Source organism: Sutcliffiella rhizosphaerae (genome assembly GCF_917563925.1).
Lineage (GTDB): Bacteria > Bacillota > Bacilli > Bacillales > Bacillaceae_I > Sutcliffiella_A > Sutcliffiella_A rhizosphaerae.
The window spans coordinates 55449-113119 of the sequence record NZ_CAKJTJ010000009.1 but is presented as its reverse complement, the minus strand read 5'-3'; the positions used below and the strand labels follow the sequence as shown (position 1 = coordinate 113119).

At 40.0% G+C, this 57671-nt stretch carries 56 protein-coding genes, 1 pseudogene, 1 riboswitch and 1 other annotated feature (2 of these 59 cut by a window edge); of the genes and pseudogenes, 46 read left to right on the top strand and 11 right to left on the bottom strand.

From position 1 onward, the window contains the following. The 4 genes from LRP81_RS10670 to LRP81_RS10655 all read right to left on the bottom strand — a co-directional run. Positions 1 to 1390, bottom strand: partial view of an ABC transporter permease subunit gene (locus LRP81_RS10670; protein ID WP_230501255.1) — the 5' portion only. Its footprint begins 320 nt before the window's first position; only the first 1390 of its 1710 coding nucleotides appear in the window; it begins with the start codon at positions 1388 to 1390; its stop codon lies beyond the left edge, outside the window. Then, positions 1387 to 2253, bottom strand: a complete 867-nt coding sequence (locus LRP81_RS10665; RefSeq protein ID WP_230501254.1) for a hypothetical protein — start codon at positions 2251 to 2253, stop codon at positions 1387 to 1389. Before LRP81_RS10665 ends, LRP81_RS10670 begins: the two co-directional genes overlap by 4 nt. Positions 2254 to 2664: 411 nt before the next feature. After that, on the bottom strand, positions 2665 to 2871 hold the full coding sequence (locus LRP81_RS10660; RefSeq protein ID WP_230501253.1) for a hypothetical protein: 207 nt from the start codon (positions 2869 to 2871) through the stop codon (positions 2665 to 2667). A gap of 26 nt (positions 2872 to 2897) precedes the next feature. Beyond that, the gene (locus tag LRP81_RS10655; protein ID WP_230501252.1) at positions 2898 to 4430 is read right to left on the bottom strand and encodes a glycine betaine uptake BCCT transporter; all 1533 of its coding nucleotides are present in this window, start codon (positions 4428 to 4430) and stop codon (positions 2898 to 2900) included. Between the two features lie 214 nt (positions 4431 to 4644). Here LRP81_RS10655 and LRP81_RS10650 point away from each other — a divergent pair, with 214 nt between their 5' ends. From LRP81_RS10650 to purD, 14 genes are all read left to right on the top strand, one after another. Beyond that, entirely contained in the window at positions 4645 to 5199 is a 555-nt protein-coding gene (locus tag LRP81_RS10650; protein WP_230501273.1) for a DUF2179 domain-containing protein, read from the top strand. Then, on the top strand, positions 5163 to 5369 hold the full coding sequence (locus LRP81_RS10645) for an NETI motif-containing protein (protein ID WP_230501251.1): 207 nt from the start codon (positions 5163 to 5165) through the stop codon (positions 5367 to 5369). The genes LRP81_RS10650 and LRP81_RS10645 overlap by 37 nt, the downstream gene beginning before the upstream one ends. Positions 5370 to 5462: 93 nt before the next feature. Next, a riboswitch (purine riboswitch) is annotated at positions 5463 to 5565 on the top strand. Between the two features lie 210 nt (positions 5566 to 5775). Further along, the gene (purE, locus tag LRP81_RS10640; RefSeq protein ID WP_230501250.1) at positions 5776 to 6264 is read left to right on the top strand and encodes a 5-(carboxyamino)imidazole ribonucleotide mutase; all 489 of its coding nucleotides are present in this window, start codon (positions 5776 to 5778) and stop codon (positions 6262 to 6264) included. Further along, a complete protein-coding gene (gene purK / locus LRP81_RS10635; protein ID WP_230501272.1) occupies positions 6257 to 7402 on the top strand; it encodes a 5-(carboxyamino)imidazole ribonucleotide synthase in 1146 nt (381 codons plus the stop codon). Before purE ends, purK begins: the two co-directional genes overlap by 8 nt. Further along, entirely contained in the window at positions 7399 to 8691 is a 1293-nt protein-coding gene (gene purB, locus LRP81_RS10630) for an adenylosuccinate lyase (protein ID WP_230501249.1), read from the top strand. Before purK ends, purB begins: the two co-directional genes overlap by 4 nt. 75 nt (positions 8692 to 8766) lie before the next feature. Beyond that, entirely contained in the window at positions 8767 to 9492 is a 726-nt protein-coding gene (gene purC / locus LRP81_RS10625) for a phosphoribosylaminoimidazolesuccinocarboxamide synthase (protein WP_230501248.1), read from the top strand. Continuing rightward, on the top strand, positions 9485 to 9739 hold the full coding sequence (purS, locus tag LRP81_RS10620) for a phosphoribosylformylglycinamidine synthase subunit PurS (RefSeq protein WP_230501247.1): 255 nt from the start codon (positions 9485 to 9487) through the stop codon (positions 9737 to 9739). The genes purC and purS overlap by 8 nt, the downstream gene beginning before the upstream one ends. Then, positions 9736 to 10422 carry a phosphoribosylformylglycinamidine synthase subunit PurQ gene (purQ, locus tag LRP81_RS10615; RefSeq protein ID WP_230501246.1) on the top strand — a complete coding sequence of 229 codons (687 nt, stop codon included), beginning with the start codon at positions 9736 to 9738 and terminating at the stop codon, positions 10420 to 10422. The genes purS and purQ overlap by 4 nt, the downstream gene beginning before the upstream one ends. Continuing rightward, positions 10406 to 12628, top strand: a complete 2223-nt coding sequence (gene purL / locus LRP81_RS10610) for a phosphoribosylformylglycinamidine synthase subunit PurL (protein ID WP_230501245.1) — start codon at positions 10406 to 10408, stop codon at positions 12626 to 12628. Before purQ ends, purL begins: the two co-directional genes overlap by 17 nt. Continuing rightward, positions 12613 to 14025, top strand: coding sequence for an amidophosphoribosyltransferase (purF, locus tag LRP81_RS10605; protein WP_230501244.1), 1413 nt, complete (start codon positions 12613 to 12615; stop codon positions 14023 to 14025). Before purL ends, purF begins: the two co-directional genes overlap by 16 nt. A 316-nt stretch (positions 14026 to 14341) precedes the next feature. Continuing rightward, positions 14342 to 15373 (top strand): phosphoribosylformylglycinamidine cyclo-ligase, encoded by a 1032-nt coding sequence (gene purM / locus LRP81_RS10600; protein ID WP_230501243.1) that lies wholly within the window; start codon positions 14342 to 14344, stop codon positions 15371 to 15373. Then, positions 15370 to 15960: a phosphoribosylglycinamide formyltransferase gene (purN, locus tag LRP81_RS10595; protein ID WP_230501242.1), complete on the top strand. Its 591-nt coding sequence runs from the start codon at positions 15370 to 15372 to the stop codon at positions 15958 to 15960. Before purM ends, purN begins: the two co-directional genes overlap by 4 nt. After that, a complete protein-coding gene (purH, locus tag LRP81_RS10590; RefSeq protein ID WP_230501241.1) occupies positions 15957 to 17486 on the top strand; it encodes a bifunctional phosphoribosylaminoimidazolecarboxamide formyltransferase/IMP cyclohydrolase in 1530 nt (509 codons plus the stop codon). The genes purN and purH overlap by 4 nt, the downstream gene beginning before the upstream one ends. A 350-nt stretch (positions 17487 to 17836) precedes the next feature. After that, a complete protein-coding gene (gene purD / locus LRP81_RS10585) occupies positions 17837 to 19105 on the top strand; it encodes a phosphoribosylamine--glycine ligase (RefSeq protein ID WP_230501240.1) in 1269 nt (422 codons plus the stop codon). Here the strand turns inward: purD and LRP81_RS23450 are convergent. After that, positions 19080 to 19184, bottom strand: a complete 105-nt coding sequence (locus LRP81_RS23450; RefSeq protein WP_399207504.1) for an EYxxD motif small membrane protein — start codon at positions 19182 to 19184, stop codon at positions 19080 to 19082. The genes purD and LRP81_RS23450 overlap by 26 nt on opposite strands. Before the next feature lie 83 nt (positions 19185 to 19267). After that, positions 19268 to 19585 (bottom strand): YgaP family membrane protein, encoded by a 318-nt coding sequence (locus LRP81_RS10580; RefSeq protein ID WP_230501239.1) that lies wholly within the window; start codon positions 19583 to 19585, stop codon positions 19268 to 19270. Positions 19586 to 19743: 158 nt separating this feature from the next. On the opposite strand from LRP81_RS10580, the gene LRP81_RS10575 reads away from it, so the two are divergent. From LRP81_RS10575 to LRP81_RS10565, 3 genes are read left to right on the top strand one after another with little or no spacing between them, the layout of a single operon-like run. Further along, entirely contained in the window at positions 19744 to 21489 is a 1746-nt protein-coding gene (locus LRP81_RS10575; protein WP_230501238.1) for an adenine deaminase C-terminal domain-containing protein, read from the top strand. A 46-nt stretch (positions 21490 to 21535) separates the two neighbouring features. Beyond that, the gene (locus LRP81_RS10570; RefSeq protein ID WP_230501237.1) at positions 21536 to 22552 is read left to right on the top strand and encodes a DUF3048 domain-containing protein; all 1017 of its coding nucleotides are present in this window, start codon (positions 21536 to 21538) and stop codon (positions 22550 to 22552) included. A 26-nt stretch (positions 22553 to 22578) separates the two neighbouring features. Next, positions 22579 to 22890 carry a YerC/YecD family TrpR-related protein gene (locus LRP81_RS10565; protein WP_230501236.1) on the top strand — a complete coding sequence of 104 codons (312 nt, stop codon included), beginning with the start codon at positions 22579 to 22581 and terminating at the stop codon, positions 22888 to 22890. Positions 22891 to 22955: 65 nt separating this feature from the next. Here LRP81_RS10565 and LRP81_RS10560 read toward each other — a convergent pair whose 3' ends face one another. Next, a complete protein-coding gene (locus LRP81_RS10560; protein WP_230501235.1) occupies positions 22956 to 23114 on the bottom strand; it encodes a hypothetical protein in 159 nt (52 codons plus the stop codon). A 550-nt stretch (positions 23115 to 23664) separates the two neighbouring features. On the opposite strand from LRP81_RS10560, the gene LRP81_RS10555 reads away from it, so the two are divergent. The 6 genes from LRP81_RS10555 (at position 23665) to LRP81_RS10530 (ending at position 32637) form a co-directional block, all read left to right on the top strand. Beyond that, the gene (locus tag LRP81_RS10555; RefSeq protein ID WP_230501271.1) at positions 23665 to 24360 is read left to right on the top strand and encodes a heptaprenylglyceryl phosphate synthase; all 696 of its coding nucleotides are present in this window, start codon (positions 23665 to 23667) and stop codon (positions 24358 to 24360) included. A gap of 56 nt (positions 24361 to 24416) precedes the next feature. Then, positions 24417 to 26681: a DNA helicase PcrA gene (pcrA, locus tag LRP81_RS10550; protein ID WP_230501234.1), complete on the top strand. Its 2265-nt coding sequence runs from the start codon at positions 24417 to 24419 to the stop codon at positions 26679 to 26681. A gap of 15 nt (positions 26682 to 26696) precedes the next feature. Beyond that, positions 26697 to 28703, top strand: coding sequence for an NAD-dependent DNA ligase LigA (ligA, locus tag LRP81_RS10545; protein ID WP_230501233.1), 2007 nt, complete (start codon positions 26697 to 26699; stop codon positions 28701 to 28703). Positions 28704 to 28715: 12 nt separating this feature from the next. Next, positions 28716 to 29867, top strand: coding sequence for a CamS family sex pheromone protein (locus LRP81_RS10540; RefSeq protein WP_230501232.1), 1152 nt, complete (start codon positions 28716 to 28718; stop codon positions 29865 to 29867). A 456-nt stretch (positions 29868 to 30323) separates the two neighbouring features. Beyond that, positions 30324 to 31871 (top strand): L-glutamate gamma-semialdehyde dehydrogenase, encoded by a 1548-nt coding sequence (pruA, locus tag LRP81_RS10535; RefSeq protein ID WP_230501231.1) that lies wholly within the window; start codon positions 30324 to 30326, stop codon positions 31869 to 31871. 118 nt (positions 31872 to 31989) lie between these two features. Beyond that, positions 31990 to 32637, top strand: a complete 648-nt coding sequence (locus tag LRP81_RS10530) for a DUF4397 domain-containing protein (RefSeq protein ID WP_230501230.1) — start codon at positions 31990 to 31992, stop codon at positions 32635 to 32637. Positions 32638 to 33256: 619 nt separating this feature from the next. Here LRP81_RS10530 and putP read toward each other — a convergent pair. Further along, complete coding sequence (gene putP, locus LRP81_RS10525; RefSeq protein ID WP_263458236.1) at positions 33257 to 34759, bottom strand: sodium/proline symporter PutP; 1503 nt, start codon at positions 34757 to 34759, stop codon at positions 33257 to 33259. Positions 34760 to 35091: 332 nt separating this feature from the next. Between putP and LRP81_RS10520 the strand changes: the two genes are divergently transcribed. The 4 genes from LRP81_RS10520 (at position 35092) to gatB (ending at position 39297) form a co-directional block, all read left to right on the top strand. After that, positions 35092 to 36000, top strand: coding sequence for a branched-chain amino acid transaminase (locus tag LRP81_RS10520; RefSeq protein WP_230501229.1), 909 nt, complete (start codon positions 35092 to 35094; stop codon positions 35998 to 36000). 91 nt (positions 36001 to 36091) lie between these two features. Further along, positions 36092 to 36382 carry an Asp-tRNA(Asn)/Glu-tRNA(Gln) amidotransferase subunit GatC gene (gene gatC / locus LRP81_RS10515; protein WP_230501228.1) on the top strand — a complete coding sequence of 97 codons (291 nt, stop codon included), beginning with the start codon at positions 36092 to 36094 and terminating at the stop codon, positions 36380 to 36382. Positions 36383 to 36397: 15 nt separating this feature from the next. Next, a complete protein-coding gene (gene gatA / locus LRP81_RS10510) occupies positions 36398 to 37855 on the top strand; it encodes an Asp-tRNA(Asn)/Glu-tRNA(Gln) amidotransferase subunit GatA (protein WP_230501227.1) in 1458 nt (485 codons plus the stop codon). A gap of 11 nt (positions 37856 to 37866) precedes the next feature. Further along, positions 37867 to 39297: an Asp-tRNA(Asn)/Glu-tRNA(Gln) amidotransferase subunit GatB gene (gatB, locus tag LRP81_RS10505; RefSeq protein WP_230501226.1), complete on the top strand. Its 1431-nt coding sequence runs from the start codon at positions 37867 to 37869 to the stop codon at positions 39295 to 39297. A gap of 60 nt (positions 39298 to 39357) precedes the next feature. On the opposite strand, the gene LRP81_RS10500 is transcribed toward gatB, so the two are convergent. Then, positions 39358 to 40179, bottom strand: a complete 822-nt coding sequence (locus LRP81_RS10500) for a M15 family metallopeptidase (RefSeq protein WP_230501225.1) — start codon at positions 40177 to 40179, stop codon at positions 39358 to 39360. Positions 40180 to 40984: 805 nt separating this feature from the next. Between LRP81_RS10500 and LRP81_RS10495 the strand changes: the two genes are divergently transcribed. From LRP81_RS10495 to LRP81_RS10485, 3 genes are all read left to right on the top strand, one after another. Then, positions 40985 to 41500 carry a hypothetical protein gene (locus tag LRP81_RS10495; protein ID WP_230501224.1) on the top strand — a complete coding sequence of 172 codons (516 nt, stop codon included), beginning with the start codon at positions 40985 to 40987 and terminating at the stop codon, positions 41498 to 41500. Between the two features lie 13 nt (positions 41501 to 41513). Next, positions 41514 to 43064, top strand: coding sequence for a flotillin family protein (locus tag LRP81_RS10490; RefSeq protein ID WP_399207496.1), 1551 nt, complete (start codon positions 41514 to 41516; stop codon positions 43062 to 43064). Positions 43065 to 43414: 350 nt separating this feature from the next. Then, positions 43415 to 44335 (top strand): diacylglycerol kinase, encoded by a 921-nt coding sequence (locus LRP81_RS10485; RefSeq protein ID WP_230501223.1) that lies wholly within the window; start codon positions 43415 to 43417, stop codon positions 44333 to 44335. A 41-nt stretch (positions 44336 to 44376) separates the two neighbouring features. Here the strand turns inward: LRP81_RS10485 and LRP81_RS10480 are convergent, their stop codons facing one another. Then, the gene (locus LRP81_RS10480) at positions 44377 to 44589 is read right to left on the bottom strand and encodes a hypothetical protein (protein ID WP_230501222.1); all 213 of its coding nucleotides are present in this window, start codon (positions 44587 to 44589) and stop codon (positions 44377 to 44379) included. 176 nt (positions 44590 to 44765) lie between these two features. Between LRP81_RS10480 and LRP81_RS10475 the strand changes: the two genes are divergently transcribed. The 12 genes from LRP81_RS10475 (at position 44766) to LRP81_RS10420 (ending at position 55486) form a co-directional block, all read left to right on the top strand. Continuing rightward, positions 44766 to 45224 carry a hypothetical protein gene (locus LRP81_RS10475; protein WP_230501221.1) on the top strand — a complete coding sequence of 153 codons (459 nt, stop codon included), beginning with the start codon at positions 44766 to 44768 and terminating at the stop codon, positions 45222 to 45224. Between the two features lie 91 nt (positions 45225 to 45315). Continuing rightward, positions 45316 to 45521 (top strand) — a binding site (T-box leader). A 463-nt stretch (positions 45522 to 45984) separates the two neighbouring features. Further along, positions 45985 to 47415 (top strand): proline--tRNA ligase, encoded by a 1431-nt coding sequence (gene proS / locus LRP81_RS10470; protein WP_230501220.1) that lies wholly within the window; start codon positions 45985 to 45987, stop codon positions 47413 to 47415. 18 nt (positions 47416 to 47433) lie between these two features. Beyond that, entirely contained in the window at positions 47434 to 48597 is a 1164-nt protein-coding gene (locus LRP81_RS10465) for a MalY/PatB family protein (RefSeq protein ID WP_230501219.1), read from the top strand. A 149-nt stretch (positions 48598 to 48746) separates the two neighbouring features. Beyond that, on the top strand, positions 48747 to 49094 hold the full coding sequence (locus LRP81_RS10460; RefSeq protein ID WP_230501218.1) for a YkgJ family cysteine cluster protein: 348 nt from the start codon (positions 48747 to 48749) through the stop codon (positions 49092 to 49094). Positions 49095 to 49399: 305 nt separating this feature from the next. After that, positions 49400 to 50797, top strand: coding sequence for an ATP-binding protein (locus tag LRP81_RS10455; RefSeq protein WP_230501217.1), 1398 nt, complete (start codon positions 49400 to 49402; stop codon positions 50795 to 50797). Positions 50798 to 50966: 169 nt separating this feature from the next. After that, a complete protein-coding gene (locus tag LRP81_RS10450) occupies positions 50967 to 51515 on the top strand; it encodes a sigma-70 family RNA polymerase sigma factor (RefSeq protein WP_230501268.1) in 549 nt (182 codons plus the stop codon). Continuing rightward, positions 51505 to 51906, top strand: coding sequence for a helix-turn-helix transcriptional regulator (locus LRP81_RS10445; RefSeq protein WP_230501216.1), 402 nt, complete (start codon positions 51505 to 51507; stop codon positions 51904 to 51906). The genes LRP81_RS10450 and LRP81_RS10445 overlap by 11 nt, the downstream gene beginning before the upstream one ends. Then, on the top strand, positions 51903 to 53138 hold the full coding sequence (locus tag LRP81_RS10440; RefSeq protein ID WP_230501215.1) for an FtsW/RodA/SpoVE family cell cycle protein: 1236 nt from the start codon (positions 51903 to 51905) through the stop codon (positions 53136 to 53138). The genes LRP81_RS10445 and LRP81_RS10440 overlap by 4 nt, the downstream gene beginning before the upstream one ends. Positions 53139 to 53155: 17 nt before the next feature. Next, positions 53156 to 53665, top strand: a complete 510-nt coding sequence (locus tag LRP81_RS10435; RefSeq protein ID WP_230501267.1) for a GNAT family N-acetyltransferase — start codon at positions 53156 to 53158, stop codon at positions 53663 to 53665. Positions 53666 to 53740: 75 nt separating this feature from the next. Beyond that, positions 53741 to 53935 (top strand): hypothetical protein, encoded by a 195-nt coding sequence (locus LRP81_RS10430; RefSeq protein ID WP_230501214.1) that lies wholly within the window; start codon positions 53741 to 53743, stop codon positions 53933 to 53935. A gap of 293 nt (positions 53936 to 54228) precedes the next feature. Then, a complete protein-coding gene (locus tag LRP81_RS10425; RefSeq protein ID WP_230501213.1) occupies positions 54229 to 54828 on the top strand; it encodes a DUF2441 domain-containing protein in 600 nt (199 codons plus the stop codon). A gap of 19 nt (positions 54829 to 54847) precedes the next feature. Further along, positions 54848 to 55486 (top strand): hypothetical protein, encoded by a 639-nt coding sequence (locus LRP81_RS10420; RefSeq protein WP_230501212.1) that lies wholly within the window; start codon positions 54848 to 54850, stop codon positions 55484 to 55486. A 251-nt stretch (positions 55487 to 55737) separates the two neighbouring features. On the opposite strand, the pseudogene LRP81_RS10415 reads toward LRP81_RS10420, so the two are convergent. After that, a pseudogene (locus LRP81_RS10415) lies at positions 55738 to 55842 on the bottom strand (winged helix-turn-helix transcriptional regulator); the annotation flags it as partial. Between the two features lie 122 nt (positions 55843 to 55964). On the opposite strand from LRP81_RS10415, the gene LRP81_RS23350 reads away from it, so the two are divergent. From LRP81_RS23350 to LRP81_RS10400, 4 genes are all read left to right on the top strand, one after another. Then, the gene (locus tag LRP81_RS23350; RefSeq protein ID WP_317987062.1) at positions 55965 to 56225 is read left to right on the top strand and encodes an RNA polymerase sigma factor; all 261 of its coding nucleotides are present in this window, start codon (positions 55965 to 55967) and stop codon (positions 56223 to 56225) included. After that, on the top strand, positions 56170 to 56481 hold the full coding sequence (locus tag LRP81_RS23345; protein WP_317987061.1) for an RNA polymerase sigma factor: 312 nt from the start codon (positions 56170 to 56172) through the stop codon (positions 56479 to 56481). The genes LRP81_RS23350 and LRP81_RS23345 overlap by 56 nt, the downstream gene beginning before the upstream one ends. Then, positions 56474 to 57313, top strand: coding sequence for a hypothetical protein (locus LRP81_RS10405; protein WP_230501211.1), 840 nt, complete (start codon positions 56474 to 56476; stop codon positions 57311 to 57313). Before LRP81_RS23345 ends, LRP81_RS10405 begins: the two co-directional genes overlap by 8 nt. Before the next feature lie 119 nt (positions 57314 to 57432). Then, positions 57433 to 57671: the 5' portion of a helix-turn-helix transcriptional regulator gene (locus tag LRP81_RS10400; RefSeq protein ID WP_230501210.1), read on the top strand. Its footprint extends 223 nt past the window's final position; 239 of the gene's 462 nt are visible here — the first part of the coding sequence; it begins with the start codon at positions 57433 to 57435; the stop codon falls past the right edge of the window.

Below are 57671 nucleotides of genomic sequence, written 5' to 3'. Positions count from 1 at the left end.
ATAATCCCTTTGAGCGGGCGACCTGTACATACGGTTCTCCAGCCTCATCCTCAAGGGCATTGCGGACGATGTTAGCTAAATACATAGAAGGATGAATGGATATCAGAGCACCAAGGAGAATAAAGGCATACCAATGATCATTCCCCATTACTTGTAGGGATTTGACATTAAAGATTAAGAACCATTGGAGAAATATAATGAGAAAGAAATCCGGAACAGAGGATGTTGTCCATGTGACCCCTTTTCCAAGTAAAGAATACCATCGATTCTTTGAATAGAAATCGAACATTCCTTTCGCAAGTCCCACCAACAAACTTAAGCTAAAAGCAAAAGCAATGACTTTTATGCTTCGAGGGTAAAATTTCGCAATTTCTTCTTCTACCGTCTCTCCGTTAGCTATTGTACCAAGTGAGCGTTCTGTAACAATATTTTCTACTAGGGTAGTAATGTTTTCTTTATAAATACTTGGTGAGAATACATACTTGTCTTGCGTGAAATCAATATGTCCACTTTTTGGAAAAAGAACTAATAATACTAAAACTAATGAAATAAGTATTTGTTTGATAATCAGGTTCCAAATAGTCCGAAAGCGCTCGCTTTTCTCTTTAACTTGTAATTGTTGCAATAGGTAGCTTACCCATTCCGCTATAAAAAGAATTACCAGGAAGAAGAGTACACTTGTAACGATTAATTCATATTCATAATTTCGCAAGGCTCTTGTAAATACATCCTTACTTAAATCAATATGTGTCAGAAAAAAAGTGACAACCCCGTTATACCCTGTCAGCCATTCGACAAAGAACAGACTAGTGAAGACAACTAACATAATATTTTTTAGTTGTATACCGATTTGCCAAAGACTTTCCTTATAGGATAAACGCTTATCTTTTAATAAAATTCGTAATACATAATAAGTAGGGTAAACAATTATTAAAAGTAATGTACTATACAAAGAAAAATTAACTCCACTTGCAGAAATAAGAATAAAGAGGAAAAGGATAATAAAAATCTCCGGTATTTTAAGCCAACTAGGTGCTTGAGGAATGGAAAGCTTAAATAAGTGCAATATCGCTTGTAAAAGGAGACTTCCCAAAATTACTAAGACTAAGGATAGGGATAATAAAATCAAGGTATTGGATAGAAACGGGAATAATATTTCTAAGACGGGAGTTCCTTCAAAGGTTACGCCAAAATCCATTCCTTGCATCCTGTCAGAAAAATAGGTTTTTACACTTTCAGTAAATTCCGTAATACTGAAATAGTAGGTAATAGAAAACTGGTAAAAATCGACTTGATTCATTTGTTTAGGGAAGAGAATAAGTAGCGTAAGTCCAACAATAACTAATAAATTTACAGTTATCAGCTTTCCAATATTGAGAAATAATTTCATTTTACTTCCTCGCTTATCTGGAAATTTTGACGGTGTTCATATAACCTGCTAAGTCCCTCTGCTGTGATAATAAAGGTAAGATACAAGAGTAAAAAGCCAATTAGGGGGATTAACGGTAGGAAAGGATGAACCCCGACTAATGTTTTCGTTTGTCCAATTAATACAACCCAATCATATTTACTAATCAATAACTCTCCGAAACCAAACTTTAAAGGCGAATAGACTAAATGAATAAAATAGGTGAGTACACCAACTTGTAAAAGAAGGACGGTCACTCTTCCTAAATCAATAAAGAAATTAATTATGATAGGGAAAAACGAGAATGGGTATACAAACCGCATCATATATAATAATCCCCAAACTACCCCTTCACTTCTTGCCTTGGCGGCAGCTTTCCGATGAATAAGCTCATTGCCTTTTTCCTGCATGGCATAACTTACATTTCCTATTCCGATAAGTGCTAAAAAAATAATACTCCACATATACCTGTTTTCGGTAAACACTAAAACAGGAAGACTTAGTACTAATAATGCAATTAGTATGATGGGAACACTCTTTGTAAATTTATGTAGAGAAGTTACCAAAAGAAAAGGAAGTCCTTTTTTTTCAGAGGCGTAAAATCCTAGAGGAACCGCAAGCAGAAAACGAACACCTGTAATAGCTAGTATAAGAAGCATGAAATCAGTTGTACCTGCTATAAATAATATCCACATTTCTGAAATGGATATGGAAGATTGATCATCAAGGATAGTGGAAATTCTATTAATTTCACCGTCAGATACAAATTTCGTTCCGATAATGGCCGATACAATAAGCAGCCCAATCATAATTGCCCCTGTGGAGAGCATTGAATTATTTTTCATCTTTTCCTCTTTTCCCCCCTGAATTAAATTAGTTATAAATGTCTTAATATTATAATAATTGTAAACATACTGACATTTTAATACACTTTTAACTAGAAAGTCTATACAATAATGGTATTTACTTACCAAAAATAATAAAAAATTGGGGATTGTAAAAGCTCCCAATTTTCATCGGCTTTATGCATGGAGTGTAATAGGTGGTAAATAATTGTAAATTTCGGTTTATCTTGTGTGTGATTGTTGTTGTGTAAAAGTAACAATAGACTTGAGATCAGCTTATGTCTTGAGAGGAGATAATATTGTCATAAGGATATGTGAAAACGGTTGAGGATATAGGAGGATGGTTTATCTTGACCTGGTAATAATTTTAAAACGCTCCTTCTCGACATAGAGAACCAGGAGTTTTAACATTCAAGGTTGAATTGGCGTAAACTTGACCATTTTCCGCAAAAATTCCCATGAATCCCCTAGCCGATTTTCATATTTCGCCCCGCCAGCCCAGGAACCCTCTAGCCAACCACCAATTCCTTGCACCAACTCATGTAATTCTTCTCTAAAATTCCACCCATGAATTACCCGTAAAAAATAAAAAAGGGCTGTTAGAAAGCCATAGATCATGACTTTTTAAACAGCCCCTTCTATAATTAATCTTTTTTGGATTGGTCGGATGCTTTTACAACACTAAATTTTTCCTGTTTGAACGATTTAAGTAGCGAGAATACCATTAATATCATGATAATGGCAAAGGGAAATGCTGCAATAATGGAAGCGGTTTGTAATGCTTCTAATCCACCTGTCCATAGCAAGATGGCCGCAGCGGCGGATTGGACAATTCCCCATGCAAACTTAACAGAATTGGGGGGATTTAGACTACCATTTGTACTTTGCATTCCAAGTACAAAGGTTGCTGAGTCTGCTGACGTAACGAAAAACACAGCAATCAAGAATATCGCAAGTCCCGACATGATCATTCCTAGTGGGTAGCTTTGTAAAACAGCGAATAGGGACATCTCCATCCCTTGCTCTTCAATCACACTATAAATGGAAGCACCTTCGAAATATTCAAGGAAGATGGCAGATCCACCGAAAACAGAGAACCATAGAGCCCCAAAAACAGTAGGGACTAATAACACCCCAAGTAAGAACTCACGAATCGTTCTTCCTTTAGAAATCCTAGCTATAAATGCCCCAACAAATGGTGCCCATGCAATCCACCAAGCCCAATAGAATATGGTCCAATCCTGTACCCATGTATTATTTTCATCAAATGGGAACAAGCGGAAGCTCATGGAAGGAAGGTTTTGAAGATAACTTCCTATCGTTGTTGTGAACAGGTCCATAATAAAGTTGGTTGGTCCAACGAACAACAAAAAGAGCATTAAGAATATCGCCAATACGATATTAAGTTTACTTAAATATTTTATCCCCCTATTAAGGCCAGATTGAGCCGATGCCATAAACAATACCGTTACAATGGCAATAACCACAAGTTGGGTAGTGATATTGTTGGGGATATTCGTAAGATTGGAGAGTCCTCCTGTGATTTGAATGGCACCTAAACCGAGGGATGTTGCTACTCCGAAAATGGTTGCAAATACTGCAATAAAATTAATCATAATGCCAAGTTTTCCGTCTACTCTGTCCCCTAGAACTGGACGTAAAATAGAGCTGATGACTCCCGGGCTTCCTTTTCTAAACTGAAAATAAGCAAGTGCTAGCGCAATAACAGAATAAATTGCCCAAGGATGCAGTCCCCAATGGAAAAATGAATAGCGCATTGCTACTCTGGCCGCTTCAGCTGTTCCTCCCTCTCCAGTAGGTGGGGCGAAAAAATGATAAATTGGCTCTGAAGCACCCCAAAATACTAATCCGATACCCATACCGGCACTGAACAACATCGCAAACCAGGTAAGATAGTTGTAATCTGGTTCGTCAGAGTCCTTGCCTAGTTTTATATTTCCATACTTTGTGAAAATGAGGATAATGGAAAAAAGTAAAAATCCAGTTGCAGTTAATAAATAAAACCAGCCAAATTTTTCAACAATAAAGCCTTGTATATCGGTTGTAACAGGGCCAAGTGCCGCATCTCCGATCATACTGACCGGAAGTACTCCCCATCCGATGAATAAGGTAGCAATAATAATAGAAACAATAAATACTGGGGTTGTTTTCTTCATATAAAATTCACTCCTCTAAAAATGTCACATCACTTCTTTCCTAATAAAATAAGTATTTGTTTTAAAAACGCCAGCTATACCATCCTAACACTTCTAGGACTATGGTCCAATTAATTTGATTGTACTATTTACAGGTGATAGTATTTTCCATTAAAATTAGTAACTAGATTTCTCATCAAGGAGGCAGGGGATTTTGCTTGAAAACAGTTTGATAATGGTAGCTATCATCATTGTCATCAATATAGTCTATGTCTCGTTTTTTACAATAAGAATGATTTTGACATTGAAAGGCCAGCGCTATCTCGCAGCTGGAATTAGTATGGTAGAAGTAGTTATCTATGTGGTAGGTCTTGGGCTTGTTCTTGATAACTTAAATGAAATACAAAACTTAGCTGCATATGCTCTTGGATATGGAATCGGTGTCATCGTCGGTATGAAAATAGAGGAAAAACTTGCACTTGGATATACAACGGTAAATGTGATTACGAAAGAATATGATAAAGACCTCCCAAAGCTATTGCGGGAGAAGGGATACGGAGTTACGAACTGGCAGGCGAATGGTCTTGAAGGGGATCGTATGGCAATGCAGATTTTAACCCCGCGAAAATATGAAGTCAGCTTATACCATGCCATTAAAGAATATGACCCAAAAGCGTTTATCATCGCATATGAACCAAAAACCATTCATGGCGGTTTCTGGGTGAAGGCTGTCAAGGAAAGGAAAATCAAAGAATGGGCAAAACGCCACAAAGAAGAAAGTTCGAAGTAATGGATAATGAATCCATTAATGACTGTCTGAACAGAATGGCGAAGGAAGGTTATTCGCCAACCCGTAGAATGGAAGAGCCAATTTTTCAAGAAACGGTAAAGAACGGTCACAAGGAAGTACAGCCAATTGGCAGAAAAATTGTATTTGAAGGAAAATTAATGGAAAAATAAGATTTAAAACCCGAACATTAACAAAAGATAACAGATTATTGTTCATGATTTTCGTTGACATCCAAGGATTTTGACGATAAAATAGACGTAGATAACAATGAAATAACGAAACCTCATATAATTTTGGGAATATGGCCCATAAGTCTCTACCTGACCACCTTAAATGGATCGGACTATGAGGGGAAGTTTGCACTATCTATGTTTTTCATGGCGATGTGTCTGTTTTCTATGCGATGAAAGCCCAGGTGGACTGCTTTCCCTCTTTATTAAAGGGATGGCGTCTATGCTGGGCTTTTCTGTTTTGAGATAAAAAATGGATCTTAGGAAATAGATAAGTGGTTCGAGGTATTTTTTCAGCGAAATCCTGAACTGTGTAAAAGGAAATGAAACCAAAGGAGTGGAACATATGAACGCATTAGTTGGCGTAATCATGGGAAGTACATCCGATTGGGAAACGATGAAATATGCTTGTGACATGCTTGATGAGCTACATATACCGTACGAAAAGCAAGTGGTGTCCGCACACCGCACGCCAGATTTGATGTTTACCTATGCAGAACAAGCACGTGAAAAAGGCTTGAAAGTTATTATTGCAGGCGCTGGTGGTGCCGCACATTTACCAGGAATGGTAGCGGCAAAGACGACTTTGCCTGTGATAGGGGTCCCTGTTCAATCCAAAAGCTTAAACGGTCTCGATTCCTTGCTTTCGATTGTTCAAATGCCAGGTGGTGTTCCTGTTGCAACTGTTGCAATAGGGAAAGCTGGTGCAACAAACGCGGGACTTCTTGCGGCGCAAATCATTAGTGCTTTTGATGAAAAAACAGCAGAACGTCTTGAGACAAGAAGAAAACAGATAGAACAACAAGTAATAGAAAGTAGTGAACAGCTTGTTTAAACACATCGTACCACCAGCAACCATCGGCATAATTGGCGGGGGACAACTTGGTAGAATGATGGCAATCCCAGCAAAAGCGATGGGGTATAAAATTGCAGTTCTTGACCCGACACCGAATTCGCCATGTGGACAGTTAGCGGACGTTGAAATCACTGCTCCCTTTAACGATTTGAGCGCAATCAAGAAACTTGCAGAGCTTTCGGATGTCATCACCTATGAATTTGAAAACATTGATTACGATGCTCTGACTTGGTTGGAAAAGCACGCATATCTCCCACAAGGAAGTGCAGTGTTAAAAACAACCCAGCACCGTATCACCGAAAAAAAGGCGATAGAAGCTGCTGGCTTGCCGGTTGCACCTTATAAAGAAGTTACCTCTTCCACACAGCTAATAGAGGGAATTGAAGAACTTGGATTTCCAAGCGTCCTTAAAACTTGTCGTTTTGGGTATGATGGAAAAGGACAGGTTGTACTAAGGGGAGAAAAGGATATAGAACGAGCAGCACAACTGCTTCAAAACGGTGAATGTGTGCTTGAAAAGTGGATCCCTTTTACAAAGGAAATATCCGTAGTAGTAGCAAGGGGAACTACAGGTGAAATGACCACGTTCCCAGTTGGGGAAAATGAACATAGAGAAAATATTTTATATAAAACAATTGTTCCAGCGCTAATCGACCAAAAGCTTGAGAAGAAGGCACTTCAAAGCGCTCAAGTGCTTGCTAAACATCTAAAGTTGATCGGAACACTAGCAGTCGAAATGTTCGTGATGGAGGATGGAACGATATATATTAATGAACTTGCTCCACGCCCTCACAATTCCGGTCATTATACGATCGATGCTTGTGAAACGTCACAGTTTGAGCAGCACGTCCGAGCAATAACGGGCTTCCCGCTTGGAAAAACATCCTTATGGAAGCCAGTGGTTATGGTTAATCTATTAGGAGAGCATGTAGATACAGCTATCGAAAAAATCCCGAACTATGAAAATGCGAAGCTTCACTTATATGGGAAAGCGGAGAAAAAAGAAAAACGCAAGATGGGACATATTAATATTTTAGCTGATACAATAGAACAGGCTTTGGAGCAAGAGGCTTCATGGCAGATATGGCAGAAAGATGATCGGAGGATTTTGACATGATTGAACGTTATACAAGACCCGAAATGGGTGCAATTTGGACGGAAGAGAACCGTTTTCAAGCATGGCTGGAAGTAGAAATACTTGCATGTGAGGCATGGGCTGAGCTTGGTGACATTCCAAAAGAAGACGTGAAGGTTCTGAGAGAAAAGGCTTCCTTTGATATCAATCGTATTAAGGAAATAGAAGAGGAAACTCGCCATGATGTTGTTGCTTTTACAAGAGCAGTTTCAGAAACGCTAGGCGAGGAGAAAAAGTGGGTACACTATGGCTTAACTTCCACAGATGTAGTAGATACGGCACTTTCCTATCAGTTGAAGCAAGCAAATGAAATAATACTAGCTGATTTAGAGCGATTTATCTCTATTTTAAAAGAAAAAGCGCAAGAGCATAAATACACTGTCATGATGGGTCGTACACATGGTGTGCACGCTGAGCCAACAACATTTGGGCTAAAGCTTGCATTATGGTATGAAGAGATGAAACGTAACCTAGAGCGCTTCAAGCAAGCGGCAGAAGGTATAGAATACGGAAAAATTTCCGGAGCGGTTGGAACTTACGCAAACATCAATCCATTCGTAGAAGAATATGTGTGTGAAAAACTTGGCATCAAGCATGCACCGATTTCCACTCAAACATTGCAGCGTGACCGTCATGCACATTACTTAAGCACCCTAGCACTTATTGCAACGTCCATTGAAAAATTTGCAGTGGAAGTACGTGGATTACAAAAGAGTGAAACGCGTGAGGTTGAGGAATTTTTTGCAAAAGGACAAAAAGGCTCATCCGCCATGCCACATAAGCGTAATCCAATTGGTTCTGAAAATATGACGGGACTTGCGCGCGTGATCAGAGGATACATGATGACTGCTTACGAAAATGTACCACTGTGGCATGAACGTGATATCTCCCACTCGTCAGCTGAGCGAATCATCTTACCGGATAGCACGATTGCGTTGAACTATATGTTAAACCGTTTTGGTAACATCATTAAAAACTTGACGGTGTTCCCGGAAAACATGAAGCGCAATATGGACCGTACGTTAGGGCTTATTTACTCTCAACGTGTTTTGTTAGCACTTATTGATACAGGTCTATCCCGCGAAGAAGCATACGATACGGTTCAACCAAAAGCAATGGAAGCATGGGAAAAACAAGTACCTTTCCGTCAATTGGTGGAAGGGGAAGAGAAAATTACCTCCCGCATGACTGAAGCCCAAATTGCAGATTGCTTCGATTACAATTATCACTTGCAGCATGTTGATACGATTTTTGATCGCTTAGGACTATAAGAAAAACTTGGCTTTGTCGGTAATCTTAGTTGATTACCGGCATCTGCCCATGCATGAATGCAGAGGAGGATTTTCATGACTGTTGAGAAGACGGCTTTACTTTACGAAGGCAAGGCAAAACTAGTATATACGACAACAGATGAGGATGTCGTCTGGATAGAGTACAAAAACTCCGCAACTGCCTTTAACGGTGAAAAGAAAGCAGATATTACCGGCAAGGGCCGTTTGAATAATGAGATTACTAGTTTATTATTCTCTATGCTTCATGAAGCTGGTGTAGAAAATCATTTTTTAGAGCGAAAGTCAGAAACAGAACAGATTGTTAGAAAAGTTGATATCATTCCTCTTGAAGTGGTCGTTCGAAACATCACTGCAGGAAGCATGGCAAAGCGACTTGGTATCGAGGAAGGCATCCCTATACAAGAACCAGTGGTGGAATTCTATTACAAGGATGATAGCCTTGGGGATCCACTCATTACCGAAGATCATATTGAAATCCTAAAGCTTGCTACACCTGCTGAAGTGGATATGTTGAAGCATGTGGCACGTAAGGTCAATGCAATATTATCGAAGTTTTTTGCAAGTAAAGATTTGCGTTTAGTAGATTTTAAACTGGAGTTTGGAAAGACAAATGAAGGCAAAATCATCCTGGCAGACGAAGTGTCACCAGATACTTGCCGCCTATGGGATATAGCGACTAACGAAAAACTGGATAAGGATGTTTTCCGTCGCAATCTAGGAAGTTTGACAGATGCATATGAAAAAATACTGGAGCGTATTGGAGGAGAGCAGCATGTATAAAGTGAAGGTATTTGTAACATTAAGAGAAAGTGTACTAGATCCACAGGGGACAGCGGTGAAAAATTCACTTCATAGTCTTTCTTATCAAGAAGTGGAAGAAGTGCGCATCGGTAAATACTTAGAACTGACAATCGCAAAGACAGACCGCGATCTTGATGTCCTTGTAAAAGAAATGTGTGAGCGTTTACTTGCAAACACTGTCATTGAAGACTTCCGTTATGAGGTGGAGGAGGTTGTTGGGTCGTGAAATTTGCAGTCATCGTGTTTCCGGGCTCCAACTGTGATGTAGACATGTTTCAGGCCATCAAAGACGAACTTGGGGAAGAAGTCGAGTATGTGTGGCATGATGCAACAAACCTAGAGGAGTACGACGGAATATTACTACCTGGTGGATTTTCTTATGGGGATTACCTAAGATCTGGCGCAATCGCACGTTTTTCCAATGTCATGCTTGAGGTGAAAAGAGCGGCTGAAGCGGGGAAGCCTATTCTTGGGGTATGTAACGGATTTCAAATTTTGTTAGAGTCGGGTCTTCTTCCAGGGGCAATGAGAAGAAACAAGAACTTAAAATTTATGTGCCGTCCTGTGGAACTAAAAGTGGTCAACAACAAGACTATGTTTACGTCAGCCTATGAAAAAGAAGAGATTATCACCATCCCCATCGCACATGGGGAAGGAAATTACTATTGTGATGAGAAAACTTTAGGGGAATTAGTACGCAATGGGCAAATTGCGTTTTCCTATAATGGTGATAATCCAAATGGTAGTCTACATGATATTGCTGGGATTGTAAATGAAAAAGGAAATGTCCTAGGCATGATGCCACACCCTGAAAGAGCCGTTTCAAGCCTTTTAGGAAGTGCGGATGGCCTTAAACTCTTTCAATCTATCGTTCGTAATTGGAGGGAATCATATGTCGTTACTTCTTGAGCCAAATCCAGAGATGATTAAAGCGGATGGCATTTACCGCGAAATGGGTCTTAGTGATGAAGAGTTTTTAATGGTAGAAAAAATTCTTGGACGCCTGCCAAACTACACGGAAACTGGATTATTTTCTGTTATGTGGTCGGAACACTGCAGCTATAAAAACTCAAAGCCTGTTTTACGAAAATTCCCTACAGATGGACCTAAAGTATTGCAAGGTCCAGGAGAAGGAGCAGGAATCGTAGACATCGGTGATAATCAGGCGGTCGTGTTCAAAATCGAAAGCCATAACCACCCGTCTGCCATTGAGCCATATCAAGGTGCAGCTACAGGTGTCGGCGGAATCATCCGTGATGTCTTTTCCATGGGAGCACGTCCCATTGCACTATTAAACTCTTTGCGCTTTGGAGAATTAACCTCTCCGCGTGTCAAATATTTGTTTGAAGAAGTAGTGGCAGGAATTGCAGGCTACGGTAACTGTGTGGGAATCCCAACAGTTGGTGGCGAAATCCAGTTCGATCCTGCCTATGATGGTAATCCTTTAGTAAATGCGATGTGTGTTGGTCTAATCAACCATGAAGATATTAAAAAAGGGCAAGCGAAAGGTGTCGGAAATACGGTCATGTATGTTGGGGCAAAAACAGGACGTGACGGTATTCATGGCGCTACCTTTGCATCTGAAGAACTATCTGAAGCATCAGAAGAAAAACGCCCAGCTGTTCAAGTTGGCGATCCATTCATGGAAAAGCTTTTATTAGAAGCATGTTTGGAAATTGTGAAATGGGACGGACTTGTGGGAATCCAGGACATGGGAGCTGCAGGGTTAACAAGCTCCTCTGCAGAAATGGCCTCAAAAGCGGGCTCTGGAATCGAAATGAATCTAGACTTAGTACCGCAACGTGAAACAGGCATGACAGGTTATGAAATGATGCTTTCTGAATCCCAAGAACGCATGCTTATCGTTGTAGAGAAAGGCCGTGAGCATGAAGCACATGAAATAGTTGCAAAATACGGCCTAGAAGCAGTAGCAATCGGAAAAGTGACAGACGATAAAAAGCTTCGTTTACTTCATAAAGGAGACATTATTGCAGATGTACCGGTAGATGCTCTTGCAGAAGAGGCACCTGTCTATCATAAGCCGTCTGCTGAACCTTTATATTACAGTCAATTCCAAGAGATGGATGTGGCAGTTCCGGAAGTAACGAACTATGAAGAAACTTTACTTGCTTTACTCCAACAACCAACTATTGCAAGCAAAGAATGGGTGTATGATCAGTATGACTACCAGGTACGTACCAATACAGTAGTAGTACCAGGCTCTGACGCTGCCGTAGTTAGAATTCGCGGAACAGAAAAAGCACTTGCGATGACAACGGACTGCAATTCCCGTTACCTTTATTTAGATCCAGAGGTTGGTGGAAAAATCGCTGTAGCTGAAGCCGCACGTAATGTTGTCTGTTCAGGTGCAAAGCCACTTGCAATCACAGACTGCTTAAACTTTGGAAATCCAGAAAAGCCAGAGATCTTTTGGCAAATTGAAAAAGCGACTGATGGCATGAGTGAAGCTTGCCGCAAGCTGGAATCCCCAGTTATCGGCGGAAATGTCTCTTTATATAATGAAACGAATGGAGTTGCGGTTTATCCTACTCCTGTTGTTGGTATGGTTGGTTTGATTGATGACCTATCTCACGTAACGACTCAAGAATTTAAGCAAGAAGGTGACTTCATTTATGTCATTGGAGAAACGGCTGAGGAATTTGGTGGCAGTGAGCTACAAAAACTAACAGCTGGCAAAATCTTCGGAAAAGCACCAGCTATTGATTTAGATATTGAAGCTAAACGACAAGAACAACTATTATCAGCCATCCAAACAGGTTTAGTAGCATCGGCTCATGATGTATCTGAAGGTGGAATAGGAGTGGCACTAGCAGAAAGTGCGATGGGAGCAAGCGGCCTAGGGGCAACCATAACGCTAGAAGGCGAGATGACTACAGCGTTATTCAGTGAAACCCAATCACGCTTTATCGTGTCGGTCCGTCCCGAAAATCAAGAAGCGTTTGAGAAAAAAGTAACAGATGCGAAATTAATAGGAAATGTCACATCCACAAATACACTTCATGTGGAAACTGAATCAAGCCAGGCTGTTTTGCACATGTCTGTAGAGGACCTTCGCAACGCCTGGAAAGGAGCAATTCCATGCTTGCTGAACTAAAAGGCTTAAACGAAGAGTGTGGAGTGTTTGGAATATGGGGCCATTCTGAAGCTCCTCAAATCACCTATTATGGCTTGCACAGTTTACAGCACCGTGGCCAAGAGGGCGCAGGCATCGTGGCAACAGATGGTGAAAAGCTTGTCGCAGTTAAAGGGGAAGGCCTTGTAAACGAGGTATTTGCTAATGGCAGGCTGAATGATTTACCTGGTAAAGCGGCAATAGGTCATGTTCGCTATGCGACAGCAGGAGGCGGTGGCTATGAAAACGTCCAGCCACTTTTGTTCCACTCGCAAACGGGTAGTCTTGCACTTGCTCATAACGGTAATCTAGTAAACGCGAATGCCCTAAAGCATCAACTGGAGTCAATGGGGAGCATTCTGCAAACAACTTCAGATACAGAAGTTTTAGCACACCTTATTAAAAGAAGCGGCTATACCTTGTTGAAGGATCGCGTGAAAAACGCCCTTTCTATGTTAAAGGGAGCCTATGCCTTCTTAATCATGACAGAGACAGAAATGATGGTAGCACTGGACCCAAACGGCTTACGTCCACTATCACTTGGCAAGCTGAATGACGCATATGTTGTAGCATCAGAAACATGCGCTTTTGATATAGTAGGAGCCGAATTTATCCGTGATATTGAACCTGGGGAGCTATTGATAATAGACAATGGGGGTCTACATTCAGAGCGGTTTACGATGCACACCCAGCGCGCAATGTGCAGCATGGAATATATTTATTTTTCCCGTCCGGATAGCAATATCGATGGAATCAATGTCCATACAGCTAGGAAAAGTCTCGGAAAACAACTTGCAATTGAGTCACCGATTGACGCAGATATCGTAACAGGTGTGCCGGATTCCAGTATTTCCGCAGCCATCGGCTATGCCGAGTTTTCCGGAATTCCATATGAGCTTGGCCTAATTAAAAATAGATATGTTGGCCGGACTTTCATCCAGCCTTCCCAATCGTTACGGGAGCAAGGAGTGAAAATGAAGCTCTCTCCTGTCCGTGGGGTGGTAGAAGGAAAGCGTGTAGTCATGGTGGATGATTCAATTGTTCGTGGCACAACGAGCAAACGAATTGTCCGCATGCTTCGCGAAGCAGGTGCAACGGAAGTGCATGTGCGAATAAGCTCACCACCTATTAAGAATCCATGTTTTTACGGGATAGATACCTCGACACACGAGGAATTGATTGCTTCTTCCCATTCCTTGGAGGAAATGCGTGAGATAATCGGCGCTGATACGTTGGAATTTCTAAGTCCATTTGGGATGGTCGACGCGATTAACCGTCCATTTGATGGCGAATCGCGCGGGCAATGCATGGCATGCTTCACAGGAAAGTACCCTACCGAGATTTTCCCGGATACGGTGCTTCCACATGAGAAGTGCTAGGGGCTATTGGGTGATAATTGCTCATTGACAACAGAAAAGAAATAAGCCGGGATTTTTGAAAATATCGAAATAGCGGATGAATATATCGAAAAAGGTCCATAAAATATCTAAAAGCGATACGAAAATATCCAAAAACGTGTCCAAAATATCAAAAACCCGCACGAAAATATCGAAAAGGCGGGTCTGCCCATCGAAAAGGACCCGAATATAAGCAAACGGTCATTCAACATCATTAATAAACCTAGAAAGAAAATCACAAACAAAAAAAGCGGCGGGGATTTATATATTCGTCGCTTTTCTATTGGGAGGGACACATATGGCAAATGCATACAAGCAAGCAGGTGTAGATATAGAAGCTGGGTATGAGGCAGTAGACCGTATGAAAAAACATGTGGCAAAAACGATGAGACCAGAAGTAATGGGTGGACTTGGTGGCTTCGGAGGCTTGTTTGATCTTTCGGCAGTAAATGTGAAAAATCCAGTTCTCGTATCTGGAACAGATGGTGTGGGAACAAAGCTGATGCTAGCATTCCAACTCGATAAGCACCACACTATTGGGATGGATGCAGTTGCGATGTGTGTCAACGATGTGGTTGTTCAAGGAGCTGAACCACTTTATTTTCTCGATTACATTGCGTGCGGAAAAGCTGTCCCAGAACGAATCGAAAACATAGTAAAAGGAATTGCAGAAGGTTGCGAACAAGCAGGCTGTGCTTTGATAGGTGGCGAAACAGCGGAAATGCCTGGTATGTATGACGAAAGCGAATATGATCTAGCTGGGTTTACCGTTGGGGTAGTGGAGAAAGAGCGCCTTATTACAGGAGCTAACATCCAAGCAGGAAATGTCCTAATCGGTCTTAGCTCAAGCGGAATTCACAGCAATGGATACTCCCTTGTACGAAAAATTGTCGCCAATTTGGATTTAAATAAAAAATATCCTGGATTAGCAAGTACACTTGGTGAAGCACTTCTTACACCAACGAAAATTTATGTAAAACCTATCTTAGAGGTTTTGAAAAAACATACGATAAACGGAATGGCACACGTGACGGGTGGAGGTTTCATTGAAAATATCCCCCGCATGCTACCAGAAGGACTACAAGCAGAAATAGATTACGGTACTTGGCCAATGCCGCCAATCTTTGATTTACTTCAAGAGTTTGGAGAGCTAGAACGCAAAGAAATGTTCAATATTTTCAACATGGGAATTGGAATGGTCTTAGCAATCAACGAAGAAATTTTGCAAGATGTGGTAAAAATTTTAGAGAGTAACGGTGAGAAAGCTTATCTTATCGGACGTGTAAAAGAGGGTGAGGGGATCACCTTTGGTGGAGGAGAAATGAGATGACAACAAGAATAGCCATCTTTGCTTCAGGAAGTGGCTCTAACTTTCAGGCGTTAGTGGATGCTTGCCGGAATGAATTGCTTGATGCCACTCCTGCTTTACTCGTATGTGATAAGCCTGGTGCATTTGTAGTGGAACGTGCTACATCCTTAGATATACCGTATTTCACCTTTGCACCAAAAAGCTATTCAAGTAAACAAGAATTTGAAAAACATATTCTGAGTGAGTTAAAGAGTTACGAGGTAGAGTTTATCATCCTCGCTGGTTATATGAGATTAATAGGTCCAACTTTGCTGGATGCGTATAAAGGGAGAATCGTCAACATACATCCATCTTTATTACCTGCTTTTCCAGGACTTGACGCAGTGGGACAGGCATTGTCTTATGGAGTGAAATTGACAGGGGTAACGATTCATTTTGTGGACGAGGGCATGGATACAGGTCCGATTATTGCTCAGGAAGCAATAACAGTAGATCCTGACGAAACGAAAGAATCACTAGAAAAGAAAATTCACAAAACAGAGCATACATTTTACCCGAAAACCTTACAACAAATTTTTGCAAACAAAGGAGAGGCAGTCATAAAATGAGAGCAATAGTAAGCGTTTCTAATAAAGAGGGCATTGTCCCATTTGTAAAGCAATTGGTTGAATTAGGTGTAGAAGTCATTTCTACTGGCGGAACGAAAAAGGTTTTACAGGAGAGCGGAGTGCAGGTTATCGGAATTTCTGATGTTACAACCTTTCCTGAAATTTTAGACGGTCGCGTAAAGACGTTGCATCCAATGATTCACGGTGGGTTACTAGCGATGCGTGACAATGAAAGCCACCAAGCTCAGTTAAGTGAACATGGGATAACACCTATTGACTTAGTGGTAGTAAACCTCTATCCATTTAAAGAAACCATCTCTAAAGCTGACTCAACCTTTGAAGATGCCATTGAAAATATTGATATCGGTGGTCCAACGATGCTTCGTGCAGCAGCAAAAAACCATAAAGATGTAACTGTACTAGTGGATCCTGCCGATTATGAAGATGTTGTTTCTGAGCTAAAAGAAAGCGGAAAGGTAGCAGTCGCAACTCGTCGTCGCTTAGCAGCAAAGGTATTTCGCCACACTGCAGCATATGACGCAATGATTTCAAACTACTTAACTGAAGCGGTGGAAGAAAAGCACCCCGAGTCATTTACTGTTACGTTTGAGAAAAAGCAAGGATTACGTTATGGAGAAAATCCACACCAGCAGGCGGCATTTTACCAAACAGCTGTAACATCTGATTTTTCCATCGCATCTGCTGAACAGCTTCACGGCAAAGAGCTTTCATACAACAATATCAATGATGCAGATACAGCTCTTCAGATTGTAAAAGAGTTTAAAGATCCTGCTGCTGTAGCAGTAAAGCATATGAACCCATGTGGAGTTGGAACTGGGGCAAGTGTGGTGGAGGCATACCGCCGAGCGTATGAAGCAGATCCCATCTCCATCTTTGGGGGAATCATCGCTTTTAACACAGAAGTGGACAAGGAAACAGCTGAATTATTACATGAATTATTTTTAGAAATCATCATTGCCCCTGCCTTTACGGAAGAGGCATTAACAGTCTTAAAGCAAAAGAAAAACCTTCGCCTCTTAGTTGTTGATATGGGAGGAGAAAACGCAAAAACATCACGCATTGTCTCTGTTCGAGGCGGTCTGTTAGTGCAGGATGAGGACCAGGCTGGCCTAGAGCAAGCGGAAGTAACCATTCCAACAAAACGAGAACCGACCGAAAAAGAATGGGCAGACTTGAAGCTTGCTTGGAAAGTGGTGAAGCATGTGAAGTCCAATGCAATTGTTCTTGCAAAAGACGGTCAAACAGTAGGAGTCGGCGCTGGTCAAATGAATCGTGTCGGTGCAGCAAAAATTGCGATTGAGCAAGCTGGCGATAAAGGAATAGGCTCTGCCCTTGGATCTGACGCATTCTTCCCAATGAATGATACGGTGGAAGCTGCTGCAAAAGCTGGCGTGACAGCAATCATCCAGCCTGGTGGTTCTATTAAAGATGAGGATTCCATCAAAAAAGCAGATGAATATGGCATCACAATGGTGTTTACTGGTATGAGACATTTTAAACATTGATATGGGGCGGGGCGGTCTTGAGGTAGAGACAGACAGATGAAGTCAGTTTGTCCGAAATTCATGGAGCTATGTCCGAAAAAGTTGCCGATATGTCCGAAATTCATGGTGAATGTCTGAATTACTTGGAAATAAGCCCGAATCCCCAAGGTATGACCAAAATACATGCAGATATATTTGAATTCCTGGGATAAATGTCCGAAACCTATACCGCTAACGAAATCCCAGTATAAATGTCCGACACACCAACCGGTTTGTCCAAATCCCAGTTAAATTTGTCCGAATCACGGTAACAAAAATAATCTACAACCGACGATGGACTGCACTTTGTTCAAAAGACAGGAGGAACCTTCATGAAAGTATTGGTAGTTGGAAAAGGTGGCCGAGAACACGCCATCGCTTGGAAGTTCGCACATAGCCCTTCTGTAACGGAAGTTTATATTGCTCCAGGAAATGTTGGAATGGAAACTGTCGGAAAGCTCGTACCTATTCAGGAAAGCGATACGAAAGCATTAATTGATTTTGCAAAAGAAAATGATATCGGGCTCACAATGGTTGGACCAGAAGTACCACTTCTTGATGGTATTGTAGACGCTTTTCAAGCGGAGGCTTTGACGGTATTTGGTCCAACAAAAGCTGCAGCACTCATTGAAGGTAGTAAAGGATTCGCAAAAGATCTTATGAAAAAATACGGCATTCCTACCGCTGCTTATGAGACATTTACAGAATATGAAGATGCCCGCACGTATATTGAAAGCAAAGGTGCTCCGATTGTTTTAAAGGCTGATGGGCTTGCAGCAGGAAAAGGTGTAGTTGTGGCAATGACCGAGCAAGAAGCATTGGATGCTGTTTATGAAATGATGGCGGAGCAAAAGTTTGGAGAAGCGTCCTCTAAATTGGTCGTGGAAGAATTCCTTGAAGGGGAAGAGTTCTCCTTTATGGTATTTGTAAATGGGGAAAAGATCTACCCGATGGTAATCGCACAAGATCATAAGCGAGCCTTTGATGGAGATAAGGGTCCCAATACAGGAGGAATGGGTGCATACTCACCAGTTCCGCAGATTCCTAATCGAATCGTAGAAGAGGCGCTAGACACCATACTGCTCCCAACAGCAAGTGCACTCGTAAGTGAAGGCCGCCCATTTACGGGAATTTTGTATGCAGGTTTAATTTTAACGAAAAAAGGTCCTAAGGTAATTGAGTTTAACGCGCGCTTTGGTGATCCAGAAACACAAGTAGTATTACCACGCTTAGAATCCGATTTAGGAGAAGTGTTACTTGGAGTTTTACAAAAAAGAGACTTAGATCTGAAGTGGTCTAAGGATTCTGTTGTTGGTGTCGTTATGGCTTCAAAGGGGTATCCGGAAGCATATGAAAACGGAACAGTAATAAAAGGGACGGAAAATCTAGAAAAAGCACTTATTTTCCATGCAGGTACAGAGAAACAGGATAATCAACTTGTTACAAGTGGTGGACGTGTGCTCCTCGTTGCTGCCAAAAGCCAAAATCTAAAAGAAGCACAGGATAAAGTCTATAAAGAATTAGACAAAATAACGTGCTCTAACCTTTTCTATCGTACCGACATAGCCAATAAAGCTATTGCGTCCGGCGTTTCTTCTTAACATACACAAATAAAATTGCAATAATACCACCAATGATCGTTACTAACACAAACGACATATCTGTTAGGTACTCTAACATTTGAGTGCCTCCTTTTTGAATATAGTAGAAAAGCCTTTGGGAAGGACTCTCCCAAAGGTTTTTTTAATGATCTAGCGCCATTCTTAGCTAGGATTATAGGATTCCGTACCTTCACCTTCAGCATCCCCGTCTGTTTCAAAATCATCAAAATTAAAATCGTAATGATTGTTTGCATCATTATGTTCATTGCGGTAATCCTGCAATCTCTCAAACCCAGCTGTAAGTGGACAATAACGCAACAGGCCTTCAGCAATTTTCATCCCTGCCAGCAATGCGACCACTTTATAGGAATCGCGATGGGGGCGCCTAACCATTTTGCTCGTTATCCAGGCAAGTGTGGCAAAGCCTGCTGTTATTCGGATAAGTGCGTTGATAAGGCCAATATTAGGTCGTATTTTCATTGTGTACCCTCCATTAATGTAAATTAATAAAATTTTCACATAATTATCAGTTCTGTAATGCATCGATAACTTTGATATGGTAACATGGTAAAAAGAGGTTATATCACGATAATATTTACGATTAACCTGAAATAACCTGATAAGAATGGGTGAAGAGCATGCATGAACAATCATATAGATGGAAAAGTAAAAAAATCCGGGAACAGATTGCTGTTATAGATGGTTCTGTTACACCGACCATCGTTCTTACGAATGCTACCTACTTAAACGTACAGATGAAAATATGGCTTAAGGCAAACATTTGGATCTACGAAGACCGGATCATTTATGTAGGAGACCAATTTCCTTCCGATACGAAAGGTACGGAGATAGTTGATTGCCAATCATACTACCTGGTGCCAGGCTACATAGAGCCGCATGTTCATCCATTTCAACTTTATAATCCCCTTTCTTTTGCACAATATGCATCGAAAACGGGAACAACAACATTCGTTAATGATAATTTAATGCTTACTTTGCAAATGACAAAAAAGAAAGCGTTTTCTTTTATTGAAAAAATGAACGAGACAGTAGCTACGATGTATTGGTGGTGCCGATTTGATGGGCAAACAGAAATCCGAAATGATGAAGAAGTGTTTTCTACAAGGAATCTAAAAAGTTGGTTAAACCATCCACTTGTAATGCAAGGGGGAGAATTGACAAGCTGGCCGAAATTATTGGACGGTGATGATTTTATCCTCCATTGGGTCCAAGAGGCAAATGCAAGAAAAAAACCAGTTGAAGGGCATTTTCCTGGTGCATCGGAAAAAACACTGACCAAAATGCAGCTGCTTGGAATTAGCAGTGACCATGAGGCGATGAATGGGGCAGATGTGATAAAGCGCATTTCCCAAGGGTATCATGCTTCTCTTCGCTATTCATCCATAAGGCCGGACTTACCTCTTATACTAGAAGAACTAGAGGCATCGGGCGTATATTACTATGACCAAACCTTTTTTAATACAGATGGCTCCACCCCAAGTTTTTATGAGAACGGTGTTATCGACCGTGCAATTGCAATAGCTCTTGATAAAGGGGTACCACTTGTAGAAGCATACAGGATGGCAACCTTAAATGTTGCTACCCACTTCTACATGGAAAAATATCATGGCAGCATAGCACCTGGAAGAATTGCCAATATCAATTTCCTTGAAGCAAAGGAAAAACCGACACCAGTGTCTGTCCTCTCCAAAGGAAGATGGGTGACAAAGGATGGGGCGGTTCAGGAAGAAGCTTTCTCTGAACAGGATTGGTCTGCACTTGGTCTTGGGTCATTGAAGCTTGAATGGGAGCTATCGATAGATGACCTTCAATTTTCTATGGCACTTGGAATGGAAATGGTCAACGAAGTTATTATCAAACCATATACTGTTACTGTAGATGTAGCGATGGACCGATTATCGACAGACCATGATGAATCATTCTTAATGTTAGTGGACAGGGCCGGAAGATGGAGGGTCAACACCATCCTTAAAGGATTTGGAACTCATGTAGAAGGATTCGCAAGCTCTTATTCCAATACAGGAGACATCGTACTTATCGGCAAAGATAAGCAATCAATGCTACAGGCCTTCCAACGCATGAAAGAAATAGGAGGAGGCATGGTGCTCGTTGAGAATGGGGGAGTCGTCAGTGAAATTCCATTACCGCTTGCAGGTGGAATGTCAAATTGTAAAATGGAAGAACTGATGAACCAAGAATCAGAGCTGCGGCAACATCTTTTTGATAGAGGGTACCCATTTGGAGATCCAGTCTATACTTTACTGTTTTTATCATCCACACATCTACCTTATATAAGAATAACCCCAAGGGGAATCTACGATGTTATGAATAAAACGGTACTCTTTCCGTCAATAATGCGTTAAAATATAAAAGTAAATGAAACTTACTAAAGGTTGTGTGTGTTAAAGGATGGGTAATAAGAAATTGTTAGTTATGGTCGCACTGGCGATCATGCTAGTAGGTTGTCAGTCAGACGATTCACGGAATGAACCCTCACAAGGAGACCAACGAGATGAGGTCACCGAAAATGTTGCACAAGTAGAACGTGCACCACTATCTGGGGAAATAACAGAAATAAAAAAAGATACTAGACCATTTGCTGTTATGGTCAACAATGACGAAAAAGCAAGACCTCAATCTGGGCTACACAAAGCAGATATTGTTTATGAAATCCTTGCAGAAGGAGACATCACGAGATTTCTTGCCATTTTCCATAGCGAATTACCAGACACAGTCGGCCCAGTTAGAAGTGCAAGGGACTACTTTGTCGATTTAACAAAAGGATATAATGCCCTTTATGTCTTTCATGGGTGGAGTCCTGCTGCCAAAGAAAAAATAGAAGCAGGCGAAGTAGACGGAATCAATGGCTTATCTTACGATGGAACTCTTTTCAACCGAGCGAGTTTCCGCAAAGCACCACATAATTCCTATATTACCTCAGAGAATATAGAAAAAGGTGCTACCATGCTAAACTACTCACTTGAAGCAACCGTCCCTCCACTTTTATTTTTGAAAGAAGAGGAGACAAACGACTTAAATGGCACCACTACTGACTATGTGAAAATAGAATACTCATCCAGACAAACGACACATGTTGAATATAAATATAATCATACAAATGATCATTACGTAAGGTATAGTGCAGGAGAAAAACTGACTGACCTAGATACATTGGAAGAGATATCTGCGGCTAACATCTTAATCGTGGAAACAGAACATACTGTTTTAGATAAACAGGGAAGAAGATTTATAGATATTGAAAGTGGCGGTCAAGCGGTGCTCATCCAAAAAGGGATACGCTACGACCTGGAATGGAAAATGGCGGAAGGTAAAATCCTTCCTTTTGCAAACGGGCAGCAAGTACCATTAGCTCCAGGGAAAACCTGGATTCAAGTCGTTCCTAATCTGAATATTGTATCTTACTAGTCCTACTAAAAAAAGGAGAATACACTATGCAAATCAACAAATTACGAGGAAAAGAACTGGATCAACTTTTTGAATCTGTCCTCTCACTAAAAGATATCGAAGAATGCTATCGATTTTTTGATGACCTCTGTACCATCAATGAAATTCAATCGCTTGCACAGCGCTTAGAAGTAGCAAGAATGCTTCGCGAAGGGTTTACCTATCATAAAATCGAAACAGAAACAGGAGCAAGCACAGCAACCATCTCGCGCGTAAAGCGTTGCCTAAATTATGGAAATGATGCGTACGAAATGGCACTAGAGCGTGTTGCAGAAGAGAAAAAGGCGAAGGAATTATAATTTTGCGAAAGTGCATATAAAAAGAAGGTGGGTAACACATATTCTGTGACCCACCTTCTTCATATTTATCGGTAATTGGATTCATGCTTAGACCTCATTTGGTCGACGTCTTTATGCACTGCACTTGGATCAACACTTCTTTTTCTTTTTCCAAAATAATCAACTATAGCACCAAAAGCTAGCAAAATGGCAAAACCAATTAGAAACCAGAGCCATACAGGCATTCTGGACACCTCCTCATCAAAGCATATTCTCGAAAACCTTGTTTATGCAACTTTAGAGAAAAACCATGATATATAGAACTAAATACCCATTGAATGAGGGCTTAAAACTGGTCGGGGAGGTCCAGGTGGATAAATGCTTCGTGTTCCTTTTCAAAAAATGGGGGTCACATGCTGTTTCAGGTAAAAAAAGGAGGAAAGTGGAGTTTAGAAACGGAGTCCCACCATAATATCGACGAAAACGCATGGAATATCGACGGTCCCGACAAGATATTGACGAATCTACAAATTCCAACAACCTTCACCCGCCACAACGTGTAGCCTATTGAATACTCGTGTCACAACTTTCTCCCCCCACGGCCTCACATGCACGATTAGTTTCCACCGCAACCCTGCCCCCAGCCAAAATCTCTTACTCTTCATCCCGCACCTCCTCATCCCAAAAAAGGTCCTAACTTCCAGCAAACATTCTTCCTTTCTCTTTTTCGTATTCTAGCCGATTTTGCTATAATAGAGGAATGGTAAAATAGAATGGGGGAAGTTTGCAGTGTTAATGGAAGTAGGCGAGTGGCAGCACGTTTTTAAATTGGATCCAAATAAGGAAATTTCGGACGAAGATTTGGAGCTGGTGTGCGAGTCTGGGACAGATGCTATACTTGTTGGCGGGACAGACGGCGTTACATTAGATAATGTGCTGAGCTTGATGAGCAGGGTGCGCAGATACTCCTTGCCTTGTGCATTGGAAGTTTCTAATATTGAATCTGTCACACCTGGATTTGATTTTTATTTTATCCCAAGTGTCTTGAACAGCCGTAAGACTGACTGGGTAGTCGATCTGCATATAGAAGCCCTAAAAGAATTCGGAGATATTATGAACTGGGAGGAAATTGTGGCAGAAGGCTATTGCATCTTGAACGAGGATTGCAAAGCGGCTAAACTGACAGAGGCGAACACGAACCTCTCGAAAGAAGATGTGATTGCATATGCAAGATTGGCAGAGAGAATGTTTAATCTACCGGTCTTTTACTTAGAATATAGTGGTAGGTATGGCGACCCAGAAATGGTTCAAGCGACGAAGCAAACGCTCGAAAAGACACGGCTATTTTACGGTGGTGGAATTACAACCGCTGAACGTGCCAAAGAAATGGCTGCTTATGCTGATACCATTGTCGTGGGGAATGTCGTGTATGATAACTTACCTGAGGCCCTTAAAACAGTGACTGCTGTTAAAAATAGAAAAGACAACTAAGCGAAAGTTTAGTATGATAGAAGATAAGAACATATGTTTGTTAGGACGGTGAAATCATGCAATATTTAAGTCAAAGGCTGCTTGAGGGCTTAAACCCAATGCAACAGGAAGCAGTAAAGAAAACGGATGGACCATTATTGATCATGGCTGGAGCGGGAAGTGGCAAAACGAAGGTGTTAACGCACCGGATTGCTTATTTAATGGCGGAAAAACAAATAGCGCCTTGGAATATCTTAGCGATTACCTTTACGAATAAGGCAGCACGTGAAATGAAAGATCGTGTGGAAACTATACTTGGCCCAGCTGCGGAAGATATTTGGATATCTACTTTCCACTCCATGTGCGTTAGGATTCTTAGAAGAGATATTGATCGCATTGGTTTCAATCGCAATTTTACGATACTAGACAGTACCGATCAGCTTTCGGTTATAAAAAGTATTTTAAAAGACCGCAATATTGACCCGAAAAAATTTGAACCAAGAACAATCTTAGGGACGATTAGCTCAGCGAAAAACGAGCTATTCAACCCAGAGCAATATGCGAAGCAGCCACTGGGACCTTATGAACAGCAAGTGAGCGAGGTCTACACAGAGTATCAAAAAAGGCTGAAGAAAAATCAGGCTCTGGATTTTGATGATTTGATTATGTCTACCATCCATCTGTTCAAAAGGGTGCCTGAAGTGCTTGAGTACTATCAACGTAAATTTCAGTATATTCATGTTGATGAATATCAGGATACGAACCGTGCGCAGTATACGCTCGTAAATTTACTTGCAGATCGCTTGCAAAATCTATGTGTAGTAGGGGACTCCGATCAATCCATCTATCGCTGGCGTGGGGCGGATATTGCCAACATCCTTTCTTTTGAAAAAGATTATCCAAAAGCAGAGGTTGTATTACTTGAGCAGAACTATCGCTCCACTAAACGCATACTTGAAGCGGCAAACCGTGTGATTGATAACAATATTAGCCGAAAAAAGAAGAACCTATGGACACAAAACGATGAAGGGCAAAAAATTGTCCACTATCAAGCCGATTCTGAGAAATCGGAAGGGCAATTTGTTGTTGGAAAAATGCGAGAACTAATGCAAAAGAATCCTAAACGAACTCTAGGTGATTTTGCCATTCTTTATCGGACAAACGCTCAATCGCGGGTAATGGAGGAAATGCTCCTCATGTCCAATATCAATTACACGATTGTAGGCGGGACAAAGTTCTATGACCGTAAAGAAATTAAAGATATCCTGGCATATCTACGCTTAATAGCTAATCCGGACGATGATATTAGTCTGCAGCGTATTGTTAATGTTCCAAAGCGAGGAATTGGAGCGACGACTGTTGATAAAATTGCAAATTATGCAACAGAGCATGACATATCTATTTTTCAGGCTCTTGCAGAAGTGGACCTCATTGGTGTCAGTGGACGAGCGACTTCTCAGTTGAAGGAGTTCCGTTCCTTAATTGAGAATTATGTACAAATGCAGGAATATATATCGGTCACTGAACTTGTGGAGGAAGTACTCGAAAAATCTGGTTACCGTGACATGCTGAAGGCGGACAAAACCATTGAATCACAAAGCAGACTAGAGAATATTGATGAATTCCTATCTGTTACGAAAAATTTTGAAGAAAAATACGATGACAAAAGTCTTGTGGCATTTTTAACAGATCTAGCCCTTGTGGCAGATATAGACAAATTAGATGAAGAGGATGCCGCCCAGCAGGAAGGGGTCATTTTAATGACACTTCACGCGGCGAAAGGATTGGAGTTTCCGGTAGTATTTTTAATTGGTATGGAGGAGGGTGTCTTCCCGCACAGCCGCTCCTTATTTGAAGAAGCGGAAATGGAAGAGGAGCGCCGCCTAGCCTATGTAGGAATTACCCGTGCAGAAGAAGAACTCTTCCTTACAAATGCGCAGCTGCGGACATTATTTGGTCGAACCAATATCAATCCCCCATCCCGATTTATAAAAGAAATACCAGAAGAGCTCATAGAAAGTCTAGTTATTACGGAATCCCGCCCAACTCCATTTGGCAACAGAACGCAAACGTCCACCCCGTTTGGTGGAGGAAGAGCTGCAGCTGCGCCTGCAAACCCACGTCGAGCATCTACACCTACACGTCCGTTAAAGTCCACAGGCGGAGAAAGTTTGGATTGGATGGTCGGTGACAAAGCGGAACATAAAAAATGGGGCATCGGAACAGTGGTAAGTGTAAAAGGGGAAGGCGACAGTAAGGAACTTGATATCGCTTTTCCAAGTCCGACCGGTATTAAACGGCTATTGGCAAAATTTGCACCTGTAACGAAAGTTCAAGGATAGAAAGGACGAATGTTCATGGAAAGAGAACAAGCGGAAAAACGGGTTCGCGAATTGCACAATGTTTTAAACCAATATAATTATGAATATCATGTGCTTGATAAACCATCCGTTTCAGATGCAGAGTATGATTCCCTTTTACAGGAGCTGTTGAACCTTGAAAAGGAATTTCCGGAGTTCCAATCCGAAGATTCCCCAACACAGCGTGTCGGCGGAAATATATTGGATATGTTCAATAAGGTGGAGCATCGTACCCCCATGCTTAGCCTTGGAAATGCTTTTAACGAACAAGATCTTCGTGATTTTGACCGTAGGGTGAGACAAGCCGTTGGCGATGATATAAAATATGTATGTGAATTGAAAATTGATGGTTTAGCGGTTTCCCTTCGCTACGAAAATGGTTTGTTCGTCCTTGGTGCAACACGGGGGGATGGAACTACTGGCGAAGACATAACCATGAATCTAAAAACGATTAAGTCAATTCCATTACGCTTAAAAGAAGCTGTGACAGTTGAGGTTCGTGGAGAAGCATTCATGCCGAAGCATTCATTTGAGAGATTGAATGCAGCTAAAATGGAACGGGAAGAAGAGCCATTTGCAAATCCACGTAACGCAGCGGCAGGTTCCTTACGTCAACTTGATCCGAAAATTGCCGCTCAGCGAAATCTTGCGGTATATGTATATAGCCTAGCAAATGCTGGTGATACAGACCTTGATTCTCACAGTGAAGCACTTGATTTCCTCGATAAAATGGGATTTAAAACAAACATAGAACGAAAAGTTTGCCATTCTATTGAAGAAGTTTTGGAATATGTCACAGCTTGGACTACAAAACGACCGGAATTATCGTATGATATAGACGGAATTGTTATAAAGGTGGATAACACCGACCATCAGGAGCAGCTTGGCTTTACCGCAAAAAGCCCAAGATGGGCAATAGCCTACAAATTCCCTGCGGAAGAGGTTACCACGAAGCTTTTAAACATTGAACTGAATATTGGCAGAACTGGTGTAGTAACGCCAACTGCTGTTCTCGAACCTGTTCGTGTAGCAGGGACAACAGTGCAGCGTGCATCCTTACATAATGAGGATTTAATCCGCGAAAAGGATATCATGCTCGGAGATACCGTTGTTGTCAAAAAAGCAGGAGACATTATTCCTGAAGTAGTGAACGTATTAGTGGAAAATAGAACAGGGGAAGAGCGTGTCTTTGAGATGCCAACTCACTGTCCTGAATGTGAAAGCGAGCTGGTTCGTATTGAAGGAGAAGTAGCTTTGCGCTGCATTAACCCAAAATGTCCAGCACAAATTCGCGAAGGGCTCATTCACTTTGTGTCACGAAATGCTATGAACATTGATGGGCTTGGTGAAAAGGTGATTGCACAACTTTTCCGGGAAAATCTGATTGAAGATGTTGCAGACCTTTATAAATTAACAAAAGAACAGTTACTGGACCTTGAGCGGATGGGAGAAAAGTCGGCGGACAACCTCATCCAAGCTATTGAAAAAACAAAGAATAACTCCTTAGAGCGTCTACTTTTCGGTTTAGGAATCCGTCTTGTCGGAGCAAAAGCTGCGAAGACATTGTCGCAGGAGTTTGATCATATGGACCGCCTTGCAAACCTTACAAAAGAGGAACTTACGGCCATACATGAAATCGGTGATAAAATGGCCGACTCCATTGTAACTTACTTTGATCAGCCCGAAGTAAAAGAGCTTCTTTTGGAGCTAAAAGAACTTGGTGTCAATATGGCTTACAAAGGGCCGAAGCCAATAAGCGCAGACGAAGTGGACTCTTATTTTGCTGGAAAAACAATTGTCCTGACTGGGAAACTAGAAGAAATGTCCCGAAATGACGCTAAAGTAGCCATTGAACAACTCGGTGGAAAAGTAACCGGAAGTGTGAGTAAGAATACTCATCTAGTCATTGCTGGTGAAGAAGCAGGCTCCAAGCTTACAAAAGCACAAGAGCTAGGAATCGAAGTATGGAACGAGGCGCAAATGCTCAAGGAAATACAATCATAAGAGGTGTTGGAAGTGAAAAGGTTTTTATCGTTGCTCCTTGTTGTTTCCCTCTTTGCCACTGGATGTGTGCCAGGATTTGAAAGACAGGAAGAAGTGGTGCAAGATCCAGCGCAACAAGAAAATATGGAACAAGCCATTGTCCCAAGATATAAAATATCAGATGATTATTATCAAACCATTCTTCCCTATAAGCCAGGAGAAACCCGTGGTCAAATCGCTCCGCGCTTAAGCAGTAGGGTGGATGTGGAAGAACTCGAAACCGGCCTGATGCGAATGGCACAAGATGTATTCCCTTCTGAGAACTATTTATATCAGGAAGGGCAATACATCAAACGAGATGTTGTCCGTTCATGGCTAAATAGAGTGGATCCAAGTGATGAGGACAGCCAAGGATTGAATCCGCCATTGGTTGAAGGAGAAGACACTGAAGAAACAAATGAAAACAGCCCAATTATTCTTGCTCATATTCAAGAGCAAAATTACCTGATCCGCCGCGGCGAAGATCAAGTAGAACTTGGCGGAATAGCGATAGGTATCGCCCTTAACTCTGTCCATTATTATAATCTCACAGCAAATGAAGGTGGTTTCCCAAGGGAGTATACTATTCCAGATGAACAAATAGAGCAAGAAGGTAAGAGAATTGCTGAGGAAGTCTTGAAGCGTATTCGTAACATGGAAGGCCTTGCCAATGTTCCAGTTATTATCGGTCTATACAAACAAAGCCCTGCCAATTCCATCGTGCCTGGAAACTTTATTGCTCAAGCTACTGTTGGGGGAGGCGATGGCACAATTGGAAGATGGGATGAAGTGAAGGAAGAGTACCGTCTTTTCCCAAATCGTCAAACAACCGAGCTATATAGAGAGGATGCCGTTCGTTTCGAAAACTTTAAGCTTGATATTGATGACTACTTCCCTAACCATACGGGTGTAGTCGGAAAAGGGTACTATCAAGACGGCGAGCTCCAACAGCTAGCTATTGAAGTGAATATGGAATTCAACGGTAAGGCGGAGCTTATCGGCTTCACTCAATATGTAACAGGACTATTGCTAGAGCATTTCCCTAACTATATCAATCTACAAGTATCCATCTCTTCCATCAGTGGTCAGGAAGCCCTGGTCGTACGAGATGCCGGTGCTGAAAAACCGTTTGTGCATATTTATTAGAGTAAAAAGCTTACTATTTTCTTGAATAGTAGGCTTTTTGGTGTGCTCCAATGAAAGGAAAATACCATAAATTTAGATGGTATCGAAATGTTCAGGGTGTTTATTGATATATTCCCGAGACTTATCGATATTTTCACAGCATTTATCGATAAATACACAACGTTTTTAGATATTTTCACAACATTTTTAGATATTTTGCCTAGCTTTATCACTATTTTCGTCCAAAACATATACCTGCTTTCGAACTTCTTTGGCAAAATCATATGCTCTAAAGCATACATATAACCTTTGATTAAATGTCGGATAATTAGCACAATTTTGTGTTTGTCCTATCCTGTCTATAGCCAGCAATTTTTCTTTCTATATTAAATAAACAATATTTGAAAGACTAGTAATGATAAGGTAGAATGAGAAATGTATGCAAGCGCTTGTAGAATGCAAAGGAGGGCTAATGTAATGGTATTACCTTACAAACATGAACCATTTACTGATTTCACTAACGAGGAAAATAAACAAGCTTATCTTGAAGGCTTGAAGCTAGTGAATTCTTATTTAGGACAAGATTACGACTTAGTTATCGGTGGAGAGCGTGTTACGACTGAATCAAAAATCGTTTCCGTAAACCCTGCAAATAAAGAAGAGGTTATTGGTCGTGTATCAAAGGCAGATCGTGACTTAGCGGAGAAAGCAATGCAAGTTGCTGATGAAACGTTCAAAACGTGGCGCAAAGTGAAGCCTGAAGTAAGAGCAGACATTTTGTTCCGTGCGGCAGCTATCATTCGTCGTCGTAAGGACGAATTCTCTGCACTTTTAACGAAAGAAGCAGGGAAGCCTTGGAATGAGGCAGATGCAGATACTGCAGAAGCAATTGATTTTCTAGAGTACTATGCACGTCAAATGTTAAAACTAAAAGACGGAATGCCTGTGGAAAGCCGTCCAGGCGAATATAACCGTTATAACTATATCCCACTTGGTGTAGGTGTTATCATCTCTCCATGGAACTTCCCATTTGCAATAATGGCTGGAACTACTGTTGCGGCGATTGTATCTGGAAACACTGTACTATTAAAACCTGCATCCACTACACCTGTAGTTGCAGCTAAATTTGTAGAAGTAATGGAAGAAGCAGGCTTACCTACTGGAGTACTTAACTTCGTACCAGGAAGCGGAGCTGAGGTTGGGGACTACTTAGTAGACCACCCACGTACTCGTTTTATTTCCTTCACAGGTTCTCGTGATGTAGGAACTCGCATCTATGAGCGTGCTTCCAAAGTCAACCCAGGCCAAATTTGGTTAAAGCGTGTAATCGCTGAAATGGGTGGTAAAGATACGATTGTGGTAGATAGCGAGGGAGATCTTGAATTAGCAGCTCAATCTATCGTAAAATCTGCATTCGGATTCTCTGGTCAGAAATGTTCTGCATGCTCTCGTGCAGTAATTGTGGAAGATGTGTATGACCAAGTTCTTAACCGTGCAGTAGAGTTAACAAAAGAACTAACAGTTGGTGATCCAACAGATCCATCCAACTACATGGGTCCTGTTATCGACCAAGCTGCGTTTGACAAAGTAATGAAATACGTAGGCATCGGTAAAGAAGAAGGACGCATTGCAGCAGGTGGAGAAGGGGACAACTCCAAAGGATTCTTCGTACAGCCAACTATCGTTGCAGACGTAGATCCAGAAGCTCGCCTAATGAAAGAAGAAATCTTCGGACCAGTTGTAGCATTTGCAAAAGCAAAAGACTTCGATCATGCGCTTGAAATTGCTAACAACACAGAGTACGGCTTAACTGGAGCGGTAATCACTAATAACCGCGACAAAATTGAGCAAGCTCGTGAAGACTTCCACGTTGGTAACTTATACTTCAACCGTGGTTGTACAGGTGCAATCGTTGGATACCAACCATTTGGTGGATTCAACATGTCTGGTACAGACTCTAAAGCTGGTGGACCAGATTACCTACTACTTCACTTACAAGCAAAAACAACTTCTGAAACTTTATAATAGTAAAAAAGCTGACATTTGCCTAAGTGCTAATGTCAGCTTTTTATATACATAAAAATACTTCTTTTTTTTCATACTAACTATGAATAGAAACTTTACATAGTTAAGGAGAAAAAACATGAAAAAATTAGTTAGTGTAAGTTTGGTTTTCCTATTTTTATTTAGTTGTCTGAATAATGCCTATGCTGCTCCACAAGAAGCGAAAGTTCGAATTTTGCATGCTTCACCCGATGCACAAGCTGTCGATGTTTATATAGACAATAAAGCAGTTGTAAGTGGGGCTAAATTTAAAGATGCAACGAAATACCTCCCAATTGCATCTGGTGCACATAAATTGGAGATTTTTCCGGCGGGTACTAAGGACAAGGCAATTATTTCAAGAGAGCTATCGCTCGATGGCGGGAAATTTTACACGTTAGCTGCTGTTAATAAGCTGAACTCCTTAGAATTAATTGCTGTGGAAGATACGACAAAAGCGCCAAAAGGAAAAACACTAGTCCGATTGGGACATCTTTCACCAGATGCACCAAAAGTCGATGTACGTATCAAAAAAGAGAACAAACTATTTACAGGAGTAGCATTCAAAGATATTACCGTATATCAGCAACTTAAGCCTGGCAAATATGCTTTGGAGATCACCACAACGGATGGGAAAAAAATTCTAGACTTACCTCGGAAGAAATTTGATAAAAACACAGTATATAGTATATTTGTCGTAAATAACGCAAATAAACCGGAAGTCCTATTATTAGTAGATAGTAAATAAAATGAAAAAGCCGTCACTTTTGAAGTGAGGGCTTTTTTTAATAGGGCTATTTTCGAGAACATAGTGAGCCCATGTGATGGAGATCACGCGTGGACCTCGAAAGGTTAGCGAGTTAGCATCAAAGGTACGAGTGATACCTTCAAAGGTTTGCGAAAGACAATCAAAGGTTCGTGAAACACCTTGAAAGGTTTGCAGAACACCATCAAAGTTTTCCAAAAGAACACGAATGGTTTTACGGATGCTTCGAAAGGTGAAGTGAAATCCAATATTCCAAACTGCAGCACGTGAATTAGTAACAGATCTATGATTTTTTAAGATAGTAATTTTCAAACGAACGTCCGATTAATAGTAATGGCTAATCCTTATTGCTATAAGGTTGATAAGTTTTTTTGAGAAATTAACTTTTAAAAAAGGTGTAGTGGTATAATTCACAAACGCGACTAATATCAACAAGAATCGACACAAACCTCTATTCTACAATAGGTTTTTTCAAACAAACGTTTGATTAAGAAATTCTTAACATCTTGCAGCACAAGGCTTCTAGAGAAAAAATCGAAATCAACTTTTCAAAAAGCTATTCTAATAAAAAAGGCCAAGCACGTGGCTGGGCCTTTTTTGTTTATTTATTTTGTTCGTTAGCCAATACTTCTTCCATTTCAGAAAAGCCATCTTGAACTTTTTTATCAGAAGTATTAGTAAGGAGACTAACGATAATGATTGCAAGAGTACTTAAGAAGAATCCAGGTATCATTTCATATAAAACATCTGTTAGACGCTCTCCACCAATAGTGAACGGTCCATAAATCCATATTAGAACAGTGAGAGTTCCAACAAGCATTCCAGCTAACGCTCCCCACTGATTCATACGTTTCCAATATAAGCTTAGTACGATGACTGGACCGAATGCAGAACCAAATCCTGCCCAAGCATTACCAACAAGATTCAAAATCGTATCACTTGGAGTAAGAGATAGCAAAATAGCTACAATCGAAACGAGTAAGACACAAATGCGCCCTACCGTTACAAGCTCTTTATCAGAAGCTTGACGGCGTAAAAAGGTTTTGTAAAAGTCTTCTGTCAACGCACTGGATGTTACAAGCAGCTGTGAAGATACGGTACTCATGATGGCCGCTAAAATGGCAGCAAGTAAGAAGCCGGCCACAAGTGGGTTAAACAGTAACTGGGAAAAGACGATAAAGACCGTCTCTGGATCTACTAGACTCAAATCCGTTAAGCTGACATAAGCGATTCCTACAAAACCTGTAGACATTGCACCAATAATCGTTACAGCCATCCAACTGATACCGATGCGGCGAGCTGTTTTAAGGTCACGAATGGATCTGATTGCCATAAAGCGGACAATGATATGCGGCTGTCCGAAATAGCCAAGTCCCCATGCGAGAAGTGAGATAATACCAAGTACGGTCGTTCCCTTGAATAAATCTAGATAGGATGGATCAAGAGCTCTTACTTCATTTAGAACGACTGCTGGTCCACCAAGGTCTGTTAGTGCTACAAGTGGGACAATGACGAGAGCAAGGAGCATAATAGTTCCTTGTACAAAGTCTGTTAAGCTAGCACCTAGGAATCCTCCAAATAATGTGTAGGCAATGGTGACACCGGCCACTAGAAATAGACCTAATGTATAGTCGACACCAAAAGCACTATCGAAAAGTGTTCCACCAGAAACCATCCCAGCGGAAGTATATAAAGTAAAAAAGATGATAATTACTATCGCAGACACAAATCTTAATATTCGTGATTCATCAAAGAATCGGTTTTCAAAAAAGTCTGGTATCGTAATGGAATCGTTCGCTGTCTCGGTATAGACCCTTAATCTTGGTGCTAAGATAATGTAGTTTAAATAAGCACCTATCGTTAATCCGACTGCAATCCAAACACTCGAAACACCTGAAACGTACATGGCACCAGGTAAGCCCATCATCATCCATCCGCTCATATCGGATGCTCCTGCAGAGAGGGCTGTGACACCTGGACCTAATTTTCGTCCTCCAAGCATATAACCAGATATATCGTCAGTAGATTTTTTATATGCATAAAAACCGATAGCCAACATGGCTATAAAATATAATCCTATTGAAATAAAAACTCCAGTTTCCAAAAACATTCAACTCCTGTATTTCCCGTAAGCAATGGGGTCATTTTTCAGCAGTTTTGGCGCCAAACATGCTTTCATAACGGTTACGAGTATTTAAGCTAACAAAGTATTTCCCTTAATTCAAGGGAGTGAAACCTTTTTCAATAAGCAGAAAACTTCCATACCCCTTGATATAATAGGCATAATCCCATACTGAAAAGAAATTAAAGTAAAACTATTCTGAATTTTTTGCTATAAAGTATTACAACCTGATTTTTTTATAGAATAAAGTTATTTTATCCGTTAAATAAAAAATATATTTATATTATATAAACCAAAAAATCAGGGGGCTGAAAATGGAATACGCATATTTCGATGGTCGTTTTATTCCCATTACCGATGCCGTCATCAGCGTGAAGAATAAGACATTCAATTATGGACTTGGAGCTTTGGAAGGAATTCGCGGATATTGGAATCAAGAGGACCAAAACCTTTATCTTTTCCGGCTAGAAGATCACTTTCAACGGCTACTTAATTCATGCAAAGTACTCTTTATTACTATCCCTTATACGGTGAAGGAACTTTGTGAAATAACAGTAGAATTGATGAAGAAAAATAATGTAAAAAGAGATATTTATATTCGTCCTATAGCATTCATAAACCTACCGTCGTTACGTCCAAACCTTTATAAAACAGAGTATGGCTTGACCATATTTATAGAAGAGGTTGGATATGTAGAAAAGCCGACAGTGAATGCAATGATTTCTTCATGGTTACGAATTGATAATAGTACGATTCCGCCTACTGTGAAGAGCATAGCCGGCTACTTGAATTCTGCACTCGCCTATTCGCAAGCTGTTGCACAAGGGCAAGATGAAGCTATTTTTGTAACAAGGGAAGGAAATATAAGCGAAGCAAGCACGAACAATATATTTATTGTGAAACAAGGAGATATCATTACACCACCACTTTCAGACAGTATTTTGGAAGGAATCACAAGAAACACTATTATGCAGATTGCAAAGCAGGTGAATGGCCACAATGTAAAAGTCAGAAGTATACCTAAATCTGAGATTTATTTTGCTGAGGAAGTGTTTATGACTGGCACCGCTGTCGAGGTGTTACCGGTTAGTGCTATTGACAAAAGACAAATAGGAAACGGAAATAGCGGTCCGATTACGAGCATGCTTCAAAAAAAGTATCTTCAAATTGTCAGAGGGGAAGACAAAAAGTATGAAAGTTTTTTAACGGCTGTTTATCCTTAATCCATCCAGGGCTCTCTATTGCTTGAGGTGACGAAAATCTAGTATGATAGATATATTGTCCAGGTTTCAATAAATTACGGAGGTGAAGAGGATGTCTCGTATTTCTGAAGATCAAGTAAAACATGTTGCCAACTTGGCGAGATTGGCAATCGATGAAGATGAAATAAAAATGTTTACAAGCCAATTAGATGCTATTATTTCTTTTGCAGAACAGCTGAATGAATTGGATACGGAGGACGTATTACCAACCTCTCATGTTCTTCACATGAAAAATGTCATGAGAGAGGATCTAGCGAATAATGGGTTACCTGTGGAGGAAGTATTGAAAAATGCTCCTGACCATAAGGACGGACAAATCCGCGTACCATCCATTATAGAGTAATAAGGAGGGAAACCCATGTCATTGTTTGATAAAAAGCTATCTGAATTACATAGCCTTTTACATAAAAAAGAAATAACCGTATCGGACCTTGTAGATACATCCTATAAACGTATTAATGAAGTAGATGAAAAAGTACAGGCTTTCCTAACGTTGGATGAAGAAAATGCCCGTACCCATGCAAAAGCGTTGGACAAAGCGTTAGGGCTTGAAAAAGAACACGGTCTTTTATATGGATTACCGATTGGAATTAAGGATAACATCGTCACTAAAGGTCTACGTACTACATGTGCCAGTAAAATCCTTGGCGACTTTGACCCGATTTACGACGCAACGGTTGTGGAAAAACTAAAACAAGCTGAAACCGTTACAATCGGAAAAATAAATATGGATGAGTTTGCGATGGGTTCTTCCAATGAAAACTCTGCATTTGCTGCTACTCGTAATCCATGGAATTTAGAATATGTTCCAGGGGGATCTAGTGGGGGATCTGCCGCAGCGGTTGCAGCCGGCGAAGTATTTTTCTCCCTTGGTTCTGATACGGGAGGTTCTATTCGTCAACCCGCTGCTTATTGTGGAGTGGTAGGCCTTAAGCCAACATATGGGCGAGTTTCTCGCTATGGTCTTGTTGCCTTTGCATCCTCGCTCGATCAAATTGGACCGATAACAAGAACGGTTGAAGATAATGCGTATCTATTACAAGCTATTTCTGGACTGGACCCACTGGATTCCACGTCTGCTAATGAAGATGTCCCTGATTTCTTATCTAGTCTGACTGGAGATATAAATGGCTTGAAAATAGCAGTGCCAAAAGAATACTTAGGACAAGGTGTGAGCGAGGAAGTCCGTCAATCAGTGCTGGATGCCCTCAAAGTGTTGGAAGGATTAGGGGCAACGTGGGAAGAAGTGTCCTTACCACATTCTAAATACGCGCTTGCCACTTATTATTTATTGTCTTCTTCTGAAGCATCCGCTAACCTTGCCCGTTTTGATGGGGTGCGTTATGGGCATAGAACCGATAATGCTAAAAACCTTCTCGAGATGTACAAGCATACAAGAAGTGAAGGATTTGGACCTGAAGTAAAACGCAGAATCATGCTCGGTACATATGCACTAAGCGCAGGCCACTATGATGCGTACTATGTAAAAGCGCAAAAGGTTCGAACCTTAATTAAGCAAGATTTTGAAGATGTTTTTGAAAAGTATGATGTGATAATTGGACCAACTACGCCAACACCTGCTTTTAAAATTGGTGAAAATACCAAAGATCCATTAACGATGTATGCCAATGATATTTTAACCATTCCGGTAAACCTCGCAGGAGTGCCTGGAATATCCGTACCTGCAGGATTTGTCGATGGACTACCAGTAGGATTGCAAATTATCGGTAAACACTTTGATGAAAGTACTATTTACCGCGTTGCTCATGCATACGAGCAAAGTACCATTCATCATAAACAAAAACCGCAATTGTAAGGGGTGAGACAATGAAATATGAAACGATAATTGGACTTGAAGTACATGTTGAATTAAAAACGAAATCAAAAATATTTTCCGCTAGTCCGAACGAATTTGGAGCAAAGCCGAACTCCAACACAAGTGTCGTGGAATTGGGTTACCCTGGTGTACTTCCTGTTTTGAACAAGCAAGCAGTGGAGTATGCGATGAAGGCAGCGATGGCCCTTAACTGTGAGGTAGCCACAGACACAAAATTTGACCGGAAAAATTACTTTTATCCAGATAACCCGAAAGCATATCAAATTTCCCAATATGATAAGCCTATCGGCGAAAATGGCTGGATTGATATCGAAGTGAACGGGAAAACAAAAAGAATTGGTATTACAAGGCTTCATTTAGAAGAAGATGCAGGTAAGCTCATGCATACTGGTGATGGCTATTCCCTTGTGGACTATAACCGCCAAGGAACACCATTAGTGGAAATTGTATCAGAGCCAGAAATTCATAGTCCAGAAGAGGCTTATGCATATCTCGAAAAGCTAAAATCCATCATTCAATATATAGGTGTGTCTGATTGTAAAATGGAAGAAGGCTCCTTGCGTTGTGATGCCAATATCTCTTTACGTCCAGTTGGCCAAAAAGAATTTGGAACTAAAACAGAGCTGAAAAATCTCAACTCCTTTAACTTTGTGCAAAAGGGCTTAGAGCATGAAGTAGTGCGTCAAGAGGAAGTGCTTCAAGCAGGCGGGACTATCCAACAGGAAACTCGCCGCTATGACGAAGCAACGAAAAAGACGATTTTAATGCGTGTAAAAGAAGGATCTGACGACTATCGTTACTTCCCAGAGCCAGATCTAGTAGCTCTTCACATTGATGATGAATGGAAACAACGAGTTCGCGGTGAAATTCCTGTTTTACCTGATGAACGGAAAAAACGCTACATCGATGAGCTTGGACTGCCAGCATACGATGCACAAGTACTTACCATTACAAAGGAAATGTCCGATTTCTTTGAAGGAACAGTGGATGCTGGGGCAGACGCGAAGCTTGCCTCTAACTGGTTGATGGGGGAGGTTTCTGCCTACTTAAACGCTGAAGGCAAGGAGCTGATTGATACCGCATTGACCCCTCAAGGCCTTGCTGGAATGATCAAGCTTCTTGAAAAAGGAACGATATCATCCAAAATCGCCAAAAAAGTTTTCAAGGAACTCATTGAAAACGGAGGCGACGCAGAAAAAATCGTCAAAGACAAAGGACTTGTCCAAATATCGGATGAAAGCACTTTACGTGCCATGGTGAGTAATGCATTAGATGCTAACCCGAAATCTGTTCAGGACTACAAGGAAGGAACAGAAAGGGCCATCGGCTTCCTCGTCGGGCAAATTATGAAAGCTTCCAAAGGGCAAGCAAACCCGCAAATGGTAAACACGCTATTGCTGGAGGAAATAAAGAAAAGATAATAAATAGAGCTCCGCTTAAGCAGGCGGAGCTCATTATATTTATACTAGATTCAAGCTCCCTTAAAACCCGCGAACATCCCCCATGTGTTCCTCTAACGTGATGTCTTTTGTAAAAATCTCAGTTGCCATATCAATCCCAACATATCGGAAATGCCAAGGCTCAAAAGCATAACCAGTAATATCGGTTTTCCCTTTCGGATAGCGTAAAATAAACCCGTAATGGTGCGCATTTTCAGCAAGCCATTTTCCTTCTGCAGTGTTTTCAATCTCTTCCACAAGCTCCAATCCAACACTTTTAGCCGTAATATCCATTGCTAAGCCTGTTTGATGTTCGCTTGTCCCTGGAAGTGCTACATATAAAACAGCCCGATCATAGCCAGAAGTGGCAATCTCATTTTGAAAAATGGTCGATTGTGTTTCAAACGAGCGGAAGCCCGACCGTGCATAAAGCTCAATGCCATCACCTCTTGCAGCCTGAAACATTACTTCCAATGACTCCGCAGCTTCAGCCCGGAGCTTAGAGCGATCACTATTTTCATTACCAAATGAAAAAGGAACATTAGGTTTCACTAAATCCCCAGGCCGGTAACCCTCCGGAAGTGACCAAAACTTGTTAACCATCACATCCATTGCCTCAGGATTAGATACGACTGGGAGTGCTTCAGGTTCTTCGGTTCCAGGAGGTTCCTCATTCTCACTATCCACATTCTCATCCAATTCCACCATAAAATCATTCGGTATTTCAGTAAAAATGTCAGAAAAGCTACTCTTCATAGGATGCTTCTCAGCAATCAACACTTCTTTCTCTACAAAAAGATTTTCACAACCAGTAAACAGACTCAAACTAATCCCGTATATTACCAATTTTTTAAAAGTTTTCAATGTACTGCCCCTTTATTTAGTATAAAATGAAGAAGGTGAGTGCTATATCAACACATGTTTTCGGTTTTTTCGCTAGCCAAAGTATATATAAGTGCCTGTCTACTCTTTGCAACATGAAAGAAGGGGAAACCTATCGTTAGTGTCCACACCGAGCGCCTTTGCAACACGAAAGAAGAGGAAATCCATCGTTAGTGTCCACAAACAGGGCCTTTGCAACACGAAAGAAGAGGAAATCCATCATTAGTGTCCACACCGAGTGCCTTTGCAACACGAAAGAAGAGGGAATCCGTCATTAGTGTCCACAAACAAGGCCTTTGCAACACGAAAGAAGAGGGAATCCATCATTAGTGTCCACAAACAGTGCCTTTGCAACACGAAAGAAGAGGAAATCCGTCATTAGTGTCCACAAACAAGGCCTTTGCAACACGAAAGAAGAGGAAACCCACCATTAGTGTCCACAAACAAGGCCTTTGCAACACGAAAGAAGAGGAAATCCACCATTAGTGTCCACAAACAGTGCCTTTGCAACACGAAAGAAGAGGAAATCCATCATTAATGTCCACAACCAAAAGCACTTTCACTTTTGACCCACATTTTTCATCAGTAATCAATTCTACTATTATTTTACTATTATCCCTTTTATAAAAGGGCTTTTGTAGAAAAAGATAGATAAATAGAAATCTTTTTTGAAACCTTTAGGAGTATTGACCCGTATATAATAGCGGAAGGAAAATTGGTAAGAAATCAGGATTCATATCTCTAGGAAAGGAAACGATGGCCTATGACAATGTTTGGGATGGATATGATGACTCTGTACTTTTGGTGTCTCATTATCTTTGGTGGCTTAACGCTAATTTATATTCTGCTCGCAGATGTAGTGGATGGGATATTTGATGCAACACCTGTTGATCCAGCTCTTATTTTTTCATTCTTTACTGTGTTTGGTGCTACAGGTTATTTATTGGAGAAATTCTCCCCAATCTCAGGGTGGTTAGTATTAGTCATTACTACAATAGCAGCCCTGTTATTAGTCATACTGCTTCACATTTTTGTTTTTGTACCAATTAGATCTGCAGATTCATCACTCGGATATTCAGATGATGATTTAAAAGGAAAGCTTGCTAAGGTAATCATCTCGATTACGAAAGATGGATTTGGAGAAGTGGTGCTAAGCATTGGTGGGAGCACCGTTTCCAGATCAGCTCAGAGCTTTGAAAATGAAGCTATTGCATATGATACAGAGGTCCTGATTATCGAAGTCCAAACCGGGGTGGTTTCGGTCACTCCATATGAAAAAGTACTAGAAAACTATAACCAATAAGGGGGAAAAACAGATGGAATTAGGTATAGGTTTAGAAGTGCTTATTATCATCGGTGCCGTCGTCGCACTAATCTTTGCTTTGATTGTTGTTTTTGTCGCTCGCTACAAAACAGTTGGTCCTGACGAGGCGTTAATTATCACTGGTAGCTACCTTGGTGGAAAAAATGTTCATACTGACGAATCAGGGAATAAAATTAAAATTGTAAGAGGTGGCGGTGCTTTCATCGTACCGGTATTCCAACAATCCGAGCCACTAAGCTTACTATCTATTAAACTAGATGTTAGAACTCCAGAAGTATATACAGAGCAAGGTGTACCAGTTATGGCTGATGGTACAGCGATTATTAAAATCGGAAACTCCATCGGCGACATCGCTACAGCTGCCGAGCAATTTTTAGGCAAAATTAAAGAAGACCTAGAAAACGAAGCACGTGAAGTACTAGAAGGTCACCTTCGTTCCATTTTAGGATCTATGACAGTGGAAGAAATTTATAAAAATCGTGAAAAATTCTCACAAGAGGTGCAACGTGTTGCTTCTCAGGATTTAGCGAAAATGGGACTTATCATCGTATCCTTCACTATTCGTGACATTCGCGATAGCAATGGATACTTAGAATCCCTTGGTAAACCACGTATTGCGCAAGTTAAGCGTGATGCTGATATTGCAACTGCAGAAGCAGATAAAGAAACGCGCATTAAGCGTGCGGAAGCGGCTAAAGATGCTCAACGTGCTGAGCTTGAGCGTGCGACTGAAATCGCAGAAGCAGAAAAAACAAATCAAATGAAGGTTGCGGAATATCGCCGTGAACAAGATATTGCAAAAGCACGTGCTGACCAAGCGTACCACTTAGAGGAAGCGCGCGCGAAGCAGGAAGTAACAGAACAGCAAATGCAAATCCAAATCATTGAGCGTCAAAAGCAAATTGAGCTTGAAGAAAAAGAGATCCTTCGTCGTGAGCGTCAATACGATTCTGAAGTGAAAAAGAAAGCAGATGCGGACCGCTACTCTGTTGAGCAGGCCGCAGCAGCTGATAAAGCGAAGCAAATTGCTGAAGCAGATGCCAACAAATACCGAATTGAAGCAATGGCGAAAGCTGAAGCGGAAAAAGTACGTATGGATGGTGTTGCGATAGCAGACGCGCAAAGAGCACAAGGGGAATCTGAAGCAGAGGTTATCCGTCTGAAAGGTCTTGCAGAAGCAGAAGCGAAAGAAAAGATTGCGGAAGCATTCGAACAATTCGGTCAAGCGGCGATCCTAGACATGATTATCAAAATGCTTCCTGAATATGCGAAGCAAGTTGCTGCTCCACTTGGAAACATCGATAAGATTACAGTTGTGGACACTGGCAGTAACGGTGAAAACAGCGGAGCGAACAAAGTTACAGGCTATGCAACTAATCTAATGTCTACTCTTCAAGAATCCTTAAAGGCATCATCTGGTATTGATGTAAAAGAACTAATTGAAAACTTCTCTGGAAAAGGCAACGTGCGTAACAGCATCGACAGCCTTACCAATGAGATTGCATTCAAAAAGAGCGAAGAGAAAAAAACAGAAGAAGAATAATATGGCATAGTAAGAGCCCCTGACAGATTTTAACGCTGACAGGGGTTTTCTTTTAAGCAGGCAATTTGATTTAGATTTTTCTGTCGATACTAGCAACTATCGAAATTTTCGTTTTAATTGCATATTCTGCAGGGAATAGGCTAATATGTTATCAGTAGTGAGAAAACAGTCATTTTACAAAATTTAGAGACATAGATGTAGAAATACTAAAAATGAGTTCGGTCTTTCTGTTGAAAACGCTTGCCATTATAGGCGCTAACCCCTGGGGAAAGCGGAACGAAAATAAGGATAGGTAACGAAGAGTATATATAAAAGCGGGATTAGTTAAATACAAGTTTAGGATGATGGGAATGAAACGAGCAAGGGTAATATATAATCCAACCTCTGGGAGAGAACTATTCAAAAAACACTTACCAGAAGTGTTGGTTAGATTAGAAAAAGCAGGCTATGAAACTTCCTGCCATGCGACTACATGTCATGGTGATGCAACGGAAGCTGCTCGAGTGGCAGTGGAGCGAAAATATGACCTTGTGATAGCGGCAGGCGGGGATGGCACAATCAACGAAGTGGTGAACGGATTAGGAGAGCAAGACTACCGTCCTGTGTTAGGCATCATTCCAGTTGGAACGACCAATGACTTTGCAAGGGCATTAGGCTTGCCTCGTGACGATATTTTAGCTTGTGTGGATGTAATTACGGAAGGTGTACCAATGCCGGTTGATATTGGGAGAGCAAATGACCAGTATTTTGTGAACATCGCAGGTGGCGGAAAGATTACCGAGCTATCCTATGAGGTCCCAAGTAAACTGAAGACGGTGCTCGGACAGCTTGCATATTACTTAAAAGGAATAGAAATGCTACCTTCCATTCGTCCTACCAATGTTACGATTGAATACGATGGGAAGGTATTCGAAGGAGAGATCATGCTTTTCCTCGTATCTCTCACCAATTCAGTAGGTGGGTTTGAAAAGCTTGCTCCAGATTCCTGCTTAAACGATGGCATGTTTGATATGATTATTCTAAAAAAAGCAAACATCGCGGACTTCATCCGAATTGCAACAATGGCCCTACGTGGAGAACATATAAAGGACCCTTCTGTCATCTACACAAAAGCCAACCGAGTCAAAGTGCACACCAATGAAAAGATGCAGCTTAACTTAGACGGAGAATACGGTGGTCTCCTCCCAGGAGAATTTGTCAACCTCTACCGTCACATCGACGTTATGGTCACAGAGCAACGCAAACAAAAAGAAATGGACAAATGCCAATAGGAAGCGGGGGAACCTTTCCCCTGCTTCCTTTTTGCTGTTTTTTACAGCTGTTTTTTCAATGCCAAATACACACGATATCCATCTGAAGGCATACCGCCGACTGGATGCCACCATTTTGGATAGCGAAACGGAATAATTGTACTTAAAAATAGAATTAAATTATAGAGAAAAACACCTGTCAGCAAATTAATTAATGTTTCGTGCGCGACATAGTACTGAGAAAAAAACGTTGCAAGGGAAAGGAATATGCTCACCAATGGTCCACCTAAATGGGAAATAACCCTTTGAATTTTATTGGGTTCTGAGTAATTCTTTCTTAAACCAAAAATCCCCAGAATTTAGAAGATTTTTTAGCGTTCTAGACCCATGCCTCCTCCTTCGCATCTATGGTAAGATATAGATAATATGAAAAGAGTGGAGGCGGAGTAATATGGTTAGGTTCATGTGTGTTCTCCTTTCATTCATCCTTTTAGCTGGATGTATGGTAGAAACGAAAGCCTCAGAACCCACACTTCAAATTACAAACCTATCAGTTATTATGGATGATAATGAGGATGGAACAGTTCACTACGCACACTACTCCATGATTCTTACATACAATGAAACATTGAAACTAGATGAGGCTACATTAGAGCCTTTGGCTGCAGGTTGGATTGAAGAGAGAATGTTAGACCATGAAATTGAATTAGCAGAAGTGGTCACTTCTGGGGAGTTAAAGCTAGAAGGAAAAGTGATCTTTGATGCTACTGATTTAACTAAGGATGAGATGGTTTCTTTTGAAGAACAAGAAGAGACCATTCAGGGTGTTATCTTTGAATCGAAATCTGGAGCGATGTATCAAGCGGTAATAATAGATGACGAAACAAAGCTACGTAAGATTGGGAAGTAACTAGCATCTATGTTTAATTCGGACAATATTGCCAATACTTTAAATAATAGATTGACAATATTTGCACAACTCCGCTATAATTTTTTCTAATATCAAAACAGTGAAGAGGAATAGTAAAATGAGTTCGACTATTCAAGAGAGGGCGCCACTTGGTGGAAGGAGCCTATAGTAGAGCATTTGAACCTACCTCCATAGTTCTGCATCCGAATAAGGTGCAGCGGTCTAATACCGTTACCAAACAATGAGAGTAAAGCCTTGCTTTGAATAAGGGTGGTACCGCCAGGAATGGTCCCTTATGAAAAGCGGGGCTTTTTTTGTTTATCCTAAAATTCAGGGCTTTCATCAATCGTTTTAAATGCCCGAAAAACTAAAATTAAGGTGAGCCGGGCACACATCAAGCGAATAAGTGCCCAAAAAACGAAAAAGTAGAAAAGCCGGGCACACATCAAGCGAATAAGTGCCCGAAAAACGAAAAAGTAGAAAAGCCGGGCACACATCAAGCGAATAAGTGCCCAAAAAACGAAAAAGTAGAAAAGCCGGGCACACATCAAGCGAATAAGTGCCCGAAAAACGAAAAAGTAGAAAAGCCGGGCACTTATCAAGCGAATAAGTGCCCGAAAAACGAAAAAGTAGAAAAGCCGGGCACTTATCAAGCAATAAAAGCCCAAATTTACAAAGTACTCTCGTTGTACCAAAAACAGGTATGATGCGTTGAAAAGGATATCCCAACACAGCAAAAAAGGAAGAGGTGTCACCCACAATGTCAAAAAAATTCGTTGAAAAAATCACAAGCATGGATGAGGATTTTGCACAATGGTACACAGATGTTGTCACCAAAGCAGAGCTCGTCGACTACTCCAGTGTTAGAGGAAGCATGATCATCAGACCATACGGATACGCACTTTGGGAAAATATTAAAAATGAGCTTGATCAAAAAATTAAAAAGACAGGTCACGAAAATGTGTATATGCCACTTTTTATTCCTGAGAGTCTGCTCCAAAAAGAGAAAGATCATATTGAAGGCTTTGCCCCAGAGGTAGCATGGGTGACGCATGGAGGAGATGAAAAACTTCAAGAAAGACTAGTCGTGCGTCCAACTTCTGAAGTGTTATTCGGAGAACATTATAAAAATATCATCCATTCTTACCGCGATCTTCCAAAGCTTTATAACCAATGGGCTAATGTTGTACGTTGGGAAAAAACGACGAGACCGTTCCTAAGAACCCTTGAGTTCTTGTGGCAAGAGGGGCACACCTGTCATGAGACTGACGAAGATGCACAAGATGAAACAGTGAAAATGCTTAATGTGTACGCAGAAATTTGCGAAAACTACTTGGCAATCCCAGTCATTAAAGGACAGAAAACAGAGAAGGAAAAATTTGCTGGTGCCAAACACACCTACACGATTGAAAGCTTGATGCATGACGGAAAAGCGCTTCAGTCCGCTACTTCGCATCATCTTGGTGACGGTTTTGCAAAGGCGTTTGGCATCCAATTTTTAGACCGTGAAGGAAAACAACAGTATGTTCAGCAAACTTCATGGGGCTTCACGACTCGAATTATTGGTGCAATGATTATGGTCCATGGTGATGATAGAGGGCTAGTTGTCCCACCTAAAATTGCGCCAACGCAAGTAATGATTGTACCAATCGCACAGCATAAAGAAGGTGTGTTAGACTTTACCTATGCGTTAAAAGAACGTCTTTCCCAATCACTTCGAGTCGGCATTGATGCCAGTGACAAAAAGCCTGGTTGGAAGTTCAATGAATACGAAATGAAAGGAATTCCTCTTCGTTTGGAGGCAGGACCACGTGATATTGAACAACAACAGGTCGTACTTGTGCGCCGTGATACCGGGGAAAAACTAGTTACACCAATAGAAGGATTAGAAGTGAAAATTCATGAGGTGCTAGCTGACATTCAACAAAACCTATTGGAAAAAGCACGCACACACCGCGAAACTAAAACAAGTACTGCTACAACATTTGAAGATTTCAAAGTGCAAATAGTAGAAAAAGCTGGTTTCATTAAGGCGATGTGGTGTGGAAACCAGGCTTGTGAAGATAAAATTAAGGAAGAAACTAGTGCCACATCCAGATGTATGCCTTTTGAACAGGAACAGGTGGCACAAACCTGCGTTTGCTGTGGAAAAGAAGCGGAGCATCTGGTCTATTGGGCAAAAGCGTATTAATCTGGAGGAGAGAATTGCATGCAGCTTGAACAATATATTGATCGTAGAAAAACCCACTCTGTCAAATGGTTCATCGAGGATCAAGATATCCTTCCATTATGTATAGCCGACATGGATTTTCAAGTGTCAGAGGAAATCGTACATGCTATCAGTCAAAAAGCTACCCATGGTATATATGGCTACAGTACGTTTTGTGCTAGATACTATGATGCAGTGGAGTATTGGTGGAAAACACAGTACGACTGGGAATTAAAGAAGGATTGGATTTCATTCAGCCCAGGGATTATTCCAGGGATGAACTTGCTACTGAAAGCTTTAACGAAACCAGGGGATGCTGTCATTGTTCAGGATCCCGTCTACTACCCGTTTTTCTCCACAATAGAAACACAGGGCTGTAAGATATTAACGAATTCACTTCTTTATGAGAACGGCACATACCGAATGAATTTTGAAGATTTCGAGCAAAAAGCTTCCCAACCAAATACGAAAATGTTCATATTATGCAGTCCTCATAATCCTGTTGGGAGAGTATGGACCTCGGAAGAATTGCGCCAAATTGGAGACATATGTGAGAGGCATGGAGTATTAGTCATCTCTGATGAAATGCATGGAGATTTAACCTACAATGGCCATAAACATATTCCGTTTGCGAAAGTTCAGCCAAAACATCTTTCCATCTCGGTGACATGTGCGGCGCCAAGTAAAACCTTTAATATTGCAGGTATGCAAAGCTCTATTTTCATCATTCCTAATAAGGAAATAAAAGAAAAATATGAGGAGCTTTTAATTGGTTACGGACTTATGCGGCCCAATGCCTTTGCTGTAGAGGGGACAATAGCTGCTTACTACAAAGGCTTACCGTGGCTTCAAGAAGTGAAAGGATACTTAGAAAGTAACCTACGATATGTTTGTTCTTATTTGGAAGAGCATATACCATCCATTAAAGTAGTCCAACCTGAAGCGACTCATTTAATCTGGCTGGATTGTCGGAATCTTGGAATTCCACCTGAAGAACTGCATACCTTCTTCTTAGAAAAAGCAAGAGTCAGACTAGATGAAGGCACGAAATTTGGAAGTGGTGGCTATGGTTTTGAACGAATCAATATTGCTACACCACGGGAAGTATTAACAGAAGCGCTGCTTAGAATGAAAGCTGCAATTAAGGAAAGAGAAAGCATGTGAATATACTGTTCATCTATCCAAAATAATGGTATAATTTAATTATACTTTCCGTACGCAACCTAAGTCTTTAGACTGCTTAAAGAGCCATTCTTTGAGCTATTCTAAAGGCTTTTTTGTTGTGTCTGGATGCTGTAAAGGAGAGTTACTATATGGAAAACTTGCCTTGCAAGGGCTGTAAGGGAATGTGTTGTGGGCCTGTACCTATTACACAAAAGGAGCTTTTGAAAATTCAAAAAGCAATAAAAAAAATGCCTGTTAAAAAACGGTTGGAGTTAAGGAACCAAAAACGTTTTTTTGGAACATGCATTTTTTTTGATGAACGAAACGATCGATGTGGCATTCATTCGATCCGTCCTTCCATTTGTCAGGCATTTGGTTATTATCAAAATTTAGTTTGCTTTAAAAGTCCCCAAACTGCTTCAGCCCAAAAGTACGAAACTAGTGAAGCATCTATAGGTATACTAAGTGTGGATTTTACTTGGAAGGATTTTTCCTAATTAAAGGATTATTGTGGTAAAGAAGGGTATTACTGATTTTTGTTGAATAACTTAATTCAGGGCAAAGCTTACCTAATGTTTTTTGTACAAGCCATGGACCTTATTGTATACTTTAAAGATTGGGAAAATAATAGTCTAAAAGGATGATTGTCATGTTAGACAGCTATTTATTGGAGGCACGTGAGAGGTGTCTTAAAAATAGATTAGATCCAAATGTTCTTCCCTCCTTTGTGAGTATAGCGCAAGAGGACTTAGGCAAAATTCAAATGGATTACAAAAAAATATTGGACATCACACGATTGTTTATGAATAAATTTTTGGAAAATTGTCAAGGCATACCCTTACTTGTTGGGATAACCGATGATAAGGCAAACATTATCGAATACTTGGGTGATCCAAGCATAGAGGATACGGTAGTGAATCAACTAGGTCTATCAAAAGGTGTATGCTTTGCAGAAGAGCAAGCTGGAATCAACTCCATTGCGGCAGCAATTAATCTTGCTATGCCTGTTCAAATAATTGGGGAGGGGCATTTTCATGATTTCCTCAAAGAAACTGCCTGCTATAGTGCGCCACTGTTTCACCAAAATAAAGTGATTGGCACGATTTCCTTAATGACGTTCATACATGTGGCAAATCCATTAATCATGGCTTCTTTAGTAACGGTCGTCGATTCTATCCAAAGAGAAATGGACCTCCTTGAGAAAAACAGGTACTTGGATGAGTTAAACCATATGATGCTAGAACAGTCCACAACAGGCTATATCGTAATTGATAGCAATGGGACCATCGTGAAAATTAACCCAAAGGCTGAGAGCTTTTTAGGTGTGTTACAGTGTCAAACGTGTACCTCCATTAAAGAAATAAGCCAATTAAGTCAAGTATATACTTCATACATAGAAGGGAAATCCGTCCAGGATTTCAAAATAGTATTTCAAAATGAAACAGATACTCTAACATGTCTAGTTGATTTCTTTCCTTTCCAGGAAGGGACAATCATACAACTGCATGACATAACAGAATATATTAAAACAGAAGCATATATTCAAAATGCCGAAAAACTAACAATCGTTGGACAGCTTGCTGCAGGAGTTGCACATGAAATAAAAAATCCCCTTACCACTTTAAAGGGATTCATCCAACTGAGAGCTGGTGAGAGTGGCACATTTCCAGAAATCATGCTCAATGAAATTAATAGAATTGATCAGATTACCAACGAATTTCTCGTACTTTCAAGACCTACTATCCAAGAGAAAGATTGGCATAATCTGTGCGATTTGATAAGTGAAATTGGCGTATTATTGTCCAGTTTTGCAATCACCAAAAATGTGGAAATTATATACGATTTCCAAGAGACTATGCCTATCTATTGCGATGGTAACCAACTGAAGCAAGTATTTATTAATCTTGTGAAAAATAGTGTGGAAGCAATGGGACAGAACGGAAAGCTCATAATTAGTGTTAAATCCATGGAAGATGACCAACTCCTGATTCGTTTTAAGGATGATGGTATCGGCTTTTCCAACCAAATTCGCAAACGACTAGGACAGCCTTTTCTGACAACGAAAAAAAGTGGCAATGGTCTTGGATTAATGGTTTGCAAACGAATTGTGGAAACCATTCATAATGGCGAAATCCAAATTGGGAACGCTAAAAATGGTGGTGCAGTGGTGGATATTATTCTGCCGCGAGAGGCTCTATAGCTTTAACCATGGTGTGGGGGATCAAGTGGAAACCATTTTTCCTCATTTATGGCTGAAAGAAAGAGTTGATATAAGTTAAGTCCGGATCATTGTCCTGGGCTTTTTTTATTTGAATGTTAAAAACTTCTTACGCTTATGTATCGTCTAATTGGTAGTAAAAGAGGTGAAGCTGTTGGATTTATTGTTAGAAAAAATAGATTGTAATGACTCAGAAGAAGTGATGGATTACTTAATGGAAAAGTACGGTCAAGATATTTTGTTTTTGGCATTTTCATATGTGAAAAATAATGAAGTGGCACAGGACTTAACACAGGAAATTTTTATTAAATGTTTTCGAGCTTTACATACATATAAAGGGGCATCTTCTGTGAAAACATGGATTTGGCGTATTGCTATAAATCATTGCAAAGATTACTTGAAAAGCTGGCATTATCGTAATGTTATGGTGAGTAACAATCATTGGGAGAATAGTAGAACTAGTAATGAGAGTGTAGAAACGGTAGTTATACATAAAGAGGAAGATGAAATGCTATCCCGGGCGGTCCTACAATTGCCTGTCAACTACCGTGAAGTTCTCTATTTATATTATTTTGAGAATCATTCATTAAAAGAGTTAGAGGTTATTCTTAAAGTTAACATTAACACAATAAAAACAAGATTACGAAAGGCTAAGCAACTCCTAAAAAAAGTATTAGAGGAGATTGATGATGGAAGATAAATTAAAACGTCTGCGAAAATCAATGGAAAACACGGTAATGAAAGAACTAATTTTCGAAAAAAAGCAAATGGATGCCATTCGCAAAAGTATCAAAAACGATTACAGATTAGCGATATTGCAGCTTCTGCGAACAGAAAAATCTGGAGCAGAAGTTATCAAAGGATTAAGGGCTCGAGGAATTACGGCTTTTGAAGATTTAGAGGGAATGCTTTTTACTTCCTTGCATGACTTAGAACAGCAACATGTTCTAGAAAGTTACTGGGTGGAATCAGAAAAACGATATAAGCTGGCAAGAAAAGGACATAAATTGCTTGAAGAGTTAGAAGGGGAAACAAGAAAAAGTTTGAGTGAAAAGCTTCAGGAATTGTGGAGTGGAGGCAGCAATAGATGAACAAATCCCAGTTTCTCTTTTCTGTTACGCAATGGATTAAATCAAAAGAGGCAAAAGCTCTTGTAGAAAAAGAATTAAGCTTCCATCTTCAAATCAAAACGAAAGAATATGCGCTCAAAGGATTTAGCACGTCAAATGCGGAAAGCAAAGCAATAAAAGAAATGGGTAATCCGACCACAATAGGAAAGAAATTTAATCACCTTTATAGACCAATGATTGATTGGAGTATTATTGGTGTATTTGTTTTCCTATTGCTCGCAGGGTTTATATTACTGTATCTTCTCGAAGGGTCGGGCTACCATTTATCTTGGAGCAATAAAATCACTTATGTTTTAATAGGTTTATTTATTGCAGGTATCATGATGTTTTTAAACTATGAATCATGGTTGAAATATAGGGCAGCATTCCTAATAATGACGGTTGTTTATCTTTTGTTCTTGACGCAATTTAATGAGCGATTCAGCGACTTCATTTGGTTTATTGATAGACCGTTCTTATTAAGTACTAATTTAAACTCAAACCTGGCTATTCCATTATTATTAATAGCAGTTGCAGGCTTCTTGGCTAAGCCGCTTAGAACAAGGGAATGGTTATTCCTCGTCATTTCACTAATGTTCTCTTTTGCCTTAATAATATCTCTTTTTAACGTTGCGATGTTCGGTGCATTTATTGTGATGATAGCTGGAATGCTTCTCTACCGTAAAATGTTTAAAACAATATTTACTTTTATAGCTCTTTTTTCCCTTCCATTCGTTGCTCTTCCAAATTCTATATATCATCGGCACAGAATACTTGCGATGCTTGAAGGTGACAATTACGCAATTTCAATTGCAAGAAAAATATTAATGGAAGCTTCTTGGTACCCTAAGGGTCTTTCAGAGGATACCATGCTTCCTCATACTGACTTTGCGGCCTTAACGATAGTATACGGGACAGGTTACATCATATCTCTAATAATATTGGGAGCATTACTATTTTTGATAATAAAAGCTTTAAAAATATTGAAGGAAATTAAATCTGAATTTGGGCGACTTCTTATCGTTGGAAGTACAACCCTATTTGCCTATCAACTTTTCTATAACTTAGGAATGGTTATAGGAGTGCTGCCTCTAATGTCTGTTCCATTACCTTTTTTAAGTTATGGATTCCTTCCAATCTTGTTAAATGCTATATTTATAGGAATATTACTTAGTACTTATAGAAGAAAGAATTTCATTCCAACTAATATTTAGAAAGAAGGATGCATACATTGAAAGTTCTTGAGACTGAGCGTTTAATTATACGAAGGTTAACAACAAATGATGCAGAATTTATTCTTAAGCTGCTGAATGAACCGTCCTGGATACAGTTCATCGGCGATAAGGGGATAAAAACACTTGATGATGCACGAAAGTATATTGAAGAAGGTCCTATGGCTATGTATAAACAAATAGGTTTCGGTCTTTTTGTAACAGAGTTAAAAGAGAACGGAACTCCGATTGGATTATGTGGACTTATTAAAAGGGATGGATTGGAAGATGTTGATATTGGGTATGCTTTCCTTCCTGCCTTTTGGTCAAAAGGATATGCCTATGAAGCTGCCGATGCAGTGAAGCTCTATGGAAAAGAAGTACATGGTCTTAAGCGTCTCGTAGCAATAACCTCCCCTGATAATTTGAGTTCTGGTAAACTTTTAGAAAAAATAGGTTTGACATTTGAAAGAATGATTAAGCTTTCTCAGGATTCCGAAGAGGTAAAGCTGTTTTCCCTAGAATTATAAAAATTTTACATTTTGTGGTTTTAACAGGAAACCTTGGTGAGTATGTAGAATACTATACATAAAGCGGGGAATTTTATGTATGGAATTTACCTCTTACTATTTATTCTATTTTTATTAGCATTTTGTTATCTTTTTGACAAAGTATCGGACCGTTATAAAAGGATGAGCGACAAAAATGTAAATGATGGAATCGGAACAGTCAAAGATGATCTTCTAAAACATAACCATAACCATAACCCTTACGGTAACAAAACAAATCATTGGTTTTAGACATTTATAAAAATGTATTTTCAATGAAGCTTGCCGGCTTGTGGCAAGCTTCTTCATTTTTTAATTAGATAGGTGAAAAAATATATGATATTAAAAATAGTGACAAAATATTGGATATGTTTTCATCATTTTAGCTGTTTTTGTGAGAGAAGTTATTCCACCATTAGCCCATTTCCTTTTAGTAGTGAGTTTGTTTATTTGGATAGCTACAGGATTGCACTTATGGTTTTACTTTTCTTCCTTGTCAGTTGGCCCTTTGTATCAGGAGCTTTATAATAATGGGGGGACTAAAAATGACAGAGAATGAATTTTATGTATATCACCTTGTGACAAGGAAAAGAATGAGTCTTGGACAAGTTATCCATTTTGATAAAAATCAAAAAAACACCTTATATAAATTCTTTTTTGAGAAGGAGCATGTAAATTCTAACGGGGAAGATTTTATTCAAATTTTACACAACAACTGCACAAACGATGATTTAATGCTAAATAAAGAAAATACAGAAGTCTCTTTAAAGTATGTAGGTCAAACCATCAGGGCGATAAGAGAAGTACTAGTTGAAATGGTTAGGCTGGAAGAATTCCCAGAGCATCCTTCCCGATTGTCCTGCATTTATGCAGCTAAAAGCTATGAAGACGTATTAAAATGGAAAGAAATTTTTGAAGCTCACTATCGCAATGTATTACAGATTGTAAAATTAAAAGTACAAGGAAATTATTTTGAAGGAGACGGAAACCTTTTACCAAAGGAAGATGGAATATCGTTTTCTCGAAAAATGGCACAGGCTAGGGAGTACTGGAAGGGTAACCTGAAAAATGAACTCCCGGAGCTATTGGTTAATGGAAGAATTGAAGTTTGTGAAATAATAGAAGAATTTTCAAAAACACAATAGAAAGGAAGCATAAAAGAACATGACAAGAATAAATATAGCAAGGATTTTTAGTATAAATCTTATACTATTATTGTTAGTAGGATGTATGGAAAATACAACAGAAAAAACTACCACTGAAGCTTCAGGAAACAATTCAAATATAGAGGATACAACTGAAATAAATGCAAGTGATTCAACGAGTGAGGAAAAAGAGACGGGTACGGAAAGTGAAAATGATTCAGAAAGGACTACAACAGTAGACGATAAAGAAGACAGAGGAATATTATCTGAGTTTTCAAGTGAACAAATTGAATATGCTCGAGTTTGGTTACAGCTTGGAGTCAATCAAGACTTAGATGAATTATATGCCCGGTACATTCCAGCTGGCGAACCTATCAATCCTAATGATGAAACTAGTGCTAACTATCCAGAGAACGTTATCCAATTATCTGGATCTCGAATGATAGATGGCTCGGTAACTTATAGCGGGAATGGTGATGGCACCATAAATGTGTACAATGTTCCTTTACGCTGGGAGACTAATGTTCCGGAAGGTTTAGATGAAAACTACATGAAAGAATTGACAGAGAGTATTATAGAAAATACTGAGCTAATTTATGTTGATCCAGGTAACGAAGAAGATATTATAACACTTATTGAGTTGTTACATATAAATTAATTGCTTATGTTTCTCCAAGAATTCATGGGAAAGCTAGGAAACTAAATGCAAAAATTTTTTGCGCATTATCCCTATGTGTGGCTGAGAAAGAGATTTCTCTAAAAATCAGTCACACAATTTACATTTACGTGCTTAAAATAAAACTTCCTAGGTTTCAGTATCGCACAAATTCCTTGCTACAAACCTTCAACAAAATATATCAAAAAAACAGGGTGAGGAAAACCAATTGTTTTCCCACCCTGCTTTTCTGTTCATGAACTTATTGGACACTTTATATTTAATATACTCTCCTCTAATACCTTTGATTTATCACCGAAAACCTTGATTATGTGATTTTCTCCCCAGTTACAAAGGGAAATAATCATCTTCCCAAAAAGGCAACTTATACACCAAAGTTTTTTGCAGCAACCTTAAAAAAGTGAAATTATCAAAGAAATCTTGCGTCTAATTTATATAAGAGTTTAATGGGGGAATAGCAATGGAAGCTGGCAACGATGTGCCTGATTGGTTTTTAAAATATCACGATGATATTTTTAACTTTCTTATTTATTATACTGGCTCAATAGATGTGGAAGATCTAGTTCAAGAAGTATTTATTAGAGCAGTTAGAAACATACATAAATTTAAAGGAAACGCACAACCCAAAACATGGCTTTATACCATAGCTAGAAATGTAGCAATTGATGAGCGAAGAAAAAGAAGAAAAAGAAGAAAAGAAACAAAGTCGCTACCAACTTAATTTGATTTCAAAGGAATTTTTACATAGTTCACCAGAAGAATTATTAAGATTGAGCGAAACGAAAGCGGAACTCTATGCAACGATGAAAACTTTAAAACAAACCTACTATGACGTTCTTATTTATAGAGGAATAAAAGAACTTTCAGTAACTGAAACTTCACAAGTCCTAAATTGGAGTGAAAGTAAAGTGAATTTGACCTATCACAGAGCATTAAAAGCGCTTGAGAAAAAAATGGGAGGTTCTCTCTATGAATAATAATCTTCATGAAGAATTAAGAGATTTCCCCAAAGACTATAAAATGAAGAGAGAAAGCGTCCAAAGAATTGCAAAAAAAATTGAAGTAGAGGAGTCTAAACGAGAACAAAATAAAAGAAGCAGAATTAATATGAAACTTGCGATGGCAATACTTGGCATCTTTTTCGCATGTTTTAGTTTTTTGTACATTGTTATGTACGATGAAGAAAATGTACAAAATTTTGCTGCAAATTTAAGTGGGAAAAGTTTTATGTCTACACCAAAAGTAACACCTAAAAATATCATTATTACATCTGAAAGTCATAGTCAATACAAGTGGGCGTTTAGTCCTAAAATTCCTCATAACTTATTAACAGAAGAAAAAACCTCTATCGTAGGAGTGAAAATTCTTTCAAAAGGAGAGGCGGAAATTTTACCAGCAACAGAAGATTTTTATACGTTTGATCCTTTCACCCCAATTGAAGTGGAGATAATGGAAACTATTTATGGTAATACATTGGGTGGGACTATGACTATTTATCAAGATGGAGGAGAAATTAGTATAACAAATTTTATGGCTAATCCTACTAATCAACAAAGAGCGGAGAAAATGGAACTAACTAGATTATCCAAAGAAGAACAAGACACCACCTATTTAAGCTTTACCTCTGAACACGATTATCGGCTGCAAATAGGAAAAGAATATGCGTTGATTTTAACATTGCAAACTGAGGGAATACACACTATTATGGTAAATGGTTACGGGATTTTTAAAATAGGAGAAACAGAGAGTGGCGAAAGAATCTATACAAATGTCCTAACTGGTTTTGAATCTTCACTACAATTTGAATAAATACATTGGGTACATCGTCGAAAGAAGGTATATCTTTTTTTGCTATATTTTCCTATTTTGGTTGTAATATCTTTATAAAAAGTGTAAAATTACACATATAGTAAAAAGGAGTAATATACATGAATCAAGAAGAAGTTGTGAATATAATATCTACGAAGCTAAAGCTTATTCGGACTGAATATGACTACACACAGGATAAAATGGCAGAAATACTCGGGATTTCCAAGAAAACATTGGTACAAATTGAAAAGGGCCGTACTTCTGCTAGCTGGACACTGACTGTTGCAACTTGTGCCCTTTTTAGAGATAGTGAGATATTGTCATCTGTTCTTGGGGCTGATCCATTAGAAGTCATGGA

What these genes read in the sequence shown, in the direction of transcription:
- LRP81_RS10655 (WP_230501252.1), bottom strand. Translation starts at nt 4,430, where the DNA reads ATGAAGAAAACAACCCCAGTATTTATTGTTTCTATTATTATTGCTACC.
- LRP81_RS10455 (WP_230501217.1), top strand. Translation starts at nt 49,400, where the DNA reads ATGAATAAATTTTTGGAAAATTGTCAAGGCATACCCTTACTTGTTGGG.
- ligA (WP_230501233.1), top strand. Translation starts at nt 26,697, where the DNA reads ATGGAAAGAGAACAAGCGGAAAAACGGGTTCGCGAATTGCACAATGTT.
- LRP81_RS23350 (WP_317987062.1), top strand. Translation starts at nt 55,965, where the DNA reads ATGGAAGCTGGCAACGATGTGCCTGATTGGTTTTTAAAATATCACGAT.
- purE (WP_230501250.1), top strand. Translation starts at nt 5,776, where the DNA reads ATGAACGCATTAGTTGGCGTAATCATGGGAAGTACATCCGATTGGGAA.
- LRP81_RS10405 (WP_230501211.1), top strand. Translation starts at nt 56,474, where the DNA reads ATGAATAATAATCTTCATGAAGAATTAAGAGATTTCCCCAAAGACTAT.
- LRP81_RS10475 (WP_230501221.1), top strand. Translation starts at nt 44,766, where the DNA reads ATGGTTAGGTTCATGTGTGTTCTCCTTTCATTCATCCTTTTAGCTGGA.
- LRP81_RS10645 (WP_230501251.1), top strand. Translation starts at nt 5,163, where the DNA reads ATGGGCAAAACGCCACAAAGAAGAAAGTTCGAAGTAATGGATAATGAA.
- LRP81_RS10650 (WP_230501273.1), top strand. Translation starts at nt 4,645, where the DNA reads ATGGTAGCTATCATCATTGTCATCAATATAGTCTATGTCTCGTTTTTT.
- LRP81_RS10490 (WP_399207496.1), top strand. Translation starts at nt 41,514, where the DNA reads ATGGAATTAGGTATAGGTTTAGAAGTGCTTATTATCATCGGTGCCGTC.
- proS (WP_230501220.1), top strand. Translation starts at nt 45,985, where the DNA reads ATGTCAAAAAAATTCGTTGAAAAAATCACAAGCATGGATGAGGATTTT.
- purC (WP_230501248.1), top strand. Translation starts at nt 8,767, where the DNA reads ATGACTGTTGAGAAGACGGCTTTACTTTACGAAGGCAAGGCAAAACTA.
- LRP81_RS10420 (WP_230501212.1), top strand. Translation starts at nt 54,848, where the DNA reads ATGACAAGAATAAATATAGCAAGGATTTTTAGTATAAATCTTATACTA.
- LRP81_RS23345 (WP_317987061.1), top strand. Translation starts at nt 56,170, where the DNA reads ATGAGCGAAGAAAAAGAAGAAAAAGAAGAAAAGAAACAAAGTCGCTAC.
- purB (WP_230501249.1), top strand. Translation starts at nt 7,399, where the DNA reads ATGATTGAACGTTATACAAGACCCGAAATGGGTGCAATTTGGACGGAA.
- LRP81_RS10575 (WP_230501238.1), top strand. Translation starts at nt 19,744, where the DNA reads ATGCATGAACAATCATATAGATGGAAAAGTAAAAAAATCCGGGAACAG.
- LRP81_RS10465 (WP_230501219.1), top strand. Translation starts at nt 47,434, where the DNA reads ATGCAGCTTGAACAATATATTGATCGTAGAAAAACCCACTCTGTCAAA.
- purM (WP_230501243.1), top strand. Translation starts at nt 14,342, where the DNA reads ATGGCAAATGCATACAAGCAAGCAGGTGTAGATATAGAAGCTGGGTAT.
- purD (WP_230501240.1), top strand. Translation starts at nt 17,837, where the DNA reads ATGAAAGTATTGGTAGTTGGAAAAGGTGGCCGAGAACACGCCATCGCT.
- LRP81_RS23450 (WP_399207504.1), bottom strand. Translation starts at nt 19,184, where the DNA reads ATGTTAGAGTACCTAACAGATATGTCGTTTGTGTTAGTAACGATCATT.
- LRP81_RS10555 (WP_230501271.1), top strand. Translation starts at nt 23,665, where the DNA reads ATGGAAGTAGGCGAGTGGCAGCACGTTTTTAAATTGGATCCAAATAAG.
- pcrA (WP_230501234.1), top strand. Translation starts at nt 24,417, where the DNA reads ATGCAATATTTAAGTCAAAGGCTGCTTGAGGGCTTAAACCCAATGCAA.
- LRP81_RS10580 (WP_230501239.1), bottom strand. Translation starts at nt 19,585, where the DNA reads ATGAAAATACGACCTAATATTGGCCTTATCAACGCACTTATCCGAATA.
- gatC (WP_230501228.1), top strand. Translation starts at nt 36,092, where the DNA reads ATGTCTCGTATTTCTGAAGATCAAGTAAAACATGTTGCCAACTTGGCG.
- LRP81_RS10665 (WP_230501254.1), bottom strand. Translation starts at nt 2,253, where the DNA reads ATGAAAAATAATTCAATGCTCTCCACAGGGGCAATTATGATTGGGCTG.
- LRP81_RS10425 (WP_230501213.1), top strand. Translation starts at nt 54,229, where the DNA reads ATGACAGAGAATGAATTTTATGTATATCACCTTGTGACAAGGAAAAGA.
- LRP81_RS10460 (WP_230501218.1), top strand. Translation starts at nt 48,747, where the DNA reads ATGGAAAACTTGCCTTGCAAGGGCTGTAAGGGAATGTGTTGTGGGCCT.
- LRP81_RS10570 (WP_230501237.1), top strand. Translation starts at nt 21,536, where the DNA reads ATGGGTAATAAGAAATTGTTAGTTATGGTCGCACTGGCGATCATGCTA.
- LRP81_RS10440 (WP_230501215.1), top strand. Translation starts at nt 51,903, where the DNA reads ATGAACAAATCCCAGTTTCTCTTTTCTGTTACGCAATGGATTAAATCA.
- LRP81_RS10520 (WP_230501229.1), top strand. Translation starts at nt 35,092, where the DNA reads ATGGAATACGCATATTTCGATGGTCGTTTTATTCCCATTACCGATGCC.
- LRP81_RS10495 (WP_230501224.1), top strand. Translation starts at nt 40,985, where the DNA reads ATGACTCTGTACTTTTGGTGTCTCATTATCTTTGGTGGCTTAACGCTA.
- LRP81_RS10445 (WP_230501216.1), top strand. Translation starts at nt 51,505, where the DNA reads ATGGAAGATAAATTAAAACGTCTGCGAAAATCAATGGAAAACACGGTA.
- LRP81_RS10560 (WP_230501235.1), bottom strand. Translation starts at nt 23,114, where the DNA reads ATGCCTGTATGGCTCTGGTTTCTAATTGGTTTTGCCATTTTGCTAGCT.
- purH (WP_230501241.1), top strand. Translation starts at nt 15,957, where the DNA reads ATGAGAGCAATAGTAAGCGTTTCTAATAAAGAGGGCATTGTCCCATTT.
- gatB (WP_230501226.1), top strand. Translation starts at nt 37,867, where the DNA reads ATGAAATATGAAACGATAATTGGACTTGAAGTACATGTTGAATTAAAA.
- purN (WP_230501242.1), top strand. Translation starts at nt 15,370, where the DNA reads ATGACAACAAGAATAGCCATCTTTGCTTCAGGAAGTGGCTCTAACTTT.
- purS (WP_230501247.1), top strand. Translation starts at nt 9,485, where the DNA reads ATGTATAAAGTGAAGGTATTTGTAACATTAAGAGAAAGTGTACTAGAT.
- LRP81_RS10565 (WP_230501236.1), top strand. Translation starts at nt 22,579, where the DNA reads ATGCAAATCAACAAATTACGAGGAAAAGAACTGGATCAACTTTTTGAA.
- pruA (WP_230501231.1), top strand. Translation starts at nt 30,324, where the DNA reads ATGGTATTACCTTACAAACATGAACCATTTACTGATTTCACTAACGAG.
- LRP81_RS10660 (WP_230501253.1), bottom strand. Translation starts at nt 2,871, where the DNA reads ATGATCTATGGCTTTCTAACAGCCCTTTTTTATTTTTTACGGGTAATT.
- LRP81_RS10485 (WP_230501223.1), top strand. Translation starts at nt 43,415, where the DNA reads ATGAAACGAGCAAGGGTAATATATAATCCAACCTCTGGGAGAGAACTA.
- gatA (WP_230501227.1), top strand. Translation starts at nt 36,398, where the DNA reads ATGTCATTGTTTGATAAAAAGCTATCTGAATTACATAGCCTTTTACAT.
- purF (WP_230501244.1), top strand. Translation starts at nt 12,613, where the DNA reads ATGCTTGCTGAACTAAAAGGCTTAAACGAAGAGTGTGGAGTGTTTGGA.
- LRP81_RS10530 (WP_230501230.1), top strand. Translation starts at nt 31,990, where the DNA reads ATGAAAAAATTAGTTAGTGTAAGTTTGGTTTTCCTATTTTTATTTAGT.
- LRP81_RS10430 (WP_230501214.1), top strand. Translation starts at nt 53,741, where the DNA reads ATGTATGGAATTTACCTCTTACTATTTATTCTATTTTTATTAGCATTT.
- purL (WP_230501245.1), top strand. Translation starts at nt 10,406, where the DNA reads ATGTCGTTACTTCTTGAGCCAAATCCAGAGATGATTAAAGCGGATGGC.